Source organism: Microbacterium sp. SA39, from assembly GCF_000967865.1.
Taxonomy (GTDB): domain Bacteria; phylum Actinomycetota; class Actinomycetes; order Actinomycetales; family Microbacteriaceae; genus Microbacterium.
The window spans coordinates 1-57368 of sequence record NZ_JXRU01000022.1 but is presented as its reverse complement, the minus strand read 5'-3'; the positions used below and the strand labels follow the sequence as shown (position 1 = coordinate 57368).

Here is a 57368-nt window from a genome sequence, read left to right as displayed (position 1 = left end):
CTCGATGAGCCCATTTCGATGCTGTTGCCGGCGACACCTGGAACCGCTCGGCCGCTCGCCGTACCGACCAGCCTTGAGTGTTGATCAGGTCCGCCAGACGAGCCCGACCGACAGGCGTCAGGGGTGCATTAGCGTGAGTCACGAAGACCTCCGTGTGTGGAATGTGAGTGTGGTAACCCACATCCTGCCCGGAGGTCTTCGCTAACTCAGCCGTTCACAACGTCCCTGGGAAGAACATCTAGATCGTCGGAACAGTTCCGCCGTCGATGACATACTCGGCCCCGACGATTCCCGACGCTCTGTCAGAGACGAGGAAAGCCACAAGATCGGCGATCTCCTCGGTGTGAGCGAACCGGCCGAGCGGCACGCCGCCAAGAGAGTCGAGTATGTGCTGCTTCGCGGCATCTCGGCTGAGGTCGTTACCCTCCGCGATCCGGTCGACGAACCGTTCGTACGCGTCGGTCTCGATGCCGCCAGGGCTGATGGCGTTCACTCGAACCCCCTTCGGGGCGAGCTCGTTCGCGAGCCCCTTGCTGTAAGTGCGAAGCGCTGCCTTCGCGGCCGCGTAGGCGAGGGAAGCGTCGAACTGCGGCATCTGCCGCTGAATCGAAGTGAAGTGGATCACCACGCCAGAACCGGAATCGATCATCGCCGGAAGAAGTGCGCGATCCAGCCGGACAGCGCCCAGGAAGTTGAGATTGAGCTCGATCATCCACTGCTCGTCGGTGATCTTCACGAAACCGCCGGAAGGCGTCGAAGCACCCCCGACAACGTGGACGAGGACGTCGACACCTCCGGCCTCCTGAATGCGCGACGCTACCGTCGCCGTGCCCTCGGTCGTCGACGTGTCGGCGGCGATGAACCGGTCCGGGAACTCATACCCGCTCGGCATGGACCGTGCCGTCACATATACATCAGCGCCCAGTTCGCGGAGGCGCTCCGCGACAGCCGCTCCCGATCCCTTAGAACCGCCTGTCACCAGAGCGCGCCGCCCATCCAGCCGATCACGATTCACGCTTTCCATGTCTGCATCTCCAGATTCACTATTTCGATGAGGTGAGTATGCAGGGGGTTTCAGGCTGTTGACCGACACCTGTCGAGACCTCATTTCCTGCATGGCTCAAGGTTCTGGCTTCCCCCAGGGGGAAGGTCAAACCTCTGTTTTCGCTCTCTGTGAAACACCCGCTCTCGTGGTGGTCAGCGGGCGAGAACGACGCCTGATGCGCGACTCAGCCGATCGCCCACAGGAACGCGCTTGCTGCGACAGCTCAATCGCATGGAGAGGAACGGCAGACGTGCTCTTATGCGGCGAGTTCAACCAATCGTGACTTCACGGTGCGTGCTTCTTCTTCGAGTTCCCACCGCCGGCTGTCGGCAGCGACACCGCCGCCCACACTCAGCCCTGCGAGCCGAAGCTAGGATTGCTGCTTCTCGATCGCGGCCAGCCTTTCGCGCAAGTGAGCCACCTCGCTTGTCGCATCTTCGAACTTCATGTCGGGAGCGTACCTCGATGACATCGCCGCAGGTGAGGTGCGTCAGGTGTGATTCGACAATGCTTCTGCCCTCTGCTGATCTGCGCTCCCGCGAAGCGCCCCTACGGCATACTGCCCACATGGAGCGCCGAGATGACGTGCCTCGAATTCAGGACAACTTTCGTACGGAGCGTCTGAGCCTTCGCCCGTGGCAGGTTGCCGATGCTGCGTTCCATCGTCGGCTGTAGGAAGAGCGGGACGAGCGCGTTCCTGCACGGCGGCGCATCTCACCGGATGGTCGTCCCACTGTCGCAGAGATGCAGGACTGGCTTCGTGCCTACGAGCCGACGCCGGCACCGGGGCTGTTCGTCGTGGATTGTCGATCGCGCCGCAGCCGTCGGGTACGACCATCTGGCTCCCACAGTTCGCGAGTGGAATACGGGCTCATTGAGGGTGCTCGACAAGCTTGGGTTTGAACTCACTGGGGAGCGCGACAGTCCGGCTGCGAAAGCTGCAACCGTCGACACAAGCGCGATGATGACGGCCATCACGCCCGCGGCGCCTGAGCGGCAGCACGCCCACGTGAGCTGATCCGTATCCCGGGTCCTCACATGTCGTCGTGTTCGCAGGTCGATCAGCGCCGCGAGGCGTCAGCGAACACGGTGCGGTGCCAGTCGCGGCGGGCCGTGCCGGTGCGGTCGAACATGACGTGCTTGATCACCGTGTAGTCATCGAACGAGTACGTCGACATGTCCTTGCCGAATCCGGACTGTTTCATGCCGCCGTGGGGCATCTCGCTGATGATCGAGATGTGGTCGTTGACCCAGACGCATCCCGCACGGATCTGTTCGGTGGCGCGTAGCGCCCGATACACGTCCCGCGTCCACACCGAGGCGGCGAGGCCGTACGGGCTGTCGTTCGCCAGATCGATCGCCTCATCGTCCGAGTCGAACGGCATCACGACCAGAACCGGTCCGAAGACCTCGTCACGCACGATCTCGCTGCGGGGATCGGCGTCTGAGACGAGAGTCGGTGGGTAGTAGAACCCATTCGCGAGCGTGCCGCCGGGGATGCTTCCGCCGGTGACGACGCGGGCGTAGCCCCGTGCGCGGTCTACCATCGCGGCGACCTTGTCGCGGTGCGCGGCCGAGATGAGCGGACCCTGATCCGTGGATGGGTCTGCGGTCGGACCGAGCACCACCCGCTGATACAGCTCCGCCACCCCGGAGATGAAATCGTCATAGACCGAGCGGTGCACGATCGCCCGGGTCGCGGCGGTGCAGTCCTGCCCGGTGTTGATGAGGCTTCCCGCGACGGCGCCGTGAATGGCCGCCGTGAGATCGGCGTCGTCGTGGACAACGAAGGGGGCCTTGCCGCCCAGCTCGAGATGCACCCGCTTCGCGGTCGTCGCGGCCGCTTCGAGCACGGTCTGTCCGACGCGGGTCGACCCCGTGAACGACAGCATGTCGACATCGGGATGCCGCAACAGCGGGGCCCCGACATCGGCCCCGGTGCCGGTGATGACGTTGATGACGCCGTCGGGGATCCCCGCTTCCTGCGCGGCCTCGGCCAGGATCAGGGAGGTCAGCGGCGTCAGCTCGGACGGCTTGAGAACGATGGTGTTGCCCGCAGCGATCGCCGGGAAGATCTTCCAACCCGCCATCTGCAGCGGGTAGTTCCACGGCGCGATCGAGCCGACGACGCCGATCGACTCCCGGCGGACGCTCGACGTGTGCGAGCCGGAGTACTCGCCCGACGCCTTGCCCTCGAGGTTGCGTGCGGCACCGGCGAAGAAGGCTGCGTTGTCGACGGTCCCCGGCACATCGAACTCTCGCGTGAGACGAATGGGCTTGCCGGCCTGACGACTCTCGAGCGCGGCGATCTCCTCCGAGCGTGCGTCGAGACGCTTCGCGAGCTCGGCAAGAGCGGACGATCTCTCGGCCGGCGTCGCCCGCGACCAGCCGGGATAGGCGGCCCGCGCCGCGCGCACGGCGCTGTCGACGGTCTCGGCGTCCCCCATCGAGATGTCGGCGACCACGTCGCCGTTCGACGGGTCGCGTACCGTGCCGCGGAATCCTTCGTCGCGGATCGATCCGTTGATGAAATGAGTCATGGAGAACTGCCTTCGTGAAGAGGTCTGATCAGGATGCGTCCGGCGACCAGATGTCGCCGACGGTGTAGCCGTGCGGGAACGGATCTGTCTCGTCGAGCGTCCATTGAGCGCGCCCCGTGATCCAGGCGCGTCCGGTGACGGTGGGGAGCACGGCGCGAACGCCGGCGACATCGGTCTCGCCGGTCAGCCGACCGACGAACTCGGTGCCGATGATGCTGCGGTGGGAGAAGTCCTCTCCGATCGCGAGCTGACCTCGTGCGTGCAATGCGGCCATCCGTGCGCTCGTGCCGGTGCCGCACGGCGACCGGTCGAGAGCGCCTGTCCAGGTCGCGGGAGCATCGTCGCGGAGCTCGCCGTTGGTGAGCACCACGGTGTTGCGATCCTCGCGCCCGTTCAGGCGATCGCCGGTGTGGATCATCACGAGGTCGATGCGATTGATCTCCGGATTGAGAGGGTGGGCGACGACCGTCTGTCTCCTGGCGGCGAGCTTGATCAGCGCTCCCATCCGGGCGAGGTCGCGCCCGTTGCCGGGGACCAGATCGACACCGCAGTCGCTCGCCTTGACCTGGGCGAAGAACTGGCCGCCGAAGACGATGTCGGCGGGTACCGTGCCCACGCCGGGTATGTCGAGCGGCATGTCGAGGTCGACGACGAACGCCGGGACGTTCACCACGGTCACTGCCGTCACCTTCGAGCCCGATACGTGGGCGATGGCGCGGACCACGCCTACCGCGGTGTCGATCGTGACCTCGGTGGTGGGCTCCCGCATCGGAAGCATCCCTGTTTCCAGGATGGCGGTCACCGTGCACATCGTGTTGCTGCCCGACATGGGTGTGAAGCCTCCCTGTTCGAGCACGACGATTCCGAAGTCCGACCCCGGGTTCACGGCGGGGAGCACGAACACGGCGCAGAGTCCGGGATAACCGCGCGGCTCGTGAAGAAGCATCCGCCGCAGACCGTCGAGATTCTCCCGGCAGTAGGCGAGGCGCTCAGCCATCGTCTCGCCCCGCACGAGACCGGCGGCGTTCAGCACGACGCGCCCCGGCTCGCCTTCCGCATGGACCTCGACGGTATCGAGGGTCAGAATTTCGCTCATGCAGGAACCGTAGCGAGGACTCCGGCCTTCTCCAGGATCCGCGCGAAGCGCTCGCGTTCCTCCGCCGGCAGCGGTTGGATCGGAAGGCGCGCGGGGCCGACCGGGTGACCGAGCAGTTCGAGGCCCGCCTTGATGCCGGCGACGTAGTTCACCGACTCGAGGAAGTCGCTGATCGCCCACAGGTCGACCCACAGCTCGCGCGCCCGTGCGAGGTCCTTGCGCACGGCCAGGGTCTCCCAGAGTTCCGCCGCGAGCTCGGGTACGACACCGGCCGCGCCCCAGACGGAAGCCTCCGCCCCGCTGGCGATGCCGAAGAAGGTGAGAGTGTCCCAGCCGTTGAACGCCTTGATCCGGCTGCCGTAGTTGGCGAGAAGGGCCGCGAGCGAGACCGCGTCGCCGGAGGTGTCCTTGAGGTAGTCGACGCCGGGGATGTCGCCGAGTTCGGCGATCTGCTCGGCCGACAAGGTGATCCCGGTCGCACCGGGGACGTTGTAGTAGACGATCGGGATCGTGATGCTGCCGGCGACGGCGCTCAGGAAGGACTTGAGCATCTCGAAGCTCAGCGGGTCGTAGAACGGAGGAACGAGCATGACGGCATCCGCACCGACCGTCTCGGCGTGCTGTGCGAGTTCGACGGCTTTGGCGGTAGACAGTGCCCCGACGCCTGCGACGACGGAGAAGCGTCCGGCTGCACTCTCCACGTACAACTCGATCACGCGCTTGTACTCCTCGTCGGTGAGTGTGGTGAACTCGCCGGTGGTGCCGGTCGGGACGATGCCGTGGATGCCGCCGGCGACGAGCCGGTCGACCTGATCGCGGAGCGCCTGCTCATCGACGGCGGAGCCGTCGGGGGTGAAGGGGGTCGTCACCGCGGCGAGGATTCCGTGGAGGTCGGCTGTCTTGCGAGTGGTCATGATGGTCCTTTCGGGTTCTGATGTCAGCGGGCACCGCGGAAGCGGCGAGGTGTGAAGGGCGCCAGGCGCGACGACTCGGTGCCGTGCAGGATGAGGTCGGTCATCGCGGACGCGCTGCCGGGGGCCAGAGTCACGCCGAGCATTCCGTGGCCGGTGGACACGTAAGCGTTGGACAGTCGGCCGAGCCGGCCCATGATCGGGAGTCCGTCCGGGGTCATCGGGCGCATACCGGCCCGCGGCGCCACAGGAGTGGTCGGCGGCTCCCATCCGCGCAGGTAGGCCGCCGGGGCGCGCAGGATGGCGTCGACGCGCACCTGGTTGATGTTCTCGTCCAGTCCCCCGAACTCCATGGTTCCAGCCAGCCGGAGATTGCGGGAGAGCGGGGTGATCGCGACTTTCGCGTCGGACAGGTTGGTCGCACTGCGGAGGCCGAACGGCTCGACGTCGATGCTGTATCCCTTGCCCGGTCGCACCGGGAGGGGGACGCGGAACATCCGCGACAGAGGTCCGGTCCAGGCACCGGCCGCGAGGAGATAGGCGTCCGCCGCGTACGAGCGACCCTGGGCGATGACACGGGTCACACGATCGCCGGAACGCTCGACGGCCACGACCGCGGCGTTCTCGACGATCTCGACACCCATCGCGACGAGTCGACCGTGCAGGGCGCGTGCGAGGGCGCCCGGGTCGACGTGCCGCTCCTTCGGGAAGAAGAGACCTCCTTCGACGGCATCCGAAAGAAGCGGCTCGTGCACTCGCACGTCGTCCCCTTCGAGCACGGTGGGCTCGAGGCCATAGCGCTTCACAAGATCGAGGTGGGTGAGGTGGTGATCCAGGTTGTCCCGCTGCGTGAACGCCATCAGCAGCCCGCCGCTGTGCATTTCGAAGTCCATGCCGTCGGCACGATAGTCGTCGAATGACTCGATCGAGCCTTCTGCGAGAGCAAGGTGGCCGGCGAAACCGGCGCGCTGGTCCCTGGCGTTCGATGCTCGCCACATGCCGAACATGAAGGAGAGGAACTGCGGGTGCAGTGACGGGCGGATGTAGAGCGGGCTGTCGGGTCGCAGCATCCACTTCATCGATGTCAGCACGACGCCGGGACCCGGTACCGGCGCGGCCTCTGCGGGGACGATCCACCCCGCGTTGACGTAGCTGGCGCCGAGTCCGGTCGCCCTGGCGTCGAGCAGGGTGACCTGCGCGCCCTCACGGGCGAGGTGGTAGGCGGTGGCGAGGCCGATGATGCCGCCGCCGATGACCACTGTGTGCATGGGTTCTCTTTCAGGATGTGGCGCCGGGCGGTTCATCGCCCGGCGCCTGGACGATCAGAAGCGGACGGCGTCGACGAACTTCTTCAGCTCCGGGTTCGTGGAGCGGTTGAAGGCCTCGTCCGGGGTGGCGTTGACGGCGATCTCGCCCTCGTGGAAGAACACCACGCGGTCTGCTGCCTTGGACGCGAACGCCATGTCATGCGTCACGAGAGCGACCGCGATCCCCTCCTCCTCCTTGAGGCGGCGGAGGACTTCGAGAACCTCGGCGGCGACGGGCGGGTCGAGCGCGCTCGTGATCTCGTCGCAGAGCAGCAGCTTCGGACGCATCATCAACGCGCGAGCGATGGCGACGCGCTGCCTCTCTCCACCGGACAGCTGCGCGGGCCGGCTGCGAATGTGGTGGGCCATGCCGACCTCCGCCAGTGCCACCTCCGCACGGGCGTTGACCTCGGCAACGGAGAGCTTGAGTCGTTTGCGGGGCGCGAGCGTCAGGTTCGCGAGAACATCCATGTGCGGCCAGAGCGTGTAGCTCTGGAACACCATGCCGACGTGCGACTCGACGTCCTCCCAGTCCTCGGTGCGGTCCTCCCCCTCGAACACGATCTTCCCGTCGAAGAGGATGCGGCCCGCATCCGGGTCGGTCAGACCGGCGAGAGCGCGGAGAAGCGTGCTCTTTCCGGAGCCCGATTTGCCGATGATCACCGTGATATCGCCGACCAGCATGTCGAAGTCGACGTTCTTGAGGATGTGTCGATCGCCGAAGCTCTTCTGCAGGCCCCGTGCTGAGACCAGCACCTCGCCATGACTTGCGGTGATCGTCTTCTCGGAGGGCAGAGCTCGCGATCCGGTGTCCGTCGACACTCGGCGAGATCCCGTGGTGGTTTCCGGCTCGCTCATGCGGTCTTCACTCTCGTTCCGGGGACCATGCGTGCCAGCACGCTCGGTCCGGTCTTGGTGCGCTGGCCCTTGTTCATCATGTTCCGCTCGATGCGGCTCGTGATCAGCGAGACCGGGAAAGCCACGACGAAGTACAGCAGTGCTGCAGTGGAGAGCAGCTCGAGCGATCGGTAGGTCTCGGCCGAGATGTTGTTCGCGATGAACATCAGGTCGGCGACCGCGATCGTGGAGACGAGCGCCGTGTCCTTGAACAGCGAGATGTTCAAGGACAGAATGACCGGCAGCTGCTGGCGGAGAGCCTGCGGGACGATGATGTATCGAATCCGCTCGAAGGTCGTCAGCCGCAGCATCTGGCCGGCTTCGACCTGCTCGATGGGCACCGCCTGGAATCCGCTGCGGTACGCCTCGGCCATGAAGGCGGTGAGGTTCGCGGTCAGCGCGATGACTGCCGATGCGAATCCCGGCAGGGTGATCCCCGTCAGGGTCGGCATCGCATAGAAGATCCAGAACAGTTGGACCAGCAGAGGCGTGCAGCGGAAGATCTCGATGTAGACCTGTGCGATCCACCGGACGATGGAGATCTGCGACATGCGCATCAGAGCCACCGGAACAGCCAGCAGCATGCTGAGCACGATCACGATCAGCGAGATCTCCACCGTCGTCAGCAGGCCGACGAGCAGGTCCGGCAGACTGTCCCGGACGACGCTCCAGTCGAAGTTGTAGTCCATGGCTGACCTACCGTCAGCGCTTCTGCAGATCGCCGAGGTTGTCGATCTCGAGGAAGTCGACAGCCTCGAACGCCCGGGTGAGCGCACCGTTGTTGCGCGCATTCGTGATGGCCACGTTGACCACCTGCAGCGAGCGAGCGTCGATGTCCTCCGGCACGCCGTACGCGGCGTCAACCTGGTAGATGACCGGATCCGGCACGACGATCTTCACACCCGGGTCGGCCTGCGCCTGGCCGACGGCCGCGGGCAGATCCATGAACGCCGCGACGACGCGGTCGGAGTTCACCGCAGAGAGCGCGTTGGGGATGTTGCTCACCGAGAGCAGATCGGCGCCGAGCTCGGTGAGTGCACCCTCGTAGGACGTGCCCTGAGCAGTGGCGACAGCGCCCGCCGCGATCAGTTCCTCGCTGGTCGCGTAGGGAGAGTCCGCCGGAACGATGAAGACGCCCTGGTAGGTGTAGACGGGGTTCGTGAACTGGATCGACAGCGAGCGCTCGAGTGTGGCATCGAGGTTGGCGGCGAAGTCGTAGCGTCCGGCTTGAAGCCCGGCCACGATGTTGCTCCATTCGGCGGCGACCGGGGTGAACTTGACACCGAGAGAGTCGGCGAGGTTCTGCAGCGGGATGATGTTGGGGCCCCCGAGCGTGCCGTCCTCCTGCTCCGCGGTCATCGGCGGGGCGATGGCGATCCCGACCCGCAGTTCGCCGCGCTCCTTGATGTCGGCGAGGAAGGCGCCGGCGTCGGAATCGGCCGCGGCGGCCGATCCTCCGCCGCCCCCACGAATCACGGACCCGAGGAATCCGGCGGCGATCGCCAGGATGATGATGCCGATCACCATGAGGATGGTGCGGTTGGTGCGCTTGGCCTTGCGTGTCGCAGAGTTAGACATTCCGAGCCCTTCTGTCCGAGTTGAGTGTGTGCGCGAGAGGTCGCCCATGAACCAGCTTGATGACATTCCCTTCGACCGCTTTGTCTTAGTGTCATACAATCTGCTGTTCTTACAAGACAGTACGACTCGATCGCGACCAGCGCAAGAGGTCAGACGACATCCGGGGGAGATGCAGCCGTCCACGCCCCGCATCTGATCGCCCTCAGGACGCGAAACCGGCCGATTCGTGGCGAATCGGCCGGTGGGGTCCAGTCATCGTGGTCTGTGTAACAGATGCGTGAACACTCAATCGAGCACGGTCACCTCTCCTCCCCGTCGTCGGCGAGGAGGGCCACGAGCTCGTTCGCACTGTCGATCGTGTGTGCACGGAAAGCCCTTTCGATCCGCACGATGTCGCGCGTGCGCAGCGCCTCCATGAGCTGTTCATGGACTCGGTGCGCGCGGATCGGATCGGAGCGCATCCACTGATCCTCGGCGAGCGCGATCGTGATCTGCGCCTCGGTGACCGGCCACAGCCGTGCCAGGAGGTAGTTCCCCGAAGCTTCCCAGATCTCGTGGTGAAAATCCACGTGCGCATCGTGCTGCACCACGGGATCCGGATCGGATGCCCTGCTCTCGAAGCGCTGCCAGCCACGTTCGACGAGGGCCAGCTTCGCCCCCGAACCATCCGCGAGGATCGCTTCGACGGCGACCATGTCGAGGGCGTGCCTTGTCACCGCGATCTGCTGAATCTGCTCGAGGCTCACCTCGGCGACGCGCAGACCACGATACGGCTCCGCGACGACCAGACCCTCGCGGGAGAGCTGATTCAGAGCTTCACGCACAGTCGGCCTGCTCACCCCCAGCGACAACGCCAGCCCCGCCTCAGTCAGACGATCGCCCGGCCGGAGTCGTCCGAGAACGATCGCGCGGCGCACCTCTATTCCGACCGCAGCTTTCCTCGAGACCGATGAGACCTGAGACGGCCCCCACGCCTTCGGTTCGCCCGACTTCACATCACCATCACGACCCATGCAGACAGCCTACTTCCGTTGTCATACAATCGGACGCTGGTGTCGCCTTTTCGAGGGCTTCGCATGGCGCCTGAGTGGCAGAGATCTACTCCGAAACTACTTGGCGTCCCGCCCTCGAGCGGCGGACTCGATGAGGTTGTCTGCTGCGAGAGCCTCCTCGGTTTTCACAGCTTCGGTCCAGGCGCTCGTTGTGGCGACCGCGGCCCAGTTGGAGTTCAGGAGGGCCATGATCGTCTCGTGCACCTGCTTCGCCGGCGCGCTGCCGGCGGAGTTCACGATGTCGATGGCGCCCGTCGCGTCCGACAGGACCTCGACGGTGAATCCGAGGGGTTCGGCTGCGGCGGCCGATCCGATGACGCAGTTGTTGGTCATGTAGCCCACGATGGTGATCGTGTCGACCTCGCGTTCGCGCAGCCACTCCTCGAGGCCAGTGCTCGCGAAGATGCTCGCGAACGACTTCGTGAAGCGGTGTGCCGCATCGTCGGCACGCTCCGCGATCTCGGGGTGCAGTCCGAAGGTCGGCGATTCCGGTGCGAAGACCGGGAACCCTGCAGCGGCTTCGTGCTGCACGATGACGATCGGGATCTCGGCCTGTTCGGCGGTGTGCATCGCCTCGGCGATGCGAGCGACCGACTCGTCTCGGGCAGGATGCTGAATCGGCAGCAATCCTTCGAAGTACTCCTGCTGGGCGTCGATGACGATCAGGGCGCGGCGGGGTGCAGACATGTGATTCTCCTTTGGTCGGTGGGTTCCGGCGGAGGCCGGGAGGGTTCAGGATTGTGCGGGCGAGCCGTAGTGGTGGGCGAGGAGTTCGATGGTGCGTTCATCCGCGCCGCGGGTATGGGAGCCGAGTACGAGCATGACCTCATCGACCCCGGTCTGCAGCTGGAGATCTTCGAGGCGGCGGGCGACGGTCGCCGCGGTACCGGCGTAGGCGCGGTTCGTGTACAGATCAAGGATCGCGCGCTCGTTCGTGGTCGCCGGGTACGCGGCGACTTCTGCGGGCGAGAGGAGTGTGTAGGGTTCCCGTGTGAACATGCGCAGCATCGCCATCGCGGAAGTGGACGCTTCACGCTGGGCTTCCGCAGCGTCCTCGGCGACCATCGTGCTCACGCTCGCCAAGGAGTAGGGCCGGTCGAGAACCTCAGATGGGCGGAAGTTCTCGCGGTAGATACGCAGGGCTGCGGTGATGTCGGCGTCGCCGAACTGCAGCGCGAACGCGTAAGGGCGCCCGAGTTCGGCCGCGAGATGCGCGGAATAGGTCGATGACCCGAGAACCCACACCTGCGGGTGCGTCTCCGGGGTCGGCACCCGGTTCTGTGCGGCCTGCCACGGGCCGGGCACCGCATGAACCTCGGTGAAGGGGTGACCTGCCGGGAAGTCGTCGGCGAGGAAGCCCAGCAGTTCAGCTATCTGCTGCGGGAAGGCGTCGTTCGCCCCGGCGCCACGGCGCAGAGCAGCAGCGGTGGCGTTGTCAGTGCCCGGTGCGCGTCCGACCCCGAGATCGATGCGCCCGGGGGCGAGGGCGTCGAGCATTCCGAACTGCTCCGCGATCACCAGAGGGGCGTGATTGGGCAGCATCACCCCGCCCGCGCCGAGCCGGATGCGCTCGGTATCGGCCGTGATGCGGGCGATCATCAACGGTGGTGAGGCGACGGAGAGGCCCGGCATCGCGTGGTGCTCCGACATCCAGAAGCGGTGGTACCCGAAGCGATCAGCGGCCTTCGCGATGCGGATGGTGTCGGCAAGTCCTTCTTCGGCTGTGCGACCGACACCCGGGCCGCCCCCGGTGTGCACAGACAGGGCAAATGGAGCAGAACCGAACATCGGAGCGGATTGCAAATCCATACCTCGTTTTCTCATGGTAGTTGGACCAGTCTTGCGTGATAACAAGCGTAACAGGAGCTCACGGTAAATCAACGCTGATACCATGAGGTGCATGTCCGAGATGCCTCTTCCCCCGAGTCCTGGCGCACGCGAACACAGCAGCATCGACCTGGTGAACAGCGAAATCCGCATACCCGACGGGAGTGTCCACGAGGCGCTGAACACCCCGCAGGAGACGACCGCCTGGCTCATCTCGCGCGGCCTGGTACCTGAAGGCGCGTCGTTGCAGTCCTACTGCCAGAACCGCCTCGTCGGTCTCCGCGGAGACCTGCGGAAAGCCTTCACGGCTCTCATCTCCGGGATCGCCGTCGATCCCCGCGTGCTCGACGGCATCAATGCCGCGCTCACTGCCGCCCCCCACACACCCCTGCTGCATCACGTGCCCGGAGAGGGATTCTTCCGTTCACTTGAGCACCCGACCACTCAGCTCATCGAGCACGCCATGTCCGTGATCGCCGAGGATGCCGCAGCGCTGATCGCAGGCGATGACGCTCCTCTGCTGGCGCAGTGCGAAGCGGAACCGTGCTCGCGGCTCCTGCTGAAGACCCACGGCCGCCGGCAGTGGTGCTCAACCCGCTGCGGAGATCGAGTACGCGCAGCGCGCGCCTACGCGCGAAAGCGGACACAGGCGAACCTGACACCGAGATGATCGGCCGGCACGCGGGCTCGTGCAATTGGGCAGCTCCGCCGCAAACGATCGTTTCTGGCTCATCATCAGAGGGGACAGACCGCTGCCGATGAGCCTCTAATCGGGACGGTGACCTCTGCGGTCGCTCTTCCAACAGCTCTCGCCCAACGGCGCGGTACTGATCGTGCTGGCGGCGGCTGGCCCATTCCTTTCACCGGTCATGATCGTGGCCTACTTCGCCGCCCACCAGGCCGGCGGCGAACATCGCCAGAACTCGGCAACAACCTGAGTCAACACCAGCCACAACATCGGAGCGTCGCTCGGCAGCGCCCTGGCGGGCGTCATCATCCAAGCCGCAAGCGTCCCCGCCGCAACGATCGGAATCGTTGCTGGTGCAGCCGTTCTGCTCATCGCGAGCGCCGTGTTGGGCAGAGGGAGCATACGGACGACTCGTTCGGCCCGAGAACGAGCTCGGTAGGGGGCGATGTTCCAGGCGTGGGCGGTCGTCAGAGCCCGATCGAGCGGCACGATCGTCTGTTCGTGCGATGGTTGCGAGATGACAACGCACCCGCTGTGGCGACCGTTCAATCGCGGTGCGAATGCGGCTCGTCAGGGAGAACGAGCGCGCGCTTTTACGAATCGGAGACCCAACGACGCGCTGCCCTACCGGGCTGGATCCACTTCTACAATCATCACAGGCACCACTCCGCCGTCGGAGCCCCACCCATCAGCAGACTCAACAACCTGCCTGGACATCACACCTAGCCGGCAGGACGCGGCGGCTCGGCGTCGCATCGATGTTCATTGGTGTACTTCCGGCCGCAGCTCTGTTCAACCATGCTGCTCCGAGCATGCCCGACGCCCTCGTCTGGTATTCGCTGGTTGCGCTCCCCATCTGTGTGTGGCGTTGGATACGCCTCCCTTTCACGGGGGTGAAGGTCGACGGCGACTTCGCGGTCGTCACTTCTTGGTGGCGGCGTCGCGTGTTATTGCGGTCGTCGATCGCCAGATTCCGCGCGGAGTCGTACACGGGATTCTTCTTCGTCTTCGGGTGGAGGGTGGACGGGAGGTTCGAGAGCGGCAGTCTTGAGGTCGAGCTGAAGGATGGCACCCGGCGGAGGCTCGGCGGCACAGTGTGCAACCGGCGCGTAGCTCGCGAGGTCGCGGAGTCATTGAATCGCTGGCTGGGGGTCGAAGGTGGTTCAGGTACCGGGCCGCGCCGGATGGCGAAGCTCAGCCGAGCCGTGCCGGCGGAGCCGTGCTCTCCCGCGCCGTGAGCACCGGCGTCGGCCCTTCGACGCTCGGCAGGTTCGCGTCCGCCTCGATCTGCTGCAGCAGCAGGGTGGCGGCGCGCTCGCCGAGTTCGAACGTGTCGCGGGTCATCGCGGTGATCGAGGGATTGATCAGCCCGGCGATGACGGAGTCGTCGAATGACGCGAGCGACACGTCTCGCGGCACCGCGCGTCCCATCTCCTGCGCGACGCGGAGTCCGGCGACCGCCATCACGTCGTTGTCGTAGACGATCGCGGTGGGGCGCTGCCGACCAGAAAGCAGCCCGCGGGTTACCGCCGAGGCACGCGCGGGCGAGAAGTCCGTCGTGATGACCTCGCCCTCCACGCCATCCGCGGTCATGCGCTGCAGGACCTCGGCGCGCAGATGGGTGTGCTCGAGGTCGGCGGGCCCTGCGACATAGGCGATCCGCGTGTGCCCGAGGGCCGCGAGATAGGAGAAGAGCGTCTCGGCCACCGCGTCGTCGCCGATCCAGACGCTCGGCACCGAGCCTTCCGGCGACGGCTTCGAGCCGATCATGACCGCGCGGGCGTCGAGCGCCTCGATCCGCGCCGCCCGAGGGTCGTCGTCACGAGGGTCGATGAAGATGAATCCGTCGACCTGGTTCGAGGAGCGCCACTGACGGTGCACCTCCATCTCCTCGGTGACGTCGCTCACGAGGCGCAGCTGCAGGCTGACCTTGCTCTCGGAGAGCCGCGACTCGATGCCCGCGATGAGGTCGGTGAAGAACGCCTCGGCGCCGAGCGACCGCGCGGGCCGGGCGAGCGCGAAGCCGACGGTGTTCGCCCGCGCGCCGACCAGCGCGCGTGCCGCCGAGCTCGGCTGCCAGCCGTTCTCCTCGACGATCGAGAGGATCCGCTGCCTTGTCTCGTCGCTCACGCCGGGACGGCCGTTCAGGGCGAAGGACACGGCGCCGGGGGAGACCCCCGCCATCCGCGCGATATCGGCGATCGTGACGCGTTTCGCCGGGCTCATAGTCACTCACCATACTTGATCGATTTAGTCTCGAGAAGCGAGGAGGATGTGTTCTAGACTCCTTCACTAGATCGTTTTAGTTGTCCTCACCGTCGAGCCGGAGATCCCCCACATGCATGACGACACCTCGCTCACCGTCGGCCGCGTCACCCGCGTGCTCGCTGAGCGCATCCGACCGGCGATCCACTCGGCATCCGTGCCGCTGGACGTCGAGCTGCACGAACTGCCCGGCGAGCCGATCAGTCCCGCAGAGGGGCTCGCGCTCGACTTCGAGCCCGGTGCCGTCGGCCAGCCGTGGGGACCGGCGTGGGGGACGACGTGGTTCCGGCTCACGGGTCGCGTGCCGGCCGAGTGGGCGGGGCGCCGCGTCGAGGCCGTCATCGATCTCGGGTTCGACATCAACATGCCCGGCTTCCAGTGCGAGGCGCTCGTCTACCGCCCCGACGGCAGCCCGGTGAAGAGCATCAACCCGCGCAACCAGTGGCTGCCGATCACCGAGGCCGCCGACGGCGACGAGCCCGTCGAGCTGTACCTCGAGGCCGCCGCCAACCCGGTGCTGCTCGACTATCACCCCTTCCTGCCGACGCAGGAGGGCGACATCCAGACGTCGTCGCGGGAACTGCTGTACCGCTCGCGGCGCATGGACCTCGCGGTGTTCGAGCAGGACGTCTTCGAGCTCTCACTCGACCTCGAGGTGCTGTTCGAGCTGCAGGCGGAGCTTCTGCCGACCTCGCCGCGTCGCATGCGCATCCTCCAGGCGATGGACGACGCGCTCGATGTGCTCGACCTCCAGCACATCGCCGAGACCGCGCCGGATGCCCGCGCCCGTCTCGCCGACGTGCTCGCTTCCCCTGCGGATGCGAGCACGCACCGCATCTCGGCGATCGGCCACGCGCACATCGACTCCGCCTGGCTGTGGCCGGTGCGCGAGACGATCCGCAAGGTCGCTCGCACCACCTCGTCGATGACGACCCTGCTCGAGGAGCATCCCGAGTTCCAATACGGCATGTCCAGCGCGCAGCAGTACGCGTGGCTCAAAGAGCACCGTCCCGAGGTCTACGAGCGCGTGAAGGCGGCGGTCGCCGAGGGGCGCTTCCTGCCGCTCGGCGGCATGTGGGTCGAGTCCGACACCGTGATGCCGACGGGCGAGTCGCTCGTGCGCCAGTTCTCGCACGGCCAGCGGTTCTTCGAGCGCGAGTTCGGCATCCGCTCGAAGGGCGTCTGGCTGCCCGACAGCTTCGGCTACTCCCCGGCCCTGCCGCAGCTCATGCGCCGGGCCGGATTCGAGTGGTTCTTCACGCAGAAGATCTCCTGGAACCAGCAGAACGTCTTCCCGCACCACTCGTTCCTGTGGGAGGGCATCGACGGCTCGCAGGTGTTCACGCACTTCCCCCCGATGGACACCTACAACTCGCAGCTGAGCGGCATGGAGGTCGCGAAGGCCTCACGTCAGTTCAAGGAGAACCGGCTCAGCTCCCGGTCGATCGCGCCGGTCGGCTGGGGCGACGGCGGCGGCGGGACCACCCGCGAGATGACCGGCAAGGCGAACCGCCTGGCGAACCTCGAGGGCAGCGCGCAGGTCGTGTGGGAGCATCCGGACGTCTTCTTCGACGCCGCCAAGGCCGAGCTGCCTCATCCGGCCGTCTGGGTCGGCGAGCTCTACCTCGAACTGCACCGCGGGACCCTCACCAGCCAGCACGCCACCAAGGCGCTGCACCGTTGGGCCGAGCACGCGCTGATCGAGGCCGAGCTGTGGGCGACGACGGATGCCGTGCGCACGGGCGCCGCGTACCCTCAGGACGAGCTCGACCGGCTCTGGAAGATCGTGCTGCTGCACGAGTTCCACGACATCCTCCCCGGCACATCGATCGCGTGGGTGCATCGCGAGGCCGTCGAGGTGCTGACGAACGTGCTGTCGGATGCCGAGGCGATCTCGGCATCCGCGCGGCGCTCGCTCGCCGGCGAGGGGGAGCGCGAACTGCTCTTCGAGCCGACCTCCGTCGGGCGTGGGCAGGCGCTCGGGGCGTCGTTCGTCGCCGAGCCGACCGCGCCCCCCGTGTCGCTCACGGAAGAAGACGGCGGCTGGCGCCTGAAGAACGACCTCGTCTCGGTGCTCGTCTCAGCAGAGGGTTTGATCGTCTCGGCCGTCGACCGCGCCACCGGCCGCGAGGCCGTCGCGGCGGGCCAGGCGGCGAACCTCTTACAGCTGCACCAGGACTTCCCGAACATGTGGGACGCGTGGGACATTGATCGGTACTACCGCAACAGCGTCGACGATCTCACCGCGGTGTCGTCGATCGAGGCGACTGTCCATGGCGGCACGGCCGTCGTCACCGTGCGCCGTGCGTTCTCAGAGTCGACCATCGAGCAGAACATCTCGCTCGCTCCCGGCGAGCGCACGGTGCTGCTGCGCAACGACATCGACTGGAACGAGACCGAGAAGCTGCTCAAGCTCGCCTTCCCGCTCGACATCCAGGCCGCGCACACCGACGCCGAGACGCAATTCGGCTACCAGTCGCGCGTGACGCACACCAACACGAGCTGGGAGGCGGCGAAGTTCGAGACCTCGATGCACCGCTTCGTGCTGGTGCGCGAGCAGGACTTCGGCGTCGCGCTGGTCAACGACTCGATCTACGGCTACGACACCACACGCGAGGTCGATGGCGATGATGTCACGACGACCGTGCGCCTGTCGCTGCTGCGCGCTCCGCGCTTCCCCGATCCCGACACCGACCATGGGCACCACCGGATTGAGGTCGGCTTCGTGGTCGGAGCGGATGCCGCGATCGCGACCACCGAGGGCATCCGAATGAACGCGATGCCCACCGTCATCCGCGGGGCACGGGAGGTCGAGCCTCTGGTATCGGTCGAGGGCGAGGGGGTCGTCGTGTCGGCGGTCAAGCTCGCCGACGACGGCTCCGGCGACGTGATCGTTCGCGTGTACGAGGCTCTCGGGCGGCGTGCCGAAGGTGCGATCGCGGTCGACTTCCCGCACCGTGAGGTGCGCGAGGTGAGCCTCATCGAGGATGAGTTCGACGAGCCACGCCTCGGCGGTGAGCTGCGGCTGCGGCCGTTCGAGGTGCGCACGCTCCGCATCGTGCGCTGAGGGTCGATCTGGCGCGCACTCGCGAGAAGCGACACGGAAGCCCGGAAGAGAAGGAGGCCCTGCTCGCCTCCCAACCCGAGGTGCACGCGGGCTGGAGTGAACGCGCGCTTATTCGGGTCAGTCCGTCGCGAGCAGGAAGGGGCGGGCAGCGGCGAGGAAGGCGCGCGGGTCGTCGGCCCAGAGGCGGATGCGGATGACCTCGTGGTGGCCGCCCTTCGGCCGTAGGCCGGGGAGGCGGATGCTGACGGGGCGTTCGAGCTCGATCTCGATGTTGGTCTCGTCCTGCATCCGCTCGGCGTACTCGGCACCCTCTTCGGTCGAGGTGATCCGTGGCAGCTTCGGCTCGTCGACGCGCTTCGAGAGGGCGACCGAGGCGATGTCGTCCCACGAGACCGCGACGTCGAGCTCGAGACCGCTGCGGATGCGGATGCCGTCGGGCCCGACCGCATGCGGTCGCATCAGCATCGCGCAGAGCAGACCGATCATCCACGTCAGGCCCCAGATCCCCAGAACGAGGAGCGGGATGCGCACGGCGGGCCAGGGATGCACGATCAGGTCGAGGATCGGGATCTCGACGGCCGACAGCACGATGAAGATGATGAGGATGGTCATGACCGGCTGGTGGTACGCGATGCCGGTGCCGCCCTTCGGAACGGCGGGGCGGCGGGCGATCGCGCGGCCGATACTGGAGTACACGCGCAGTTCGGCGATCCACGCGCGATGGAGGAAGTTGAGTGCGCGCGCGATGCGAGTGGGTGAGTCCGACGGGTTCGTGCGGGTCGAGGTGGTCATGATGCGGCCTGTTCTTCGGTGGCGGCGGCTTCGGTGAGGGCGTCCACGACGAGCTTCTCGAGGTGGGAGGCGATCGCGGCGATGCCGCGTTCGACGGCGGCGCGATCCTCCGGTGCGACGGCGGCGAGCAGCGTGTCGTTGAGCTCGGTGTGCTCCTGCTGCATCCGCTCCATCGTCTGGGCGGCGGTGTCGGTCAGTTCGACGATCACGGAACGACGGTCGGTCGGGTGCGGGGTGCGGCGGACGTGGCCCGACTCTTCGAGGCCGTCCACGAGCCCGGTGATGTTGCGCGGGGTCACCTCGCACATGCGGGCGAGATCGCGCTGCGTCGAGGGGCCGGCGTGCTGCAGCACCCAGAGCAGGTGCACGCGGGCGGTGGTGAGTCCGGTCCCGTCGAACGCACGGGCCATGTCGCGCTGGAACAGTTCACCGATCTGCAGCAGTCGGTCGAGCAGTAGGGTCTCCATATCCGTGAGTTTACTACATAGTTACCCGACTTCACTAGCTGGGCATCTGATCCAGCACGGGCCCGGGTCAGGCCGGGTCGAGCCGCAGCACCTCGGGCGACTCGCCGCCGGAGAGGTCATCGGCGATGCGGATGCTGCGCGCCAGGTCGTCGAGCGCCCCGGTCAGGGTGCCGAAGCGCTCGCGGTCGCTGCAGACCGCGGTCAGGGTGACCAGGTGCGTGCCGGTGTCCCACGTGTAGGTCGCGAACGGCGGCGTCGCCTCGGACGGAGGGATCGCCACCACGAGCTTCTCGCCCGCGCCGAGACGGGTGGGGAACGACTGCGTGTCGTCGTAGTCCATCGGCATCGACGCTCGCGCGATGCGCACCTCCGGCGTCAGCGCCTGCGCGGTCGCCATCGCCACGACCAGCTCGGGCTCGGCCTTCCAGGTCCACACCAGCACGCGTCCGTCCGCCCGCTTCATGAGCATCGGCGCCGCCTGGCTCATGGCCCACGCGCCGAAGCGCGAGCCGGGACGCTCGGTAGCCTCGACCGCCGCGTTCACCTGGCCCAGCAGCATCCGGATCGCCGCCTTGCGGTGGCGCCGACCGCGCCAGCCGAGCGAGTCCGTCACAGGGATCCACAGCCGGGGATCGGGGTCGGCAGTCAGTCGCATGCCCTCACGCTAATCGCTCAGCCTGGAGGATGCCGGTACGCCTCGGCGGCGCAGGCAGACCCCTCGGGTAGAGTGGCCAGCGCCCGAACGGGCTCCCTTGGCCGCCGTACCGTAAGGCAGAATGTCTTCCTCTTCCTCCGATCCGACGAACGCTGCGGAGACCCCGCCCCGTCCGCTCAAGATCCTGATCGGGTGCGACACCTTCGCGCCTGACATCAACGGCGCCGCCCGCTTCGCCGAGCGGCTCGCCGCCGGACTCGTCCAGCGCGGGCACGACGTGCACGTCTCCGCCCCCAACCAGGCCTATCGCCGCGCGCAGCCGCGGACCGAGGTCATCGAAGGCGAGCCGATGACGCTGCATCGTCTGCCGTCGGTGCGCTGGCCCCCGCATGACTGGCTGCGCTTCGTCTGGCCCTGGCGCTCGAAGCACTACGCGCGCATCGTGCTCGACCGCGTGCAGCCCGACGTCGTGCACATCCAGTCGCACATCGTCATCGGCCGTGGCCTCGCCCACATCGCCCACGAACGCGGCATCCCCGTCATCGCGACCAACCACGTCATGGCCGAGAACATCCTCGACCACACCACGATGCCGAAGTTCATCGACGACCTGGTGCTGAAGTTCGCCTGGGCCGACGCCAAGCGCACGTTCGACCTGGTGCGCGCGATCACCACGCCCACGCGTCGCGCCGCCGACTTCCTCGAGAAGACCGTCTCCGTGCAGGGCGTCATCCCGGTCAGCTGCGGCATCGACCGCACCCAGTACACGCCGGTGATCGCGCCCCGCGACAAGAACCGCATCGTCTTCGTCGGGCGCCTCACCGCCGAGAAGCAGGTCGAGGTCATCCTGCACGCGATGGCGAAGCTCGACCCGGCACTCGACACGACGTTCGACATCGTCGGCGGCGGAGACCAGCGCAAGCAGCTCGAGAACCTCGCAGCGCAGCTCGGTCTCGCCGACCGCGTGACCTTCCACGGACGGACGACCGACGAGGAGCTGCGGGCACTGCTGTCGCGCGCGAGCCTGTTCGTGATCGCCTCTATCGCCGAGCTCCAGTCGATCGCGACGATGGAGGCCATGGCATCCGCTCTGCCGATCGTCGCCGCGGATGCCGTGGCTCTCCCGCATCTCGTCCACGACGGCGAGAACGGCCACCTGTTCGAGCCGGGGAACGTCGACGAGCTCGCCGCGCGCCTGACCGACGTGCTCACCGCATCCCCTGCCGAATACGAGCGGATGCAGCGGGCCTCGCTCGACGGCGTCGCGATCCACGACATCAACCGCACCCTCGACACCTTCGAGGCGCTGTACCGCGACGAGCCGCTGCCCGCGTAGGTCGGGCCCCGTCATGCACGTCGTCTTCTTCGGCGATCAGCACCTCGACTCCCTCGGGGGAGCGCAGGTGTCAATGCGGCTGCAGCGGGAGTTCCTCGAGCGCGCCGGTCACACGGTGACGGTGGTGGCTCCGAAGATGCACGGGGCGCGCGCAGCCCGCGCCACCCCCGCGTACGTGGATCTGCCGTCCGTGCCGATCACCCTCGACCGCGAGTACTCGATGAGCTGGCCGGGACGCGCGACGGACCGGTTCCTCGATCGCGCCATGACCCGGCGCCCCCCTGTCGACCTCGTGCACGTGCAGGCCGACTTCTGGGGAGCCTTCATCGGTCACCGGTACGCGCAGCGGCACGGCATCCCGGTCGTGCACACGATGCACAACCGGGTCGACGTCGGGCTGGCTGCCGTCACGCCGCTGCATCGCCCCGTGCTCGCGATCCTGAATGCCTGGCGGCGCACCGCGCTACGCGGGATCGGCGAGCCGGTCGCAGGCCGTGACGGGTGGGCGTTCCTTCGCGGCCTCGCCGCCGGGGCATCCGCCGTCACCGCGCCGTCGACGCACTTCGCACGCCGTCTCGAGCAGCACGGCGTCTTCGAGCCGCTCGACGTCGTCTGGAACGGCATCGACGACGACCTGCGTGACGCGACGGTCGCCGCGGCACCCGCCGAACGCGCGCCGGGCCGCCCACGGTTCGTCTGGCTCGGACGGATGAGCCCCGAGAAGAGGCTGCTGCCGTTCCTCGAGGCTTTCGTGGCATCCGGCATCGACGCCGACCTGGAGATCATCGGCGGCGGCGCACAGCGCGCGGCGGCCGAGAAGATCGTCGCCAGGCACGACGGCGTGCACTTCGCCGGACGACTCACCTACGCGCAGACCCTCGCCCGCATCGCTGCGGCCGACGCCCTCGTGCAGACGTCCATCGGCTTCGAGACCCAGGGCATGACACCCTTCGAGGCGGCGACCCTGGGCACCCCGTCCGTCATCTGCGACCCCGACATCGCCGCGGAGCTCGGCGGCGGGCTGTGGGCGGTACCGGATGCCGATGCCACGGCCACCGGACGGGAGCGCGAGGCGCAACGCGAGGCAGCCCTGGCGGAGACGCTGCGGCGCGCAGCATCCGACATCGAGGCAGGATCGGCGCCGAGTCCGCTGCCCGAGGTCGCCGAGGCGTTCCGGCAGTCCTCGCGGACCGCCGCGATGGTCCGGGTCTACGAACGGGTGCTTGCCGTTAGGTGAGAGCGACTCGTTCGGGTCAGAAGAATCGGTAGAAGAGCGACGACATCCAGCCGAGGACGACACCGATCAGCTGAATGCCGCCGACGCCGATCGCGATGCCCGCGAGAGCCTGGCCACCGGGGCGTCGGAGCGCGATCAGGCCGAGGACGAGTGCTGCAGCGCTGCCGAGGAAGATGATCACCGCGAAGAGGAAGCTGAAGACGCCGTAGCTGCTCGCGTCGTAGCTGAACGATGAGAACACGAAGGGCTGCACGAGGATCTGCAGCGCGCCGACCGCTGCCACGACCAGCGCGATGATGAACGCCGTGCGGGCGAGAGAGTTGGTGGAGCCCGAGGTGGGTCGTGCCTGCTGACCGTATGGTTGCTGGCCGTACGGGGGCTGTGGCGCCTGCCGCTGCGGTGCCGCGTACTGCGGCGCCTGTTGCTGCGGCGCGGCTGCCGGGTACTGCGGCCCGGCTGCCGGGTACTGCGGTGCCGCCGGGAGGTGCGGGGCGGGCGGTGCCGGCGGAGATGTCGGATTCGGCTGCGCGGAAGGCGGGACAGGTGGCTGCTGCGGCTCGCTCATGAGGTCGAGCGTAGACCTGGTGAGCGACGAGCGGGAGGACCGATCCCGCTGTTCAGCGGTACGAGTGTCCGGACTCGGCGTGCTGCTGCACGTCGCGGCCGTCGATCCGGCTCCAGTCGGTGGGGGTGCGGCGGAATCCGTCCCGACGCAGTTCCACGAGCGTGGCGACCGCAGCCCAGACGGCGAGGGCGATGAGTGCGATGAGGAGTATCATGGCAGAAACGCTACGTTTGTTCGATAAGCGTCACGAGTGGCGGAAGAGACGTGTATCGTAGGAAAACTGCCAACGCCATAACCGACCCGGGAGAGCTGATGAAGACGGTCGCCTGCGTGATCCAGGACGGGTTCGCTCCCTTCGAGTTCGGAGTAGCGTGCGAGGCATTCGGTCTCGATCGCTCCGACGACGGCGTGCCGAACTTCGACTTCCGCATCGTGGCACCGCGCGCCGGTGCGGTGACGTCGAAGATCGGCTTCTCGATCAATGTGGACCATGACCTGTCCTTCGCCTACGAGGCGGATCTCGTCGTGTTCTGTCCGGTTCCGCGTTCGCACTGGGGCGAGATCGATCCCCTCCTGCTCGATGTCGCCCGGCATGCGGTGGATCGCGGAGCCTGGGTGATGAGCGTCTGCAGCGGATCGTTCATCCTCGCCGCCGCCGGTGTGCTCGACGGCCGGCGTGCGACGACGCACTGGATGTACTCGAACGTCATGGCGGAGATGTACCCGCAGATCGAGGTCGACCCCGATGTGCTGTTCGTGCAGGACGGCAAGATCATCACGAGCGCCGGCACGGCGGCGGGCATCGACGCGTGCCTGCACCTGCTGCGCCAGGAGCTCGGGGCGGAGATGACGAACCGCATCGCCCGCCGGATGGTGGTGCCGCCGCAGCGCGATGGTGGACAGGCGCAGTTCATCGATCGCCCGATCCCCGTCGTTCCCAGCGACTCGCTCGCCGCGGTCGCCGACTGGGCTGTCGAGCACCTGCGCGACGAACTCGGCGTCGATCAGCTCGCCGCCAGGGCGCTCATGTCGCCGCGTACCTTCGCCCGGCGCTTCAAGGCCGAGTACGGCGCGACGCCGGCGGCGTGGCTCGCTCGTCAGCGCATCATCCACGCGCAGCGGATGCTGGAGCGCACAGACCTCCCCCTCGAGCAGATCGCCGACGAGTGCGGTTTCGGATCGGCGGCCGTGCTGCGGCAGAACTTCGCGCGGGTGCTCGGCATCACGCCGACCGCCTACCGCGCGCGCTTCTCCTGCGCCGACGACGCCGACGAGTCCGCCGCCTGAGAGTGTCGACCGCTCACGCGTTCCAGTGCGCAGGGGACGGCAGTGTGACGTCGTGCACATCGACGCCGCCACCGGCCACCGTCGCGACGGCGTAGAGCAGCGACTGCGTCGGATAGCCGTGCGGGCGGTTGTCGCGGATGATCGCCCGGTCGTCCTCCGGGGCGAGACGAGCGGATGCCGCGAGCAGGGCGACCCACTCGGACGCCCAGTCGGCGCTCGCCGCAGCCGGCCCGAGAGCTCGGAACTCCGGCAGCCAGGCGGCGATCCGCGGCGTCTCGTCGTCGTCGAGATCGTCGTGCGCGATCATGTGCGTGCCCGGCTCGACGGCGGTCTCGCGCAGCTCGACACCATCCCAGGACAGCACGCGAGCGCCCTCGGGCGCGACCTCCAGAAGGTTGAAGCCGTGCATGGGCAGCGGTGCGACCGGGGAATGCCCGACCACCGATTCCAGCGCCAGCGATCCGCGCGACACGGCGGTGCCTTCCGGCAGGTCGCTCACATCGGCGCGGTTGAGCAGCACGGCGAGGCGCCCGGTGGCCGGGTTCGCGGCGAGCCACGCACCGCCGGCGCGTCGATCGCGGATGCCGATCACCCCGGGATATGCCTCCGGCCACCAGGGGCCGAGGGCATCCCACTCACGCAGCGGATCCTCATCGCGCACGGCGAGAAGACGAGCGGAACCGGCATCCTCGACATCGATCACCACGGTGCACACGGAGGCAAGTCTAGATCGCGGCCCGGAGGCACCCGCACTGCGGCAGAATCGGAACCGTGAACATCGTCGTCGGAGTCACGGGCGGTATCGCCGCCTACAAGTCCGTGCACTTGGTGCGCCTGCTCACGAAGGGCGGCCACGACGTGACCGTGGTGCCGACGGATGACGCGCTGCGCTTCGTCGGCCTGCCGACGTGGGAAGCGATCAGCCGCCACCCCGTCACGACGAGCGTGCACGACGACGTCGCGAAGGTGCGCCACGTCGCCCTCGGGCAGGCAGCGGATCTCGTGATCGTCGCCCCGGCCACCGCGAACTCGATCGCCAAGATGACCGCCGGTCTCGCCGACGACCTGCTCGGCACGACGCTGCTCGCGACCGAGGCTCCCGTGCTGATCGCCCCCGCGATGCACGCCGAGATGTGGCGGCATCCGGCCACGCAGGCGAACATCGCCACCCTCCGTGAGCGCGGCGTGCACATCGTCGGTCCGGCCGACGGCGAGCTGGCGGGCGGCGACAGCGGGCCGGGACGGATGTCGGAGCCCGAGGAGATCGCGGATGCCGCGGGGGCGCTGCTCGCACCCGGCGACCTCGCGGGGCTCCGCGTCGTGGTCTCGGCAGGCGGGACCCGCGAGCCGATCGACCCGGTGCGCTTCCTCGGCAATCGCTCGAGCGGACGGCAGGGCGCAGCGCTCGCCGCAGAGGCAGCCGCGCGGGGCGCCGAGGTCACGCTGGTGGCCGCGAACGTCTCGGCCGACGTGCGCGGGGTGACGCGGCATCCGTCGGTCAGGGTCGTGAGGGTCGGGACGGCCGCCGAGCTGTCGGACGCGATGAAGGATGCCGCCGCGTCGGCCGACATCGTGGTGATGGCCGCCGCTGTCGCGGACTACCGGCCGGTCGCGGTCTCGGATCGGAAGCTCACGAAGGAGGCCGGCGGGGTGCCGACGATCGAACTCGTCGAGAACGAGGACATCGTGGCGGCGCTGGCCGTCGCGAAGCGGCCGGGACAGATCGTGGTCGGATTCGCGGCGGAGACGCCGGAGAACGAGGCTGAGATGCTCGAGCGCGCGCGGCGCAAGCAAGAGCGGAAGGGCGTCGACTTCCTCGTGGTGAACGCGGTGGGGTGGGAGCACGGGTTCGAGAGCGCCGAGAACGCGGTGCACATCCTCGGTGAGGGTGGGGTCGTGGCGGGCGTGGCATCCGGCTCCAAGCGCGCGGTCGCCGCGGCCGTCTGGAACGCTGTCCGGGGTTGATGCTAAACTTGAGTCATCTCCACTCAACTTTGAGTTCGCACCCCGCGAGCCGAGTGATCACGACCAGAAGGAGTCTCCTCAGGAGGGACGCATGACCAACCCGCAGACAGGCTCTCAGAACCAGGACCAGCAGTCCGCTCTCGAGCAGTTCGGCATCAACCTCACCGACCGTGCCCGCCAGGGCAAGCTCGACCCGGTGATCGGGCGCGACAGCGAGATCCGCCGCGTCAGCCAGGTGCTCACCCGCCGCACCAAGAACAACCCGGTGCTGATCGGCGAGCCCGGCGTCGGCAAGACCGCCGTCGTCGAGGGCCTCGCCCAGCGCATCGTCGCGGGCGACGTCGCCGAGTCGCTCAAGGGCAAAGAGCTGGTGACCCTCGACATCTCGGCTCTGGTCGCCGGTGCGATGTACCGCGGGCAGTTCGAAGAGCGTCTGAAGCAGGTCCTCAAGGAGATCACCGAGTCCGACGGACAGGTCATCACCTTCATCGACGAGCTGCACGTACTGATGGGCGCGGGCGGTGGCGAGGGCTCGGTCGCGGCATCCAACATGCTGAAGCCGATGCTGGCCCGCGGCGAGCTGCGCCTGATCGGCGCCACGACGCTCAACGAGTACCGCGAGTTCATCGAGAAGGATGCCGCGCTCGAGCGGCGCTTTCAACAGGTCTACGTCGGCGAGCCGACGGTCGAAGACACCATCGCGATCCTCCGCGGGCTCAAGGGGCGGTACGAGGCGCACCACGGGGTCACGATCGCCGACAGCGCGCTGGTCGCAGCCGCTGCGCTCTCGAACCGCTACCTCCCCGCCCGCCAGCTGCCCGACAAGGCGATCGACCTCATCGACGAGGCCATGTCGCGGCTCAAGATGGAGATCGACTCCTCGCCCGTCGAGATCGACCAGCTCAAGCGCCAGGTCGACCGCATGAAGCTCGAGGAGCTCGCGCTCAAGAAAGAGAAGGATGCGGCGTCGAAGGAGCGCCTCGGCACGCTCCGCGAGCAGCTCACCGGGCTCGAGAAGGAGCTTGCCGAGCTCGAGGAGCGCTGGGCACGCGAGCGCCAGGGACTCAACCGCGTCGGCGATCTGAAGAAGCAACTCGACGACGCCGTCACTCAGCGCGACCTCGCGATGCGCGAAGCCGACTACACGCGCGCGTCGAAGCTCGAGTACGAGACCATCAAGCGCCTCGAGCGCGACATCGCCGAGGCCGAGCAGGCTGAGGCGGCCGTGTCGTCGGAAGGCCGCATGGTCAATGAGCAGGTATCCGACGAAGACATCGCCGGTGTCATCGCCGCCTGGACCGGCATCCCCGTCGGGCGACTCCTGCAGGGCGAGAGCGAGAAGCTGCTGCACCTCGAGAACGAGCTCGGCAAGCGCCTGATCGGGCAGAAGGATGCCGTGAAGGCGGTGTCGGATGCCGTGCGGCGCTCGCGCGCCGGTATCAGCGACCCCGGCCGTCCTACCGGCTCATTCCTTTTCCTCGGCCCGACCGGTGTCGGGAAGACCGAGCTGGCTAAGGCTCTCGCGCAGTTCCTCTTCGACGACGAGCACGCGATGGTGCGCATCGACATGTCGGAGTACGGCGAGAAGCACTCGGTGTCCCGGCTCGTCGGCGCCCCTCCCGGATACATCGGCTACGAGCAGGGCGGTCAGCTGACCGAGGCCGTACGTCGGCGTCCGTACAGCGTGATCCTGCTCGACGAGGTCGAGAAGGCGCACCCCGAGGTGTTCGACGTCCTGCTGCAGGTGCTCGACGACGGTCGCCTCACCGACGGGCAGGGGCGCACGGTCGACTTCACGAACGTGATCCTGATCCTCACGTCGAACCTCGGCTCGCCGATCCTCATCGATCCGCTGCTCGCCCCCGAGGTGAAGCGCGACCAGGTCATGGCGCTCGTGCATCAGGCGTTCCGGCCCGAGTTCCTGAACCGGCTCGACGACATCGTGATGTTCTCGGCCCTCACAGAAGACGACCTCGCGCAGATCGTCGAGCTGTCGATCGACCAGCTGCACCAGCGGCTGCACGACCGCCGGCTCTCGCTCGCGGTCACCCCGGATGCGCGCGCGTGGCTCGCCGAGCGCGGCTACGATCCGATGTTCGGTGCGCGTCCGCTGCGCCGGCTCATCCAGTCCGAGGTGCAGAACAAGCTCGCGACGGCGCTGCTCTCGGGCGGCGTGCACGACGGCGACACCGTGCGGGTCGACGTGGCGGCCGACGGCGCCGGGCTGGTGCTGACGAGCGCCGAGACGGTCTGATCAGCGCAGGGCCGTCTGATCAGCAGGGCTGACTAGCGCAGCGGGGGCCGACGGATGCCGCCGAGGGCGTCGTTCGCCAGTTCCTTGCCGATGATCGAGTGCCGCCGCGAGTAGGCGAAGTAGATCACCATGCCGAGCGCCAGCCACACGGCGAAGCGCAGCCAGGTCTCCGAGCTCAGGTTGAGCATGAGCCAGAAGCAGGCGATCGCCGAGATCCACGGCAGCCACGGCGAGAACGGCACGGTGAACGGACGCTCCAGGTCGGGGCGGCTCTTGCGCAGGATCGGCACACCGATGCTGACGAGGACGAACGCGGAGAGCGTGCCGATGTTGATCATGTCGCCCAGCACCTGCACGTCGGTGAAGCCCGCGATGATCGCGATCACGACGCCCACGATGAGCTGGATGCGCACCGGAGTGCCGCGCTTCGCGCTCGTCACGCTGAGCGAGCGGGGGAGGAGCCCGTCCCGGCTCATGGCGAACACCACGCGGGCGAGGCCCATGAGCAGCACCATCACGACGGTGGTGAGCCCGACGAGGCTGCCGATCGCGATGATCTGCGCGGCCCAGGTCGCGCCGACGAGCTCGAAGGCACTCGCGAGAGACGGCTCCTCGAGCTTGGCGAGTTCGGTGTACGAGACCATGCCCGTGATCACGATCGCGACGAGCACGTAGAGCACGCTCACGATCACCAGGCCGAGCATGATGCCACGCGGCACCGTGCGCTTCGGGTCCTTCGTCTCCTCCGCGCTGGTGGCGACCACATCGAAGCCGATGAAAGCGAAGAAAACGAGCGCGGCGCCGCTGAGGATGCCGAACACGCCGTACATGGTGGGGTCGGCGCCGGTCATCAGCGAGAACAGCGACTGCGTCCACGCGCTCTCGGAAGCGGCGCCGACTTCGGCCGGGGGGACGAAGGGGGTGTAGTTGGCGGCATTGATGAAGAAGAATCCGACCACGATGACGAACAGCACGATGGCGACCTTGATCACGGTGAAGACGCTGTTCACGCGGCTCGACAGTTGCGTGCCGAGAGCCAGCAGGGTGGTGAAGATCGCCACGATGACGACCGGACCCCAGTCGAACGAGAGCGGTCCGATCGCGATGGTCATCGGGATGTCGAGGTCGAACAGCGAGACGGTATCACCGAGATAGACGCCCCAGTACTTCGCGATCACGGCGGACGCCATCAGCATCTCGAGGATCAGGTCCCAGCCGATGATCCAGGCGAGGAACTCGCCGAGCGTCGAGTAGGTGAACGTGTACGCGGAGCCGGCCACTGGGATCGACGAGGCGAACTCGGCGTAGCAGAGGATCGCGAGCGCACACACGGTCGCCGCGATGATGAACGAGATGATGACCGCAGGACCCGCGTGGCGAGCCGACGCCTCGGCACCGACCGAGAAGATTCCCGCGCCGACCGCCACTGCGACGCCCATCACGGCGAGGTCCCAGACGCCCAGTGACCGCTTGAGCGACCGCTTCTCGTCGTGGGTCTCCGCCATCGACTGCTCGACGGACTTGATCCTGCGCTGAATTGCCATGCGGACGAGTCTAAAAGAGAGCCCGCCCGGCCGCCGACAGTCTCTTCAATTTCCGCACTGCGGAATGAATAATTCGACAGGCGAAAGTTTTTATTGACGCGGGCCGGGCAGCGCTGTTAGACCTGAGGACATGTCACAGCGCAACGACCGCGTATGGGTCAAGAACCCGCTCGGGATCTTCACCGGGACGGATGCCGACGCCACCGGCGGTCTGGTGATCGCGGACGGGCGTATCGCCGAGGTCGTTCCCGGCGGCGGCACTCCGGCCGGCCCTGTCGACGAGGTCATCGACGCCTCGCGGCACGTCGTGATCCCGGGCCTGGTCAACACGCACCACCACTTCTACAAGACGCTCACCCGGGCCTGGAGGCCGGTCGTCAGCGCCGAACTCTTCCCGTGGCTCAAGGGCCTGTACGGCGTCTGGGCGGGTCTCACGCCGCGGGATCTCGAGCTGGCGACGACCGCGGCTCTCGCCGAGCTCCTGTTGTCGGGCTGCACGACCGCCGCCGACCACCACTACCTCTTCCCGGGCGGGTTGGAAGACGCCATCGACGTGCAGGTCGACGTGGTGCGCGGGCTCGGGATGCGGGCGACGCTGACCCGTGGATCGATGTCGCTCGGTGAGGACGACGGAGGACTGCCCCCGCAGCGCACGGTGCAGGATGCCGATGTGATCCTCGCAGACAGCGAACGGCTCATCGGGGCGTACCACGAGCGCGGGGAGGGAGCCTTCGTGCAGATCGGGCTCGCCCCCTGCTCGCCCTTCTCGGTGACCACCGGCGTGATGCGCGACACCGCCTCGCTGGCGGAGAGCCTCGACGTGCGCCTGCACACGCATCTCGCCGAGACGCTCGACGAGGAGGACTTCTGCCGCGAGACGTTCGGCCTGCGCACCGTGGACTACCTCGAGAGCGTCGGCTGGCTGACGGATCGCACGTGGCTGGCCCACGGCATCCATTTCGACGATGCGGAGATCGCACGGCTGGGAGCCGCCGGCACGGCGGTCTCGCACTGCGCCACCTCGAACATGCGGCTCGCCTCGGGCATCGCGCGCGCCCTCGAACTCGAGGCCGCCGGAGCGCCGGTCGGGCTCGGCGTCGACGGCTCCGCCTCGAACGACGGATCGAACATGATCCAGGAGGTGCGCCAGGCGCTCTACCTGCAGCGACTGCGTTACGGCGCCGCGGCCGTCACGCCGGAGCGTGCGCTCGGCTGGGCGACGGCCGGGTCGGCGCGTGCGCTCGGCCGTAGCGACATCGGGGTGCTCGCGCCGGGGATGCAGGCCGACCTCGCGATGTTCACGCTCGACGAGCTGCGCTTCTCGGGCAGCCACGATCCGGTCGCCGCCCTGCTCCTGTGCGGCGCGGAGCGCGCCGATCGCGTCATGGTCGGCGGCCGGTGGCGCGTCCTCGACGGGCAGATCGTCGGTCTCGACATCCCACAGCTCATCGCGCACCACAGCGAGGCCGCCAGGAACCTGCTCTCCCGAACCACCTGAACCATCCCCCCGAATCCGATGCACGTCCCGACGAAGAGGTCGACATGAACACGCAGAAGAAGACCATCCGCCCCGAAGACGAGAAGCTGCCTCTGGGGGTGACGATCGCCTACGGCATCCAGCACGTGCTCACGATGTACGGCGGCATCATCGCTCCACCGCTCATCGTCGGCTCGATCGCGGGGCTGAACGGTGCCGAGATCGGCGTGCTGATCACCGCCTGCCTCTTCATGGGCGGCCTCGCCACGATCCTGCAGACCGTCGGCATCCCGTTCTTCGGATCCCAGCTTCCGCTCGTGCAGGGCGTCTCCTTCTCGGGGGTCGCGACGATGGGCGCGATCGTGACGTCGGGCGGCGGCCTGCCAGCCGTCTTCGGCTCGGTGATCGTGGCATCCGTGATCGGGCTGTTGATCGCACCGGTCTTCGCGACGATCATCCGGTTCTTCCCGCCCGTCGTCACCGGCACCGTCATCACCACGATCGGCCTCACCCTGTTGCCGGTCGCAGCCGGCTGGGCGATGGGCGGGAACAGCGAAGCTCCGGACTACGGGTCTCCGGACAACCTGCTGCTCGCCGCCATCACCTTCGCGATCGTCCTGCTGCTCAGCAAGGTCGGCATCGGCGTGATCTCGCGCCTGTCGATCCTGCTCGCGATCGTGGTCGGCACGGTCATCGCCGCGCTCCTCGGGCGGGTGGACTTCGGCCCGGTCGGGGAGGGCCCGATCTTCGCGCTGCCGAGCCCCTTCGCATTCGGGATGCCGACGTTCGAGATCGCTGCGATCATCTCGATGCTCATCGTGATCCTGGTGACCCTGACCGAGACCACAGCCGACATCCTCGCGGTCGGAGACATCGTCGGGACCAAGGTCGACTCCAAGCGGATCGCCGCAGGCCTCCGCGCCGACATGCTTTCGAGCGCGGTCTCGCCCGTCTTCGGATCGTTCACGCAGTCGGCGTTCGCGCAGAATGTCGGTCTCGTCGCGATCACCGGCGTGAAGAGCCGATTCGTCGTCACCGCCGGGGGCGTGGTACTCGTCGTGCTCGGCCTGCTCCCGGTGCTCGGCCGCGTCGTGGCCGCCGTGCCCGCGCCGGTGCTCGGCGGCGCCGGCATCGTACTGTTCGGAAGCGTCGCCGCCAGCGGCATCCGCACTCTGGCGAAGGTCGACTATCGCGGCAACATGAACCTGATCATCGTCGCCTCATCGATCGGCATCGGCATGCTCCCGATCGCGGCGCCCACCATCTACGACCAGATGCCCGCGTGGTTCGTGACGATCTTCCACTCGGGGATCAGCTCGGCGGCGGTGGCGGCGATCCTGCTGAACCTGCTGTTCAACCACCTGGGCGCGCGTCCGCACAAGGATGCGTCGGTGTTCGCCGCCGCGCCGACCCGCAACATCCCGGTCGTCTACCTCGACGCGCTCGAAGACGGCGACTCGGTCGTCGACGGCAAGATCGTGGATCGGCACGGCAACGAGGTCAAGCTCGAGCGCCCGGGAACGTAGCGCGCTCCGGCCCACCGCGGGGCTGCCACACAAAGGAGGAGATCTGCATTGCGGAGGATGGATGCCGGGCTACCGGCCCTCCGAAACGCAGATCTCCTCCGCAGTGCCGCAGGGAATAGGGAGGATCAGGCGCTGAGCACCACGGTCTCGCTGATCGGGCGACGCACGCGCGGGGCGACCTCGCGCTGCTGCAGCACCTCGGGGAGGCTCTCGAGGTCACCGAACTCGCCCACGGCGATCACGGTCAACGGTGCGAAGCGGGGCTCGAGGTCGGCGAACTCGCGTACGGCCTCGGCATCGAACCCGCTCATCTGGTGCACGAGGAGGCCGTCGTGGTGGGCCTGCACCGACAGGTGGGCGACGGCCTGCCCGAGGTCGTAGGCCGCATGCGAGATCGGGGCGCCGTCGGCGGTGGCCGTCTCGGCGATGGCGACGACGAGGACAGCGGCGTTACCGGCCCACGCCTGGTTGAAGCCGACGAGGGCGTTCACGACCTGGGCGTGCAGAGCGGTGCCGCGACGCGCGACGATGAACCGCCAGGGCTGCGAGTTGTTCGCGGACGGGCTCCAGCGCGCAGCCTCGAGGGCGGTGGCGAGCTTGGCCTCGTCAATCGCGTTCTGCGCGTCGTAGGCGCGGGGGCTCCAACGTGCGGCGAGCACGTCGAGGACGGGGTGCTCGGTCGGCGCGGTGCGGTCGATGACGGGAGTGCTCACGATGATGCCTTTCGGAGGGAGGTGATCGGACTCCGTCGTCCGGGCGTACAGGGGTCAGAACAGATGCATGTGCATGTATATTCCTCAGCGCCCGAAGCGCCAGAGAACGGCGCGGCGGATGACGCCCGCCCGGCGCCGCAGCCGCACGGCCAGAGGTTGATCCCGCGCCGCGGCGAGCATCTTGGCGTCGAACGCGGCGCGCAGGTCGCGCGACCAGAGGCGGGTCACCGCTCGGTCGGAGAACTCGGCCGCGCGGATGACCGCCTGCCGACGCATCTCCGCCAGCCGTGCCGCCGGCATCGTCTGCAACTCGACGATCCGCTGCGCCATCGCGTCGACATCGCCCTCCGGGATCAGGAAGCCGTCCACCCCGTCGCGGATCATGTCGGCGGGGCCGTAGCGGACGTCGTAGGCGATCGGGATGCAACCCGCGGCCATGCTCTCGACCAGCACGAGCGGGAGGCCCTCCGAGGTGGAGGTGAGCAGGCTGAAACCCGCCGAGCGGAACGCCGTGCGCGCCGCCGGATCGTGGCCGCGCAGGCGGATATGAGCTTCGGCGCCGAGGCGACGTATGCGCCTGCGGATCACGGCCTCGCGTGGCCCCTCGCCGAAGATGTCGACGTCGACGCGCGAATCGGCCGAGTGCGCGGCGGCCACCGCCTCCACCGCGTGGGTCAGGCGCTTGCGTGCGTGGAGCCCCGCCACGACGACGCCGTGCCCGGGCTCGCGACCCTCGACCGTCATCGACGGCAGGTCCACCCCGTTGGGGATCGTCCTGATCCTGGCCTCGACGCCGGCGGCGGCGAGGTCCGCGCGCAGATCGGCCTTCTGGCGAGGGGTGAGCACGACGATCTCGTCGAAGTCCGCGGCGCGGCGCATCACGTACTCACGCGTCGCACGGAACTCGCCGGCCCGTCCGCCGCGGCGGTGCGAGGCGTGGACGATGTGGATCGTGGTCACGTGATCGCGGTGGTAGCCGGCGACCGAACGCGCCGCTGTCTTGGAGTCGACGATCAGGAAGCTGGGCTTCCCTGCTGTCAGCCGGTCGAACCACCAGCGGTACAGGCCCCAGCTGGTCTTCCAGGAGCGCAGCGGAGAGCCGTCGATCGAGTACAGCACGATCTTCCGCTCGGCTCCGGGTCGCTCGGTCGCGAGGAGCGAGCCGTCCCGGCGGAATCTGTCGACCATGAATCGCCCGTCCGAGCCCGCTCGCGACCGGCTCAGCACGACGCCGCCGTGCGTCGTCACGACGTCGTCCTCAGAAGGTGTCAGGAGCTCCGGCACCTGCGGCGTCGCCCCGCGCGGCGCCGGCAGCCGCTCACGCAGCTCATCCCAGAGGTTGCGGATCCGCAGGCCCTCGATCAGCTCTCCCGACGCGCGCAGGCGCGCGTCGAGCTCGGGGTAGTCGGGGCGATCGTCGAGGGTGAGGATGCCGACATCCACGCCTCCGAGGAGGCGGAAGGAGCGCGAGCGGCGCAGCATCGCCGTGGTCATGCCGCCGTGCTGGTCGGTGATCCCCCAGGTCAGCGAGAAGTATCGCGCGGGAGGCAGTCGAGGATCAGAACGCAGCATCCCGAGCAACGATAGATGCGAAGTCGCGGTGGTGACTGTGCGACCGCTGAGTCCGTGCCGCGCTGCCGTCCGGTCAGGCGGTCGTCGGGCACCCGAGCTTGTCGGCCACGGCGCGCATCGCGGCGGCGGCCTTCGGCACGCTCATCAACGCGTTTCCCGCGACGATGTGCAGGCCGTACGCGTCTTCCAGCGCGACCATCGTCATGGCGAGCTGCTCGTCGTCGAGGGCGGGGGTGAAGACGCCGCTCTCGCGACCGCCGGCGATCACTCCGCGGTAGGTCGCGAGCTGTCGCAGATACAGCTTCTGCACGAGCTCGTCGTGCAGCGCGGAGTTCCCGGCGAGCACGTCGAACTCGTACAGCAGGCTCATCAGCGCGTCGTCGGGGCCATCCGGCAGGCCGGCGTCGATCGCCGCGCCGAGCTGTTCCCGCGGGTCGTCGAGTGCGGCGAGGGCGGCGAGGGCGGCGTCGCGCTCGTCGCAGGACCGCTGGATGCCGGCGGCGTGAGCCTCCACCAGGAGGGCGTCTTCGCGGGTGATCACGGCCCTGTTCCACCCCGTGGGAGCGGACGGCGAGTTCCGGCGGCGGCTGAAGAGCGCGGTGCAGCAGGCAGAGGCGGATGCCGACGCCGAAGGGATGCTGCGCCTCGGGCCGTTGAAGCTGTACGCCGACGACGTGATCGAGCCGCACACCGCGCTGATGCTCGAGGACTACGCGAACCGGCCGGGTCAGCGTGGCCGCCCGAGCTATCCCGGTCGCGAGCTGGTCGAGGTGATCAGCGAACTCGATCGCCTGGGCTTCCAGACCCACACGCACGCGACCGGCGACGCCGGCATCCGTCTCGCCCTCGATGCGATCGAGCAGGCCGCACGGCGCAACGGCACGAAGGACCGTCGGCACGGCGTCGTGCACGTCGAATGCCTGCATCCCGATGACCTGCCCCGGTTCCGCGGGCTCGGGGTCACCGCCGCCATGCAGCCGCGGCACTGCTCGCCCGACCTCGTCGCCGGCACCTGGATGGAGAACGTCGGCGAAGATAGGTGGGACAGGGCATGGCGATTCCGCAGCCTGCTCGACAGCGGCGCGACCGTCGCCTTCTCCAGCGACTGGCAGGTGGGGGAGATGGATCCCCTTGTCGGGCTGTACTCCGCCGCGACGCGGGCCGGGCTCGACGGCGGCGACGCGTGGACGACGGATGAGCGGGTCGGCCTGGACCGGTCGCTGGAGGCCTACACCGTGCACGGTGCCCGTGCCTGGCATGCGGAAGGTGACCGGGGGAGGGTGCAGCGCGGCATGCTCGCCGACCTCGTGGTGTGGTCGGACGACCTGTATCGACACGAGCGCGAGCCCGCCGGCCTGCTCGACCAGCACGCCGAACTCACCGTCGTCGGTGGGCACTTCGCGCACTCCGCCGGTGCGTTGGCTGCGCCGACGGCGGTGCGCGCGGAGGATCCGGTCGCCGCCGGCACGGGTGAGACGCACGTGCACGCGCACTGACGGCCGTTCGCCGGGCGCTACTCCGTCAAGTTGCGGGACGCCGCGTCGGCCAGCGCGCGGCGGACCGCCTTGATCGCGGGAGCGTCGACGGATGCCCGCCGGGCCGAGGAGAAGATCTCGCGGCGGGGATCCTCCGGGAGCGACGTCAGATCGACGGTCGGGGTGTCCCCAGCCCAGACGAGCTCGGGCAGCAGGCCGACCGCGAGGCCGGCGTGGATCAGTCGCACGTGCGCGGTGAGGTCGGCGATCTCGAAGCGCACGTCCGGCTCGAACCCGGCGGTGCGGCAGAGCTGCTCGGCCCACGCGCGCGACGCCGTGCCCGCGGGCTCGAGCACCCACGGCTCGTCACGGGTGGACCACAGTGCGGCCACGGCATCCGTTTCTCCGGCGCTTCCCGGTCGGCGAGCCAGGGCGATCGCATCATGCGCGAGCACCACCCTGTCGAGGTCGGCGTGGATCGGGCGCGTGCGCCCCGGATACTGCTCCGCGAGGATCAGGTCGAAGTCGCGGCTGGAGACGCCGACGAGTCCCGTCTCCGGGTCGCTCTCCGTCACCTGCACGCGGAGGGCCGGATGCCGTTGCGCCAGGGCCTCGAGCGCACCGGGCAGCAGCGAGTGCGCGGTCGACTGGAACACCGCGATGTGCACCGTGCCGGTGACCTCGGTGAGCGACTCGGCGACGGCGACCTCGGCGTGCTCGAGCTGATCCAGGATGCCGATGGCCTGGGCGACGAGCACGTTCCCCTGCGGCGTGAACTGCACTCCGCGGCCCACCCGGCGCAGCAGCGGGACGCCGACCTCGCGCTCCAGCGCGTTCAGCTGCTGCGACACCGAGGCCTTGCTGTACGACAGCGCGTCGGCCACGGCGGAGAGAGTGCCGCGACGCGACAGTTCCACGAGCATCCGCAGGCGATTCACGTCGAGCACGGCGGATCCGTCCGTTCAGTGTGAGTGAACAGAATTCACTCGATTCGGTTGATAGACGGAGCCTAGCGAGTCGACGGACAATGATCCAGCCGCACACGACCCCGGGTGTGCGATCTTCCGGAAGGCACCGCCCATGTCTGTCGACGCCGACACCGCTGCTCGCACCGAGACCCCGCGCACCGAAACCCCGCGCACCGACACCCCGCGCACCGAGGAGGTCGCCGCGCTCGTGCAGCGCTGGCTCGCCGAGAGCGAGTCGTATCCCGTGGAGCCGGCCGCGCAGCGCCTGTCCGAGGTACTGAAGGACCCGAACGGCCTGGCTTTCACCGTCGGCTTCGTCGACGGCGTGATGCGTCCCGAGGATCTGCGCGTCGCCGGGCGCACGCTCGCCGAGATCTCGGAGATCACCCCCACGCTGCTGCCCGGCTACCTCCGCGCCGCCATCAAGACGGGCGGATTCTGGGCGCCGAAGCTCCCGGGTGTCGTCGTGCCGATCTCGCGCCGGGTGCTGCGGGCCATGGTCGGGCACCTCGTGCTCGATGCCACCCCGTCGAAGCTCGGTCCGGCGATCGCGAAGCTGCGCAAGACCGGCAACCGCCTGAACCTCAACCTGCTCGGCGAGGCGGTGCTGGGCGAGCGCGAGGCCGGACGTCGACTGCAGGGCACCCGCGATTTCCTCGCGCGGAACGACGTCGACTACGTGTCGATCAAGGTGTCGAGCGTCGTCAGCCAGCTTTCGATGTGGTCGTTCGACGAAGCCGTGGCGGATGTCGTGACCAAGCTCACCCCGCTGTACGAACTCGCGGCGCGCTCGAAGACCGCGAAGTTCATCAATCTCGACATGGAGGAGTACCGCGACCTCGACCTGACGATCGCGGCGTTCACCCGCATCCTCGATCAGCCGGGGCTCGAGAACCTCGAGGCAGGCATCGTGCTGCAGGCCTACCTGCCCGACGCGCTCGGCGCGATGCAGCACCTGCAGGAGTGGGCCGCGGCGCGGCGCGCGAAGGGCGGAGCACCGATCAAGGTGCGTGTCGTGAAGGGCGCGAACCTCGCGATGGAGGAGGTCGACGCGGCGATCCACGGCTGGCCGCTCGCCACCTACGGCACCAAGCAGGACTCCGACACCAACTACAAGCGCGTGCTCGACTGGGCGATGACGCCGGAGCGACTGGATGCCGTGCGCATCGGCGTCGCCGGACACAACCTGTTCGACATCGCCTACACCTGGCTGCTGGCGAAGGCGCGCGGGGTCACTGACGGGGCGGCTCACCTCGTCGAGTACGAGATGCTCCTCGGCATGGCGACCGGGCAGGCCGCGGCAGTCCGCAAGGACGTCGGACAGCTGCTCCTCTACACGCCGGTCGTGAACCCGGCCGAGTTCGACGTCGCGATCGCGTACCTCGTCCGTCGTCTGGAAGAGAACGCGAGCCCCGAGAACTTCATGTCGGCCGTGTTCGAGCTCGCCTCGAACCCGACTCTGCTCACGCGCGAGCGAGAGCGCTTCGAGCGCTCGCTCGCCGGCCTCGAAGCCGACCGTTCGGTGCCGGCATCCCACCGCGTGCAGAACCGGCTGACGGAGCAGGCGGCGGATGCCGGAACGACCGGCTTCGACAACCAGCCCGACACCGACCCAGCGATCGACGCCAACCGCACCTGGGGTCGGGAGATCCTCGGCCGCTCGGTCGGGACGACGCTCGGGCAGGACGCCATCGCGTCTGCACGCATCGAGACGGATGCCGAGCTCGACGCGGTCTTCGCCGCCGCCACCTCCGCGGCTGAGCGCTGGGCGGCGCTGCCGGCGGCCGAGCGCGCCGCCGTGCTGCACCGCGCGGGCGACGAACTCGCCGCCCGCCGCGGCCAGCTGATCGAGATCATGGCCAACGAGGCCGGGAAGACGATCGCGGAGGCCGACCCCGAGGTCAGTGAGGCGATCGACTTCGCGCACTACTACGCCGAGCGCGCCCTCGACCTCGAAGCCGTCTCGGGAGCCGAGTTCGTGCCGTCGAAGGTCACGGTCGTCACCCCGCCGTGGAACTTCCCGGTGGCGATCCCCGCCGGCGGCGTGCTCGCCGGGCTCGCCTCGGGCTCGGGCGTCATCATCAAGCCGGCCAAGCTCACGCAGCGCTGCGGTGCCGTCATGGTCGAGGCGCTGTGGGCGGCGGGCGTCCCGCGCGACCTGCTCGCCCTCGTCGACCTGGCCTCGCGCGACCTCGGCACCCGGCTCGTCGCGAGCCCCGCGGTCGACCGGGTCATCCTCACGGGTGCCTACGAGACCGCGCAGCTGTTCCGGTCGTTCCGCGTCGATCTGCCGCTGCTCGCCGAGACCAGCGGCAAGAACGCGATCATCGTCACGCCTTCCGCCGATCTCGACCTGGCGGCCTCCGATGTCGCCAAGAGCGCGTTCGGGCACGCGGGGCAGAAGTGCTCCGCGGCATCCCTCGTGATCCTCGTCGGGTCGGTCGCCGAATCGAAGCGGTTCGAGCGTCAGCTCGTGGATGCCGTGTCCTCGATGCGGGTCGGACTGCCCGACGACCCGGCGACGCAGATGGGACCGATCATCGAGCCGGCATCCGGAAAGCTGCTGAAGGCGCTCACCACGTTGGATCGGGGCGAGCGCTGGCTCGTCGAACCGCGCAAGCTGGATGCCGAGGGGAAGCAGTGGACCCCGGGCGTGAAGACGGGCGTGCGCGAGGGATCGACCACCCACCTGACCGAGTTCTTCGGACCGGTACTGGGTGTCATGCGCGCCAAGGATCTCGACGAGGCCATCCGCCTGCAGAACGCCGTGGACTACGGCCTCACCGCCGGCCTGCACTCGCTCGACTCCGCCGAGGTCGCGACCTGGCTCGACCGCGTCGAGGCGGGCAACCTCTACGTGAACCGCGGCATCACCGGAGCCATCGTGCAGCGTCAGCCGTTCGGCGGCTGGAAGCGCTCCGCGGTGGGCGCGGGCGCCAAGGCCGGTGGACCGAACTACCTGTTCGGTCTGGGCGAGTGGGTCGCAGCCGAGCTGCCCCCGACCGCTGCGGACGCCGCGGTGACCCCCGCGGTCGACGCTCTGCTCGCGGCCGTCGGCTCCGAGCTCGATCCGGTCGAGTCGGCCTGGCTGCACCGTGCCGCGGCATCCGACGAACGCGCCTGGGTCGACGAATTCGGGGCCATCTCCGACAAGTCGGGGCTCGGCGTCGAGCGCAACCTCTTCCGGTACCGTCCGGTCGCCGTCGATGTGCGCATCGCCGAGCACGCGCCCCTGGTCGACGGCATCCGCGTGCTCGCCGCCGCATTGCGCAGCGGCAGCCCGTTCACGGTGTCGGCGCCTTCCCTGCCATCGCGCGTCGAGAAGGCGCTGCGCGCGCACGGCGTGACGGTGAAGCATGAGACGGATGCCGCGTGGACCAAGCGCTACGCCAAGTCGCAGCGATCGTGGCAGCGCGTGCGTCTGGTCGGCGGCGACGCGTCGGCGCTGTTCGAGGCGCTCGGCGGGAGCCCGGATGTCGCGGTCTGGGCGCACGCGGTCACCGGTGCAGGGCGCGTGGAGATGCTGCCGTTCCTGCACGAGCAGGCGGTGTCGATCACGAACCACCGCTTCGGCAACCCGACCACGCTGACAGATGGACTGATCTGACGCCAGTTTCCTGACGCCGAGACCCCCGGTTCGCGCCGAAGCCCCCTGTCGCGGGCATCCGCAACAGGGGGTCTCGGCGCGAAGGCGGGGTCTCGGCGATGCCGCGTCAGCCGCGCAGCGCCTCGCTGAGCTTGACGCGCGAACCCATCTTCAGGAGCGAGTTCTCGTAGATCTTCGCGCCGACGACGATGGCCGCCACGCAGCTCGCGAGCAGGATGACCAGGCTCAGCAGCGGCTCCCACCACTGCGCCTCGCCGACGAACAGCCGCATCGGCATCCCGACGGGGGCCGAGAACGGCACGTACGACATGATCGTCAGCACCAGCGGGTTGTCGTTGAAGATGATCACGAGCACGTACGGCGCCATCACCAGCATCGTGATCGGGGTCGTCGTCGAGCCGATGTCCTCCTGGCGGGAGACCATGGATGCCGCAGCGGCGAACAGCGCGGCGAGCAGGATGAACCCGAACAGGAAGAACACCGCGAACCAGATGATCGGCGAGCCCAGCGTCGACAGCACCTCTCGTTGGCCCGTGACGATCAGTCCTATCGTCGCCACCGCAGCCAGCGCGAGGATCTGCCCCATCGCGAGGATCGTGTTGCCGACCACCTTGCCGGCCAGCAGCGTGCGCGCGGGGATCGCCGAGAGCAGCACCTCGACCACACGCGTCTGCTTCTCCTCGACGATGCTCTGCGCGATCGTGCCGCCGAAGGTCGCCGCCGCCATCATGAAGACGAGCCCGAAGGCGATCGCGATGAAGTAGCGCAGCAGCGGGTTGGTGGTCGCCGGTTCCAGGATCTGCACTTCCGGCGCCTGCGAGAGCACCGCGACGAGATCGCTCGGCGCATCCTTCAGGGCGATGATCGTGAAGTCCGATGCACCGCTGCCGGGAAGCACCGCGGCGTCGACCTTCTCCTCGCGGACAAGTTGCTCGGCCTCGTCCTGATCCGAGACCTCGGTCACCGTGACGTTCGGCAGCGCGGAGACGGCTGCGGCGGTCTCGGAGGTCGCAGCCACCGGCATCGTCTCCGAGGCGGCGTTCTTGCTCGCGAATCCGCCGATCACGATGCCCGCGAGAGCGAGCAGCAGCAGGATGCCGGTGGAGATGAGGAACGCCTTGCTGCGCAGCTTGGAACCGATCTCGCGCTCGGCGACGAGCCAGACGCCGTTGGCGACAGACGGCGTTCCGGGACCCTGGGTCCCTGAGCTTGTCGAAGGGCTCACTGGATGACCTCCTTGAAGATCTGTGCGAGGGACGGATGCTTGGGGGCGAAGCTCGCGACATCGCCGCGCTCGACCGCACTGCGCAGCACCCGCTGCGCCGTCTCGGGGCCGTCGGCGTCGAAGAGGGCGTAGCCGCCTTCGAAGTCGATGACCGAGACACCTGGCTCGGTGCGCAGCCACCCGGCGTCGCCGGTCGAGACGAGCTCGTACCGGTCGCGGGCGTGCTCGGCGCGCAGCCCGTCACGCGAGCCCGAGGCGCGGACCGTGCCGCCGGCGAGGATCACCAGGTCGTCGCAGAGGCGCTCGACGACGTCGAGCTGGTGCGAGGAGAACAGGATCGAGGCGCCCTTCGCGGCGCTCGCCTGCAGGACGCCCGCGACGACGTCGACCGCGAGCGGGTCGAGGCCGGAGAACGGCTCGTCGAGGATCAGCACCTCCGGGTCGTGCACGAGCGAGGCGGCGATCTGCGCGCGCTGCTGGTTGCCCAGCGACAGCGACTCGATCGTGTCGTTCAGCCGCTCGCCGAGGCCGAGCTCGGTGAGCAGCTCGGTGGCCCGCGTCGTCGACTCGGCCTTGCCGTAGCCGTGCAGGCGGGCGAGGTACACGATCTGCTCGAGCACCTTCATCTTCGGGTAGAGGCCGCGCTCTTCGGGCATGTAGCCGAAGCGGCGGCGGTCGGCGGCGGTCAGCGGGGAACCGTCCAGATCGACCCGGCCGCCGTCGGACGACAGCAGCCCGAGCACGATCCGCATCGTGGTGGTCTTGCCGGCGCCGTTGCCGCCGACGAAACCCGTCAACCGTCCCGGTGACACCGTGAAGGACGCATCATCGAGCACGCGCCGCGAGCCGTAGCTCTTGGTGATGCCCGTCAGTTCGAGTTTTCCGGTCACTTCGACTCACTCCGCTCGCTCAGTACATCGCATGCCCCCACGCTAGGGATCACCGGGTGCCACGGCATCCCCCGAGCGGCGGACCCCGCGAGTCGGACCCCCCTTCCAAGCCAGCGTGGATCAGAAATGCCGCCGAACCGTCGCCGGAACCTGCATTTCTGATCCAGCGCGAGCGGGAGTGAAGGGTCAGCGCCGACCGGTGTGCAGCACCGCGCGCACGACCAGCCCCGCCACCAGCGCCCAGAACGCGGCGCTGATGCCGAGCACGGAGATGCCGGATGCCGCGACGAGGAAGGTCACCACGGCGGGGATCCGCTCTCCGGCGTCGTCGATGGCCTGCTGCACGGCGGACCCGAACGCGGCGAACAGCGCGAGGCCCGCCACCGCCGGGATCACGGCCGCGGGCGCGAGGGTGACGAGAGCGGCGAACGCGGCCGAGCATCCGGCCAGCACGAGGTACGAACCGCCCGTCGAGACGCCGGCGACCCACCGGCGCTGCGGGTCGGGGTCGGCATCCGGAGACGCGGCGAGGGCAGCACTGATCGCGGCGAGGTTGATCGCGTGCCCGCCCGCCGGGGCGCCGAGCGCCGTGCCGAGCCCCGTGACGAGCATCGCCGGACGCCACGGCACCTCGTAGCCGAAGCTGCGCATGATCGCGATGCCCGGCACGTTCTGCGAGGCCATGGTCACGATGAACAATGGCAGCGCGAGGCCCACCAGCGCGCCGAGCGTGAAGGTCGGCGCGGTGAGTTCGACCCGCGGGAGCAGCAGCGCGGGGTCGAACGGCGCCCGATCGCGGATGAGCGACGCCGCGACCACGGCGGCGGCCGCGACGAAGGCGAGCGGCACGGCCCACCGCGGGGCGAGTCGCGCGAACACGAGCCAGGTCAGCACGACGGGGATGACGCCCCACGGGTTCGCGACGATCCCCGTGATCGGTGCCAGGCAGAGCGGCAGCAGGACACCGGCGAGCATCGCCTGCGCGATCGACGGAGGGATGCGGGCGATCAGGGCACCGAGCGCCGGCCACAGCGCGGTCAGCAGAATGAGCGCCGACGTCACGAGGAATGCACCGACCGCCGCGGGCCATCCGCCGTCGACCGCCCCGGTCGCCGCGAGCAGTGCCGCGCCCGGAGTCGACCAGGCGACGGTGATCGGCATCCGATACCGGCAGGCGAGCACGATGCAGGCGAGCCCCATCGTGAGGCTGACCGCGAGCAGACCGCTCGCCGCCTGGGCGGCCGTCGCGCCGACGGCATCGAGTCCGGTCAGCACCACGGCGAACGAACTCGTGAAACCGACCAGGGCGGTCACGACCCCCGCCAGAATCGGACGGGACAGCGGCGATCTCGGACGGGACAGGGGAGCAGCGCCGGGCATGGCTCCGAGGGTATCGCTAGGCGAGACCCATCCGGAGCGCCAGCACCACCGCCTGCACCCGGTCACGCGCGCCGAGCTTCTGCAGGATGCGCGAGACGTGCGTCTTCACGGTCGCCTCGCCGATGTACAGCGCGCCGGCGATCTCGGCATTGCTGCGCGCGTCGGCGAGGAGAGCGAGCACCTCGGCCTCGCGGTCGGTGAGCGGTTCGGCGAGCGCGGTCGCGTGCACCGGCCGCGGCGGTGCAGGTGGGGGAGCGGATGCCGCGGCGAACCGCGCCAGCACGCGACGGGTGACCTCGGGCGCCAGCATCCCGTCGCCTGCGGCCAGCGCGCGCACCGCCGCGATCAGGTCCTCGGCTCCGGCGTTCTTGAGCAGGAAGCCGCTCGCGCCGGCATCCAGCGCCTCGTAGAGGTAGTCGTCCTGGTCGAAGGTCGTGACGATCGCGATCGCAGCCGCGATCGACGGGTCGGCGACGATGCGCCGCGTCGCCTCGATGCCGTCCATGTCGGGCATCTGCACGTCCATCGTGATCACGTCGGGGCGGAGGACGGATGCCTGGGCGACGGCATCCGCTCCTGTCGCGGCCTCGCCGACGACGGTGATGTCGGGCTGGATGTCGAGGATCGTGCGGAACCCCGCGCGCAGCATCGCGTGGTCGTCGACGAGGAGGACGCGAATGGGCTGGTCGGTCATCGCATGCTCCTCGCGGCGGGGCGGGCACTCGCGGGAAGCGGCACGCGGGCCCGCACGCGCAGGCCGCCGACCGGGCGGGGCGTCACCTCGAGGGTGCCGCCGGATGCCGCGGCGCGCTCCCGCATGCCGAGCTGGCCGAGTCCGGGTCGCAGGTGCGCGACCGCGCGTCCGCTGTTCACGATCTCGACCTCCACGCCCTCGTCGTCATAGCGCACGCGCACATCTGCCGTCGCGCCGACGCCGGCATGACGGCGCGCGTTCGTCAGCGACTCCTGTGCGATGCGGTACAGGTTCACCGCGATGAGCGGCGGCACGGCGACGGGGTCTCCGATCACCGTGTACTCGGTGGGCAGGCCCGCTTCGGTCGAGGCCTCGGCCAGCTCGGCGATGTCGTCGAGCGACAGCGTCGACGCGGCATCCGCGGTCTCCCCGCCCGGCGTGCGCAGGGTCTCGAGCAGCTGACGCAGCTCCTGGATGGCGTCACGCGCCGATCCTTCGATCCCGGTGAGGATGCGGCGGGTCTCCTCAGGGTCCTGATCGAGGACCAGGCGCGCGGCGCCCGCCTGCACGCCCATCACCGAGACGTGGTGGGCGACGACGTCATGCAGCTCCCGAGCGATGCGGACGCGGTCGAGGGCGACGGCCTGCGCGGCGGTGACCTCGCGCTCGCGCTCCAGATCGGCGGTGCGCTGCTCGAGCACAGCCTTCTGCGAGGCTTCGATCCAGGAGCGCTCGCCGAAGTAGTACGCGCCGCCGAAGTAGAGCAGGTTCAGGAGGATCTGGATCAGCATGAAGGCGACGAAGGGCGACATCGCGCCGGCGACGACGTCGGCCTTGTCGGCCTCGCTGATCGCGTCGCGATACATCGTGATGAGCAGCCACGCGAACATGCCGACGATGATCCCGACGCGGACGATCATCGCGCGTCGACGATCGCTCATCCACGCGCCGACCGTGTAGAGACCGATGAACATCGCGATGTTGCCGACGTAGATCTCGGGAACACGGATGGTGACCGCGGCGAAGTAGGCCAGCGCGATGACGATGGCCACCGTGCCCGGCCAGCGCCGGCGGAAGGCCAGCGGCACGGTGGCGAAGGCCGCGTACACGAGCGCCGTCCACAGCTCCGCCTGCTCGTCGCCGTAGATCTCCGAGATCGATGAGAGTGCAGCACTGAGGATCGCGCCCACGAACATGACGGCCGCGAGCACCAGATCGCCCCGGCGCTCGCGAGCGGTCGGCGTGCGGTCGAAGTCGGCGGCAGGCATCTTCCCACCGTATGGGGGAGCGGATGCCGTGGCATCCCCCGTGCGACGGACTGAGAGAATCGGCTGTGACCTCCGACTCGCCGCCCCGTCTCGCTCCGCTCTATCTGGCCGGCTTCACCACCGCCTTCGGTGCCCATGGCATCGCCGCAGCTCTCGGCGCCGAGACCGAGGACATCGGCTGGACGCTCCTCGCCTTCGGACTGACCCTCGCGCTGTACGACCTGGCCGAGGTGCTGCTCAAGCCGCTCTTCGGGGCGCTCAGCGACCGCATCGGCGTGCGGCCGGTGATCATCGGCGGACTCCTCGCCTTCGCCGCCTTCTCGGTGGTCGGCGCCGTCGTGCCCGGCATGCTCGGGCTGGTGATCGGTCGATTCGGCCAGGGCGCCGCGGCATCCGCCTTCTCTCCTTCGTCGTCCGCCGCGGTGGCGCGCCTCACGGACGCGAACACGCGCGGCCGCTACTTCGGTCGCTACGGCTCGTGGAAGAGTCTCGGCTACGCGCTCGGCCCGCTGATCGGCGCCGTGCTCGTGGTGTGGGGCGGGATGCCGGCGCTGTTCTGGGCCCTCGCCGTGCTGGGGGTCGTCGCGGCCGCGTGGGTCGCGCTGGCGGTGCCCGCGGTGCCGGTGCTTCCGCGCAAGCGGGTGACGCTCGTGGACCTCGGTCGAGAGCTGATCGCTCCGGGATTCCTCGTGCCGACGCTCGTGCTCGCGGCGACGACCGGTGCGCTCGCGGTGGCGGTCGGATTCCTGCCGCTGCTCGGTCGCGAGGCCGGGCTCGGCACGGTCGGCAGCATGGCGATCGTCACCGTGCTCGCGATCGCGTCGAGCGTGGCGCAGCCGTTCGTGGGGGCGGCGCACGACCGCGGGCGGGTGTCGACGCGACTCGGCACGGTGGGAGGACTGTTCCTCATCGCTGCGGGAATCGCGGTCACGGCCGCGCTGGTGCATCCGGTCGCTCTGATCGCGACCGCACTGCTCGTCGGCATCGGGGTGGGGGTGGCGACACCGATCGCCTTCGCTCACCTCGCGAGCACGACCCCACCCGAGCGGATGGGCCGCACGATGGGCAGCGCAGAACTCGGACGCGAGCTGGGGGATGCCGGGGGTCCGCTGGTCGCGGGAGCCGTGGCGACGGCGACGGTGCCGGGAGTCGGACTGGCCGTGATCGCGGCGCTGACGGCGGGGGCAGGCGTACTCGCGGGAGCCGGGCTCCGGCCGGCGCGAGACTCTGCGGATCCGTCAGAACTTGCTATTGACAAGTTAACTTGTTTTTAACAAGCTTGCATCACCCCCGACAAAGGAGTCATCATGACCAAAGTCTTCGTCAACCTGCCGACCAGCGATCTCGAGCGCGCGAAGGCGTTCTACACGGCCCTGGGCTGCGAGATCAGCCCGCAGTTCACCGATGAGAACGCCGCCTGCATCGTGTGGAGTGACGACATCTACTTCATGGTCCTGAAGCGGGAGTTCTTCGCGACCTTCACCGACAAGCCGATCGCCGACCCGAACGAGGTCGCCCAGGTGTCGGTCGCCTTCAGCCGTGACTCGCGCGACGAGGTCGACGAGATCCTCGCGCGGGGCCTCGCTGCCGGCGGGGCCGAGCCCAAGCCGGCGCAGGACTACGGCTTCATGTACTCGCGCGACCTCGACGACCCCGACGGCAACTCACTGGGCTTCCTCTACATGACACCCGAGGCCATCGAGAACGGTCCCGAGCACGTCGCGGACCAGACCGCGTCGGTCTGACGTGGCGGCGCGCAGCTACGGCCAGTACTGCGGCGTGACGAGCGCCGTCGAGCTCATCGGGGAGCGGTGGGCGATGCTCATCGTGCGCGATCTGCTCGTCGGCCCGCGTCGATACACCGACCTCAAGCTGGGCCTGCCGCGCATTCCGACCAACATCCTGTCCACTCGTCTGAAAGAGCTGCAGGAGGGCGGGGTCATCCGCCGCGTCCCGCTGCTCAACTGCGGCCTGGTCTACGAGCTCACGCCCTACGGTCAGGCGCTCGAGCCGATCATGCTCGCGCTCGGCCGTTGGGGCTTCCAGACGATGGGAGAGCCGGAAGAGGGTGACGTGGTCACCCGGGATTCGCTCACGATGGCGCTGCGCACGGCTTTCCGCGCGGATGACTCCGCTGACGCGGAATACGAGCTGCATGTCGGCGACGTCGCGCTCCGCGCCTCAGTGCAGGACGGCGAACTCCGCGTCGCCCAGCTGGCGCCGAACGCGCCCCCCGCCGGCGGACAGCTGCCCCCCGGCGAAGCGGATGCCGTTATCGTCGCCGGTCCCGGTATCCGTCGTCTCATCGCCGGTGAGATCTCGCCGTCCGAGGCGCTCGCACAGGACGTCCTCGCGGTGGTCCGCGGCGAGGAGACCTGGTTGGACTCGTTCGCGGACACCTTCCACATCGCACCCCTCTCGGCAGAACTGAACGCAAGGAGCATGACGTGAGCACTGAAGCAACGGGTCGCATCCTGATCGACCTCTTCATGACGCTGGATGGTGTCGCCCAAGGCCCGGGGGGCACCGACGAAGACACGTCGGGCGGCTTCCGCTTCAGCGGGTGGCAGGCGGGGCACCCGTCCTCGGGCGTCAGTCCCGAGATCGAGAAGGGCATGCGCGGCCTGGATGCGCTGCTGCTCGGTCGCCGCACCTACGACATCTTCGCCTCGTACTGGCCGCATCACACCGAGGGGGAGTCCGGCGAGATCGGCACGCTCTTCAATCGCGTGCCGAAGTACGTCGCGACGCGGGATGCCGACATCGCGCTCGACTGGGAGGGGTCTTCGCGAGTCGGCGATGACCTCGCGTCGGAGATCGCTGCCCTGCGCGCGAACCACCGCGAGGTGCACGTGATCGGCAGCGTCGACTTCGTGCACACGCTGCTCGCGGAGGGGCTGTTCGACGAGCTGAACCTCTGGGTGTATCCGATTCTGCTCGGCGCGGGCAAGAAGGTGTTCGACGACGGCGCACTGCCCTCGGTGCTCACGCTGCTCGAGCCGGCGAAGAGCGATGATGGCGGCGTGACCCTTCTCCGATACGGACGGACGGATCGGACGCCGGAGGTCGGGACTTTCGACTAACGGTCGGCCTTCACCGATATAGCGGAGCGCACTTCCCTTGATGCCTGTCGTTCCCCTAGATTCGATTCGTTGCCGCATTATCGGCAGGAGTTCGAGGCCGAGCGGGACAACGCGATCGTTGCGCGCACGACCTCCATCGAGGGGTGGAACGGTGACGCGACGACGCGGAATGATGCGGGCTGTGCTCGGTGGTGCGGTGGCGTTCGCGCTCGCCCTGGGCGGCGCGACGGCCGCCTCGGCGGATGACACGCTTGCGGCCGATCCTGGCTCGATCTCCGGCGCGGTGACTCGTGACGATGACGGCTCTGCCGTGGCCGGGGTCACGGTGACAGCGAGCGGTGCGGGCGGAGCGTGGGCCACGGCCGTCACCGACGACAACGGTGCATACACTCTCGGCAGCCTCGCTGCAGACTCTTACATCGTGACCTTCATCCCCGAGGGGTCCGACCTGAAGCGCGAGTACTGGGAGAACACCTTCGACTACGCAGCGGCGACCGCGGTGGTCGTCGGCGCGACGGCTGTCTCCGGAGTTGACGCAGCGCTCGCTGCGGGCGCGTCCATCACGGGCACCGTGACGCGCGAGGACGACGGAGCGCCTCTCGAGAACGTCGGGGTGCAGGCGCTCGATGAGCGCAACGAGATCGTCGGCGCGACTCAGACCGACGCCGCCGGCGACTACTCGCTCGGTGGCCTTCCTGCGGGCACCTACCGGATCCGTTTCGGCACCGATGCCCCGGACCTCCTCTCGGAATTCTGGAACGACGCATACTCTTTCGGTGCGGCGACACCCGTCACGCTCACCGAACAGCAGGCTCTCGAAGGGATCGATGCGTCGCTCTCCGAGCCGGCTTACGTCAGCGGAACCATCACCCGAAGCGATGACGGCACTCCAGTGGACGGCTTCGTGAACCTTGACGGTGTCGATGTCCAGTTCGACTCGGACTTCATCCACACGCAAAGCGACGGGAGCTACCGCACGGCAGTGCCCCCGGGGACGTACCGGGTTCTCTTCCGCACCTTCACGCCTGGCCTGATCCTCGAATACTGGAAGGATGCAGGACTTTGGGACAACGCGACGCTCCTGACGGTCGCTGCCGGTGAAGAAGCGTCAGGCATCAGCGCGGCGCTCGACAGATCTTCGCAGATCTCCGGCACCGTGACCGTCGACTCGGACAAGGAGCGCACGGTCGTCGTGGAAGCCTGGAGCGACGGCGTTCAGGTCGACAACATCACGGCCAACACCGGCGCATACTCCTTCGTGCTGCCCAAGGGGTCGTACATCCTGCAGGCCACCGCCACGTTCGCGGACGGTACGCCCCCGGTGACCCAGTTCTACAAGGGTGGCGCGACAGCGGAGGAGGCGACGTCGATCCCGCTGTCACCCGGTGACGACGTTCCGGGGATCGACTTCGCGCTCACCGTCGACGCCGAACCGGACCCCGACCCCGAACCAGAAGCCGCGATCACGCTTGCCTCCGGCTCGGTGGAGGCCGGCAACGACATCGCCGTCTCGGGTACCGGTTTCAGCCCGGGCGAGCGGTACGCCTTCGAGCTCCGCTCCGACCCCATCGCGCTCGGCACGCTGACGGCTGATGCGAGCGGCGTGCTGAAGGGCTCGTTCCGTATTCCGGCACGCGTGCCGGCCGGCGCGCACACCCTCGTCGCCCTCTCCGGGACGACGGTCGTCGCGACAGTCGCGCTGCAGGTGACGGCGGCGGGCGATGTAGGCGGCGCCGGGTCGGGTTCGCTCGGAGCGGGCGGCACGGGAGGTGCGCTCGCGAACACCGGGTCGGATGCGCCGGTCGCTGCCGCGATGGCCGCTCTTGTTCTGCTGCTCGCCGGGCTGACTCTCGTGCGTCGGCGTCGCGTCATGAGCTGAGCACGGCAAACAAGGCGCGACGGGGTCGCGCGGGGGTCAGCGGAGCATCCGCTCGATCACCCGCGCGACCCCGTCGTCGTCGTTCGACGCGGTCGTCTCGTCGGCGGCATCCTGCACGACGTCCGCCGCGCCGTCCATCGCGACGCCGTGACCTGCCCAGCGGAGCATCTCGACGTCGTTGAGTGCGTCGCCGAACGCGACGACGTCGGCGCGCTCGATCTCGAGGTGCGCGCACAGCCGCGCGAGGCCGGTCGCCTTCGTGACGCCCTCGGCCATGACCTCGACGAACGGTGCGCCCGACAAGGTCGCCTCGAAACCGGTGAGCCCGAGTGAGCCCAGGGTGTCGAAGAGCGCGGCAGGGGCGAGCTCCGGGTGCCGGATCACGAACTTCACACTGGGAGCGGAGAGCACCTGCTCCAGCGGCACGCCGCCCATCGTCTTCGGGTCGCGCTTATGGTCGGAGAGGTCAGCGATCTCCGCGTAGCCGCGCTGCGCCACGAACGTCTCGCCGGCATCCCGCACGCTCGCGAACAGCAACCCAGGGATGCTGGCGGCAAGAGCCTCGGCGAGCGTGCGGATCGTCTCGGGCGGCAGCTCTTCGGCGAACAGCATCCGCCCGTCGGTCAGGTGTACGGCGTAGGCACCGTTGCTGCACAGTGCCCAGCCGTCGAACGCCGCATCTGCTGCGATCACGCGCAGGCCGATCGGCTGACGGGCGGTCACCGGTACGACATGGATGCCGCGCTGACGAGCCGCGTCGAGCGCGGCACGTATGCGCGCAGAGACCTGGGACGACGAGTCGAGCAGCGTGCCGTCGAGATCGGTGGCGATCAGGCGCATTTTGTCATGGCGTTTCGTCTCGCTTCGCTCGCTCAACGACCGGGGTGAGCGTCAGGAGAAGATCATCGGCAGGTCGTCGTCTTCGTCGGCGGCGCCGAGGTTGACGTCGACGACCACGGGCACGTGGTCGCTGGGCTGCTCGCCCTTGCGCTCATTGCGATGGATCGAGGCGCCGGTGACGGCATCCGCGAAGGTGCGCGAACCGAGCACGAAGTCGATGCGGATGCCCTCATTGCGCGGGAACTTCAGCCGCTGGTAGTCCCAGTAGGTGTAGCCCTCGGGCAGGAGCGGGCGCACGACGTCGGTCACTCCGGCGTCTTCGAGCGCGAAGAAGGCGGCGCGCTCGGTGGGGGACACGTGCGTGGACCGGCCGACCACGATGTCGGGGTCACCGTTGTCGTGATCGAACGGGATGATGTTGAAGTCGCCGACCAGGGCGAGCGGAAGCTCGGGGTTCGCCGCCAGCTCGGCCGCCGTCGACTTCTTCAGCTCTTCGAGCCAGTGCAGCTTGTACGCGAGGTGCGGATCGTCGAGCGAGCGGCCGTTCGGCACATACAGGCTCCACACCCGGACGCCCTCGACCATCGCGCCGAGCGCACGGGCCTCGAGCGGAGCATCCGGTCCTTCATGCCCCTTCGCGAAGCCCGGCATCCCGTCGAACGCCGTGCGCACGTCGGTGATCGGCAGGCGGCTCGCGATCGCGACGCCGTTCCACTGATTCAGGCCGTGCACCTCGACGTGGTACCCGGCCTCTTCGAACGGACCGTAGGGGAACTGCTCGGGCTTGCACTTGACCTCTTGCATCGCCAGCACGTCGAGGTCTTCGCGCACGGCGAATTCGACCGTGCGGGTGACGCGGGTGCGGATGGAGTTGACGTTCCAGGTGGCCAAGCGCATGCGACCAGCCTAGTTGGGACGCCGGACATCAGCGTTCGCGTTTTGAGCTTTATCTCGCTTTACAAGGAACGAATAAAGCGGAATAATCGTTCTAAAGAAGGGAAGCCATGGACAGTGTTCACAACCCCTATACGCCGAACGCCGGCGCCTCGCCCGACATCATCGTCGGACGAGAGGAGCAGACGAAGGCGTTCACCGCGCTTCTGCGGCGGCTGGCCCGCGGACGGACGCATCAGTCCATGATCATCACTGGGCTGCGTGGTGTCGGCAAGACGGTTCTGCTGAACGAGTTCGGAGACATCGCTCGTTCGGAGCGATGGGAGGTGCTCGAGCTCGAAGCAAGCAAACACGATGACACGCGATTCCGGCAGACAATGGCCTCCTTGCTGAAAGCAGCGCTGCTGCGCCTCTCTCCCCGCGTGAAATGGACCGAGCGCGCACGGCGAGCCGCGGCGGTGGTGACCTCGTTCGCGCTTTCGGTGGATCGACAAGGGACGTGGTCTCTCGCATGGGATGTCGAACCGGAAGAGGGATACGCCGATCACGGCGACCTGGGGCTCGACCTCACGGACGTCCTCCTTGCTATAGGCGAGATCGCCAAAGAACGGGAGCGCGGGGTGGCGATTCTCATCGACGAAGTGCAGTTCCTCAGCACTCGACAGTTGGAAGCGCTGATCCAGGCCGTGCACAAGACAGTGCAGCGCAAACTGCCCGTCACGTTCGTCGGTGCCGGGCTCCCGCAGATCGCCGAACTGGCCGGCGACGCCAAGTCGTACGCGGAGCGACTCTTCCAGTTTCCGAAGATCGTCTCTCTCGACGACGCGGATGCGCGAGATGCTTTGGCGGAGCCGGCAGCAGGCGAAGGAGTCTCGTACGAGGCTGACGCCCTGGATCGCGCTGTCGAGATCACGAGGGGCTACCCCTATTTTCTTCAGGAGCTCGGCTACGAGGTCTGGGAGATCGCGGAGAGCTCGCCGATCACACGGGTCGATGTGGAAATGGCGAAAGAGGGATACGAAGCCAAGCTGGACAGCTCGTTCTTCCGTGTGCGGCTCGACCGGTCCACCCCACTGCAGACCGCGTATATGCGGGCGATGGCGGAACTGGGCCCCGAAGCGCAGAAAGCGTCGGATGTAGCCAGAATCATGGGGCGGGAGTCGACGCAGCTCGGTCCGACGCGTGCTGAGCTCATAGACATGGGGCTGCTGTACACGCCGGAGCATGGGTACGCCGCGTTCACAGTTCCCGATTTCGACCGGTTCATACTGCGTGCGGTGCCGACCCTCTCAGTGCCGGAGGTGCAGAAGCGCCGTAAGAAGAAGATGGCCTAGCCCTCTTCGGCCTGCCACGCCGCGGAAGATCGAGAAGTCACCTCCTACACTGGATGCCGTGACCGCACTCGACGCCGACCGCCAGACCCTCCTCGACCTGATCAAGGAAGAGGCGGTGTTCCACGGCGACTTCACCCTCTCGAGCGGCAAGAAGGCGACGTACTACGTCGACATGCGCAAGCTCACCCTCGACCATCGTGCGGCCCCCGCCATCGGGCGCATCATGCTCGACCTCATCGGCGACCTCGATGTCGTGGCGGTCGGCGGGCTGACCCTCGGCGCCGACCCGATCGCGAACTCGGTGCTGCACGCGTCCGTTGCCGCCGAGCGCCCGCTCGATGCGTTCGTCGTGCGCAAGGAGCCGAAGGACCACGGCCGCGGCCGCCAGATCGAGGGCGCCGACGTCAAGGGCAAGCGCGTCGTCGTGCTCGAGGACACCTCCACCACCGGTCAGTCCGCGCTCAAGGCCGTCGCAGCTCTCCGCAAGGAGGGCGCCGAGATCGTCGCCGTGGCCGTGATCGTCGACCGCAAGACCGGCGCGCAGGCCGCGATCGAAGCCGAGGGTCTCGAGTGGCGCGCCGCCTTCAACCTCGACGACCTCGGACTCGACCCGCAGTGACTCGCTACGCGCTGGCCGTCGATGTGGGCGGCACGAAGATGGAAGCCGCGCTCGTCGGTGAAGACGGCGCGCTGGTGGCGGGGAGCCGCAGCCGTCGGGCGACGGGCCGGGATGCCACTCCCGCGTCGCTCGACGAAGCGATCGCGACAGTGATCGCCCACGCGCTCTCCCGTCTCCCCGACGATGCCGAGCTCGTCGGCGTCGGCATCGGCAGCGCCGGGCCGATCGACCGGAACGCCGGCCAGATCCTCCCCGTGAACATGCCTGCGGCCCGCGGGTACGGTCTCGCGGATGCGGTGCGTACGACCGCCTCCGGGATCCTCGGCCGCGGCCTGCCCACGGTCTTCGGCCACGACGGCGGCGCACTGGCACTGGCCGAGTCCTGGCTCGGTGCCACGAAGGATGCTCGTTCGTCGCTTTCGATCGTCGTGTCGACGGGTGTCGGCGGCGGCTTCGTCGTGAACGGCGCCTACATCCCCGGGGCAACCGGCAATGCCGGCCACCTCGGACAGGTGCGCCGCGAGGGCGGCCTGACCCTCGAGGAGATCGCCTCCGGACCCGCGAGCGCCGCCTGGGCGCAGCAGCAGGGCTGGTCCGGAGCGACCGGCGAGGATCTGGCGCGGGATGCCGCTGCGGGAGTGGCCGTCGCACGCGCCGCGATCGAGCGCTCAGCGAAGGCCGTCGGCGAGGCGCTGGCGGATGCCGCGACTCTCGTCGACCTCGACACCGTCGCGATCGGCGGCGGCTTCTCGCGCGTCTCGCCCGACTACATCGACCTCGTGCAACAGGCGCTCACCGCCAGCGCCGCCCACGAGTACTCGCGGCAGACGCGCGTGGTCCGCTCGGGGCTGGGCGACGAGGGGCCGTTGATCGGCGCCGCCGCCCTCGTGCTGCGGTAGCTGCTCGCCAGAGTCAGCGACTCGCGGTGACCAGGTGTCGTGGCGGCCCCTCGAGTCTCGCGACCGCGATCTTCACTCCGGTGACCTCGCCGGTGAGCGCATCGATGCGGGCGCCGAGCTTCTCTTCGACCCCATCGATGCGAGCGCTGAGCCTTATGTCGAGCGCGTCGATCCGGGCGCTGAGTTTGTCCTCGACGGCGTCGATCCGGGCTCCGAGCTTTTCTTCGACGGCGTCGATCCGGACTCCCAGCTTGCCTTCGACGGCATCGCCCCGATCGTCGATCCGACGCAGGATCCAGGCAAACCCGGCGAACATGCTCGCGCCGAGCGTCACCACCACGCCGGCGGCGCTGACGACGATCGCGATGATCTCTGCGGACACGTACATGCTCCTATTCTGCGGCGCAATGAGCGGAACTGCCAGCAGGCTATGCCTCGCAACCAATATTCTCGCTGAACTGGGCAATTCCGGCTCAGTGAAGGTGGAGAACGCGAACTTCACCTCATCCTGTGGAGGGCTAGTTGTGATGTCCAGGGACGTTGTTGCGTGAATCGCGTGTGATTTGCGGATAGGTGAAGGCCTCCTGTTGCGAGAGTGGAGCTGTCTAGGAACCACTTTCCGCACTCAGGAGGCCTTCATGTCCCACGCT

The 57368-nt window shown here is 68.3% G+C and carries 51 protein-coding genes and 1 pseudogene; 20 read left to right on the top strand and 32 right to left on the bottom strand.

The window, feature by feature from the left end; genetic code table 11:
• The 12 genes from RS85_RS19415 to RS85_RS01895 form a co-directional block, all read right to left on the bottom strand.
• The coding region (locus RS85_RS19415) for a helix-turn-helix domain-containing protein (RefSeq protein ID WP_200894772.1) at positions 1-142 on the bottom strand (142 nt) is incomplete at its 3' end.
• Positions 143-238: 96 nt separating this feature from the next.
• Positions 239-1024 carry an SDR family oxidoreductase gene (locus RS85_RS01945; protein WP_082087446.1) on the bottom strand — a complete coding sequence of 262 codons (786 nt, stop codon included), beginning with the start codon at positions 1022-1024 and terminating at the stop codon, positions 239-241.
• A gap of 1082 nt (positions 1025-2106) precedes the next feature.
• Positions 2107-3585 carry a gamma-aminobutyraldehyde dehydrogenase gene (locus tag RS85_RS01940; protein ID WP_046011733.1) on the bottom strand — a complete coding sequence of 493 codons (1479 nt, stop codon included), beginning with the start codon at positions 3583-3585 and terminating at the stop codon, positions 2107-2109.
• Positions 3586-3613: 28 nt separating this feature from the next.
• Positions 3614-4681 (bottom strand): proline racemase family protein, encoded by a 1068-nt coding sequence (locus RS85_RS01935; protein WP_046011732.1) that lies wholly within the window; start codon positions 4679-4681, stop codon positions 3614-3616.
• A complete protein-coding gene (locus tag RS85_RS01930; protein WP_046011731.1) occupies positions 4678-5595 on the bottom strand; it encodes a dihydrodipicolinate synthase family protein in 918 nt (305 codons plus the stop codon). The genes RS85_RS01935 and RS85_RS01930 overlap by 4 nt, the downstream gene beginning before the upstream one ends.
• Positions 5596-5618: 23 nt before the next feature.
• On the bottom strand, positions 5619-6860 hold the full coding sequence (locus tag RS85_RS01925) for an NAD(P)/FAD-dependent oxidoreductase (RefSeq protein ID WP_046011730.1): 1242 nt from the start codon (positions 6858-6860) through the stop codon (positions 5619-5621).
• A 54-nt stretch (positions 6861-6914) separates the two neighbouring features.
• Entirely contained in the window at positions 6915-7757 is an 843-nt protein-coding gene (locus tag RS85_RS01920) for an amino acid ABC transporter ATP-binding protein (RefSeq protein WP_082087445.1), read from the bottom strand.
• Positions 7754-8485 carry an amino acid ABC transporter permease gene (locus RS85_RS01915; RefSeq protein ID WP_052703284.1) on the bottom strand — a complete coding sequence of 244 codons (732 nt, stop codon included), beginning with the start codon at positions 8483-8485 and terminating at the stop codon, positions 7754-7756. Before RS85_RS01915 ends, RS85_RS01920 begins: the two co-directional genes overlap by 4 nt.
• A gap of 13 nt (positions 8486-8498) precedes the next feature.
• Entirely contained in the window at positions 8499-9374 is an 876-nt protein-coding gene (locus RS85_RS18860; RefSeq protein ID WP_052703281.1) for a substrate-binding periplasmic protein, read from the bottom strand.
• A 299-nt stretch (positions 9375-9673) separates the two neighbouring features.
• The gene (locus RS85_RS01905) at positions 9674-10387 is read right to left on the bottom strand and encodes a GntR family transcriptional regulator (RefSeq protein ID WP_046011729.1); all 714 of its coding nucleotides are present in this window, start codon (positions 10385-10387) and stop codon (positions 9674-9676) included.
• A gap of 96 nt (positions 10388-10483) precedes the next feature.
• The gene (locus tag RS85_RS01900) at positions 10484-11113 is read right to left on the bottom strand and encodes an isochorismatase family protein (protein ID WP_046011728.1); all 630 of its coding nucleotides are present in this window, start codon (positions 11111-11113) and stop codon (positions 10484-10486) included.
• A 45-nt stretch (positions 11114-11158) separates the two neighbouring features.
• Entirely contained in the window at positions 11159-12235 is a 1077-nt protein-coding gene (locus tag RS85_RS01895) for an LLM class flavin-dependent oxidoreductase (RefSeq protein WP_200894770.1), read from the bottom strand.
• A 91-nt stretch (positions 12236-12326) separates the two neighbouring features.
• Between RS85_RS01895 and RS85_RS01890 the strand changes: the two genes are divergently transcribed.
• Together RS85_RS01890 and RS85_RS19410 are read left to right on the top strand one after the other, a co-directional pair.
• Positions 12327-12923, top strand: a complete 597-nt coding sequence (locus RS85_RS01890; RefSeq protein WP_046011726.1) for a CGNR zinc finger domain-containing protein — start codon at positions 12327-12329, stop codon at positions 12921-12923.
• A 639-nt stretch (positions 12924-13562) separates the two neighbouring features.
• A pseudogene (locus RS85_RS19410) lies at positions 13563-13667 on the top strand (IS481 family transposase); the annotation flags it as partial.
• Positions 13668-14135: 468 nt separating this feature from the next.
• Here the strand turns inward: RS85_RS19410 and RS85_RS01875 are convergent.
• On the bottom strand, positions 14136-15167 hold the full coding sequence (locus RS85_RS01875) for a LacI family DNA-binding transcriptional regulator (protein ID WP_046011723.1): 1032 nt from the start codon (positions 15165-15167) through the stop codon (positions 14136-14138).
• Positions 15168-15279: 112 nt separating this feature from the next.
• Between RS85_RS01875 and RS85_RS01870 the strand changes: the two genes are divergently transcribed.
• Positions 15280-18273: an alpha-mannosidase gene (locus RS85_RS01870; RefSeq protein WP_046011722.1), complete on the top strand. Its 2994-nt coding sequence runs from the start codon at positions 15280-15282 to the stop codon at positions 18271-18273.
• Positions 18274-18390: 117 nt separating this feature from the next.
• Here the strand turns inward: RS85_RS01870 and RS85_RS01865 are convergent, their stop codons facing one another.
• The 3 genes from RS85_RS01865 to RS85_RS01855 form a co-directional block, all read right to left on the bottom strand.
• Positions 18391-19065 (bottom strand): hypothetical protein, encoded by a 675-nt coding sequence (locus RS85_RS01865; RefSeq protein WP_046011721.1) that lies wholly within the window; start codon positions 19063-19065, stop codon positions 18391-18393.
• Positions 19062-19532 (bottom strand): MarR family winged helix-turn-helix transcriptional regulator, encoded by a 471-nt coding sequence (locus RS85_RS01860; RefSeq protein ID WP_052703278.1) that lies wholly within the window; start codon positions 19530-19532, stop codon positions 19062-19064. The genes RS85_RS01865 and RS85_RS01860 overlap by 4 nt, the downstream gene beginning before the upstream one ends.
• A 67-nt stretch (positions 19533-19599) precedes the next feature.
• Positions 19600-20187 (bottom strand): hypothetical protein, encoded by a 588-nt coding sequence (locus tag RS85_RS01855; protein WP_046011720.1) that lies wholly within the window; start codon positions 20185-20187, stop codon positions 19600-19602.
• A 121-nt stretch (positions 20188-20308) separates the two neighbouring features.
• Here RS85_RS01855 and RS85_RS01850 point away from each other — a divergent pair, with 121 nt between their 5' ends.
• Together RS85_RS01850 and RS85_RS01845 are read left to right on the top strand one after the other, a co-directional pair.
• Positions 20309-21523, top strand: a complete 1215-nt coding sequence (locus RS85_RS01850) for a glycosyltransferase (protein ID WP_046011719.1) — start codon at positions 20309-20311, stop codon at positions 21521-21523.
• A gap of 13 nt (positions 21524-21536) precedes the next feature.
• Entirely contained in the window at positions 21537-22760 is a 1224-nt protein-coding gene (locus RS85_RS01845) for a glycosyltransferase (protein ID WP_046011718.1), read from the top strand.
• Positions 22761-22776: 16 nt separating this feature from the next.
• Here RS85_RS01845 and RS85_RS18855 read toward each other — a convergent pair whose 3' ends face one another.
• Positions 22777-23325 carry a hypothetical protein gene (locus RS85_RS18855; RefSeq protein WP_052703277.1) on the bottom strand — a complete coding sequence of 183 codons (549 nt, stop codon included), beginning with the start codon at positions 23323-23325 and terminating at the stop codon, positions 22777-22779.
• Positions 23326-23377: 52 nt separating this feature from the next.
• Positions 23378-23539 (bottom strand): hypothetical protein, encoded by a 162-nt coding sequence (locus tag RS85_RS19805; protein ID WP_162836759.1) that lies wholly within the window; start codon positions 23537-23539, stop codon positions 23378-23380.
• 98 nt (positions 23540-23637) lie between these two features.
• Between RS85_RS19805 and RS85_RS01835 the strand changes: the two genes are divergently transcribed.
• Entirely contained in the window at positions 23638-24612 is a 975-nt protein-coding gene (locus tag RS85_RS01835; protein ID WP_046011717.1) for a GlxA family transcriptional regulator, read from the top strand.
• A gap of 13 nt (positions 24613-24625) precedes the next feature.
• On the opposite strand, the gene RS85_RS01830 is transcribed toward RS85_RS01835, so the two are convergent.
• Positions 24626-25327 carry an NRDE family protein gene (locus tag RS85_RS01830; protein ID WP_200894768.1) on the bottom strand — a complete coding sequence of 234 codons (702 nt, stop codon included), beginning with the start codon at positions 25325-25327 and terminating at the stop codon, positions 24626-24628.
• 56 nt (positions 25328-25383) lie between these two features.
• Here RS85_RS01830 and coaBC point away from each other — a divergent pair, with 56 nt between their 5' ends.
• Both coaBC and RS85_RS01820 read left to right on the top strand, forming a co-directional pair.
• Positions 25384-26577: a bifunctional phosphopantothenoylcysteine decarboxylase/phosphopantothenate--cysteine ligase CoaBC gene (gene coaBC / locus RS85_RS01825; RefSeq protein WP_046011715.1), complete on the top strand. Its 1194-nt coding sequence runs from the start codon at positions 25384-25386 to the stop codon at positions 26575-26577.
• Between the two features lie 91 nt (positions 26578-26668).
• On the top strand, positions 26669-28831 hold the full coding sequence (locus RS85_RS01820) for an ATP-dependent Clp protease ATP-binding subunit (RefSeq protein ID WP_082087441.1): 2163 nt from the start codon (positions 26669-26671) through the stop codon (positions 28829-28831).
• Positions 28832-28863: 32 nt separating this feature from the next.
• On the opposite strand, the gene RS85_RS01815 is transcribed toward RS85_RS01820, so the two are convergent.
• Positions 28864-30375: an APC family permease gene (locus tag RS85_RS01815; RefSeq protein WP_046011714.1), complete on the bottom strand. Its 1512-nt coding sequence runs from the start codon at positions 30373-30375 to the stop codon at positions 28864-28866.
• 130 nt (positions 30376-30505) lie between these two features.
• Here RS85_RS01815 and RS85_RS01810 point away from each other — a divergent pair, with 130 nt between their 5' ends.
• Positions 30506-31873: an 8-oxoguanine deaminase gene (locus RS85_RS01810; RefSeq protein WP_046011713.1), complete on the top strand. Its 1368-nt coding sequence runs from the start codon at positions 30506-30508 to the stop codon at positions 31871-31873.
• 44 nt (positions 31874-31917) lie between these two features.
• The gene (locus tag RS85_RS01805) at positions 31918-33378 is read left to right on the top strand and encodes a nucleobase:cation symporter-2 family protein (RefSeq protein ID WP_046011712.1); all 1461 of its coding nucleotides are present in this window, start codon (positions 31918-31920) and stop codon (positions 33376-33378) included.
• A 125-nt stretch (positions 33379-33503) separates the two neighbouring features.
• On the opposite strand, the gene RS85_RS01800 is transcribed toward RS85_RS01805, so the two are convergent.
• The 3 genes from RS85_RS01800 to RS85_RS01790 all read right to left on the bottom strand — a co-directional run bounded on the left by RS85_RS01800 (position 33504) and on the right by RS85_RS01790 (position 36204).
• Entirely contained in the window at positions 33504-34091 is a 588-nt protein-coding gene (locus RS85_RS01800) for a nitroreductase family protein (RefSeq protein WP_046011711.1), read from the bottom strand.
• An 84-nt stretch (positions 34092-34175) separates the two neighbouring features.
• The gene (locus RS85_RS01795) at positions 34176-35663 is read right to left on the bottom strand and encodes a glycosyltransferase (RefSeq protein ID WP_046011710.1); all 1488 of its coding nucleotides are present in this window, start codon (positions 35661-35663) and stop codon (positions 34176-34178) included.
• A gap of 73 nt (positions 35664-35736) precedes the next feature.
• On the bottom strand, positions 35737-36204 hold the full coding sequence (locus RS85_RS01790; RefSeq protein WP_235282301.1) for a TetR family transcriptional regulator C-terminal domain-containing protein: 468 nt from the start codon (positions 36202-36204) through the stop codon (positions 35737-35739).
• On the opposite strand from RS85_RS01790, the gene RS85_RS01785 reads away from it, so the two are divergent.
• On the top strand, positions 36197-37159 hold the full coding sequence (locus RS85_RS01785) for an amidohydrolase (RefSeq protein WP_235282300.1): 963 nt from the start codon (positions 36197-36199) through the stop codon (positions 37157-37159). The genes RS85_RS01790 and RS85_RS01785 overlap by 8 nt on opposite strands.
• 17 nt (positions 37160-37176) lie before the next feature.
• On the opposite strand, the gene RS85_RS01780 is transcribed toward RS85_RS01785, so the two are convergent.
• Positions 37177-38085, bottom strand: coding sequence for a LysR family transcriptional regulator (locus tag RS85_RS01780; RefSeq protein ID WP_046011709.1), 909 nt, complete (start codon positions 38083-38085; stop codon positions 37177-37179).
• 133 nt (positions 38086-38218) lie between these two features.
• On the opposite strand from RS85_RS01780, the gene RS85_RS01775 reads away from it, so the two are divergent.
• Positions 38219-41713 carry a proline dehydrogenase family protein gene (locus tag RS85_RS01775; RefSeq protein ID WP_046011708.1) on the top strand — a complete coding sequence of 1165 codons (3495 nt, stop codon included), beginning with the start codon at positions 38219-38221 and terminating at the stop codon, positions 41711-41713.
• Between the two features lie 106 nt (positions 41714-41819).
• Here the strand turns inward: RS85_RS01775 and RS85_RS01770 are convergent, their stop codons facing one another.
• The 5 genes from RS85_RS01770 to RS85_RS01750 form a co-directional block, all read right to left on the bottom strand.
• Complete coding sequence (locus tag RS85_RS01770) at positions 41820-42938, bottom strand: ABC transporter permease (protein ID WP_046011707.1); 1119 nt, start codon at positions 42936-42938, stop codon at positions 41820-41822.
• Entirely contained in the window at positions 42935-43828 is an 894-nt protein-coding gene (locus tag RS85_RS01765; protein WP_046011706.1) for an ABC transporter ATP-binding protein, read from the bottom strand. The genes RS85_RS01770 and RS85_RS01765 overlap by 4 nt, the downstream gene beginning before the upstream one ends.
• 186 nt (positions 43829-44014) lie before the next feature.
• Positions 44015-45208 (bottom strand): benzoate/H(+) symporter BenE family transporter, encoded by a 1194-nt coding sequence (locus RS85_RS01760; protein WP_046011705.1) that lies wholly within the window; start codon positions 45206-45208, stop codon positions 44015-44017.
• Positions 45209-45224: 16 nt separating this feature from the next.
• Positions 45225-45902: a response regulator gene (locus RS85_RS01755; protein WP_046011704.1), complete on the bottom strand. Its 678-nt coding sequence runs from the start codon at positions 45900-45902 to the stop codon at positions 45225-45227.
• A complete protein-coding gene (locus RS85_RS01750; protein ID WP_046011703.1) occupies positions 45899-47170 on the bottom strand; it encodes a sensor histidine kinase in 1272 nt (423 codons plus the stop codon). The genes RS85_RS01755 and RS85_RS01750 overlap by 4 nt, the downstream gene beginning before the upstream one ends.
• Positions 47171-47235: 65 nt before the next feature.
• Between RS85_RS01750 and RS85_RS01745 the strand changes: the two genes are divergently transcribed.
• From RS85_RS01745 to RS85_RS01725, 5 genes are all read left to right on the top strand, one after another.
• Positions 47236-48444, top strand: coding sequence for an MFS transporter (locus RS85_RS01745; RefSeq protein WP_046011702.1), 1209 nt, complete (start codon positions 47236-47238; stop codon positions 48442-48444).
• Positions 48445-48477: 33 nt separating this feature from the next.
• The gene (locus RS85_RS01740; RefSeq protein WP_200894767.1) at positions 48478-48915 is read left to right on the top strand and encodes a VOC family protein; all 438 of its coding nucleotides are present in this window, start codon (positions 48478-48480) and stop codon (positions 48913-48915) included.
• A gap of 1 nt (position 48916) precedes the next feature.
• The gene (locus tag RS85_RS01735; protein ID WP_046011700.1) at positions 48917-49621 is read left to right on the top strand and encodes a winged helix-turn-helix transcriptional regulator; all 705 of its coding nucleotides are present in this window, start codon (positions 48917-48919) and stop codon (positions 49619-49621) included.
• Entirely contained in the window at positions 49618-50253 is a 636-nt protein-coding gene (locus RS85_RS01730; RefSeq protein ID WP_268747998.1) for a dihydrofolate reductase family protein, read from the top strand. Before RS85_RS01735 ends, RS85_RS01730 begins: the two co-directional genes overlap by 4 nt.
• Before the next feature lie 151 nt (positions 50254-50404).
• Positions 50405-52132, top strand: a complete 1728-nt coding sequence (locus RS85_RS01725; RefSeq protein WP_160298603.1) for an MSCRAMM family protein — start codon at positions 50405-50407, stop codon at positions 52130-52132.
• A gap of 36 nt (positions 52133-52168) precedes the next feature.
• On the opposite strand, the gene RS85_RS01720 is transcribed toward RS85_RS01725, so the two are convergent.
• Both RS85_RS01720 and RS85_RS01715 read right to left on the bottom strand, forming a co-directional pair.
• Entirely contained in the window at positions 52169-52972 is an 804-nt protein-coding gene (locus tag RS85_RS01720; RefSeq protein ID WP_046011698.1) for a Cof-type HAD-IIB family hydrolase, read from the bottom strand.
• Between the two features lie 51 nt (positions 52973-53023).
• Positions 53024-53869: an exodeoxyribonuclease III gene (locus RS85_RS01715; protein WP_046011697.1), complete on the bottom strand. Its 846-nt coding sequence runs from the start codon at positions 53867-53869 to the stop codon at positions 53024-53026.
• A 107-nt stretch (positions 53870-53976) separates the two neighbouring features.
• Here RS85_RS01715 and RS85_RS01710 point away from each other — a divergent pair, with 107 nt between their 5' ends.
• Genes RS85_RS01710 through RS85_RS01700 form a run of 3 tightly spaced genes read left to right on the top strand, consistent with a single transcriptional unit; the run spans position 53977 to position 56718 of the window.
• Entirely contained in the window at positions 53977-55200 is a 1224-nt protein-coding gene (locus RS85_RS01710) for an ATP-binding protein (protein WP_046011696.1), read from the top strand.
• Between the two features lie 58 nt (positions 55201-55258).
• Positions 55259-55819, top strand: coding sequence for an orotate phosphoribosyltransferase (gene pyrE, locus RS85_RS01705; RefSeq protein ID WP_046011695.1), 561 nt, complete (start codon positions 55259-55261; stop codon positions 55817-55819).
• Positions 55816-56718: an ROK family protein gene (locus tag RS85_RS01700; RefSeq protein ID WP_046011694.1), complete on the top strand. Its 903-nt coding sequence runs from the start codon at positions 55816-55818 to the stop codon at positions 56716-56718. Before pyrE ends, RS85_RS01700 begins: the two co-directional genes overlap by 4 nt.
• A gap of 13 nt (positions 56719-56731) precedes the next feature.
• Here the strand turns inward: RS85_RS01700 and RS85_RS01695 are convergent, their stop codons facing one another.
• Positions 56732-57220, bottom strand: coding sequence for an apolipoprotein A1/A4/E family protein (locus RS85_RS01695; protein WP_235282299.1), 489 nt, complete (start codon positions 57218-57220; stop codon positions 56732-56734).
• Between the last annotated feature and the right edge of the window lie 148 nt (positions 57221-57368).

Coding starts and splice junctions, on each gene's coding strand:
- RS85_RS01850 (WP_046011719.1), top strand. CDS start 20,309: ATGTCTTCCTCTTCCTCCGATCCGACGAACGCTGCGGAGACCCCGCCC.
- RS85_RS18860 (WP_052703281.1), bottom strand. CDS start 9,374: ATGTCTAACTCTGCGACACGCAAGGCCAAGCGCACCAACCGCACCATC.
- RS85_RS19805 (WP_162836759.1), bottom strand. CDS start 23,539: ATGATACTCCTCATCGCACTCATCGCCCTCGCCGTCTGGGCTGCGGTC.
- RS85_RS01925 (WP_046011730.1), bottom strand. CDS start 6,860: ATGCACACAGTGGTCATCGGCGGCGGCATCATCGGCCTCGCCACCGCC.
- RS85_RS01945 (WP_082087446.1), bottom strand. CDS start 1,024: ATGGAAAGCGTGAATCGTGATCGGCTGGATGGGCGGCGCGCTCTGGTG.
- RS85_RS01870 (WP_046011722.1), top strand. CDS start 15,280: ATGCATGACGACACCTCGCTCACCGTCGGCCGCGTCACCCGCGTGCTC.
- RS85_RS01860 (WP_052703278.1), bottom strand. CDS start 19,532: ATGGAGACCCTACTGCTCGACCGACTGCTGCAGATCGGTGAACTGTTC.
- RS85_RS01715 (WP_046011697.1), bottom strand. CDS start 53,869: ATGCGCTTGGCCACCTGGAACGTCAACTCCATCCGCACCCGCGTCACC.
- RS85_RS01940 (WP_046011733.1), bottom strand. CDS start 3,585: ATGACTCATTTCATCAACGGATCGATCCGCGACGAAGGATTCCGCGGC.
- RS85_RS01815 (WP_046011714.1), bottom strand. CDS start 30,375: ATGGCAATTCAGCGCAGGATCAAGTCCGTCGAGCAGTCGATGGCGGAG.
- RS85_RS01935 (WP_046011732.1), bottom strand. CDS start 4,681: ATGAGCGAAATTCTGACCCTCGATACCGTCGAGGTCCATGCGGAAGGC.
- RS85_RS01805 (WP_046011712.1), top strand. CDS start 31,918: ATGAACACGCAGAAGAAGACCATCCGCCCCGAAGACGAGAAGCTGCCT.
- RS85_RS01845 (WP_046011718.1), top strand. CDS start 21,537: ATGCACGTCGTCTTCTTCGGCGATCAGCACCTCGACTCCCTCGGGGGA.
- RS85_RS18855 (WP_052703277.1), bottom strand. CDS start 23,325: ATGAGCGAGCCGCAGCAGCCACCTGTCCCGCCTTCCGCGCAGCCGAAT.
- RS85_RS01710 (WP_046011696.1), top strand. CDS start 53,977: ATGGACAGTGTTCACAACCCCTATACGCCGAACGCCGGCGCCTCGCCC.
- RS85_RS01750 (WP_046011703.1), bottom strand. CDS start 47,170: ATGCCTGCCGCCGACTTCGACCGCACGCCGACCGCTCGCGAGCGCCGG.
- RS85_RS01875 (WP_046011723.1), bottom strand. CDS start 15,167: ATGAGCCCGGCGAAACGCGTCACGATCGCCGATATCGCGCGGATGGCG.
- RS85_RS01795 (WP_046011710.1), bottom strand. CDS start 35,663: ATGCTGCGTTCTGATCCTCGACTGCCTCCCGCGCGATACTTCTCGCTG.
- RS85_RS01810 (WP_046011713.1), top strand. CDS start 30,506: ATGTCACAGCGCAACGACCGCGTATGGGTCAAGAACCCGCTCGGGATC.
- RS85_RS01820 (WP_082087441.1), top strand. CDS start 26,669: ATGACCAACCCGCAGACAGGCTCTCAGAACCAGGACCAGCAGTCCGCT.
- RS85_RS01895 (WP_200894770.1), bottom strand. CDS start 12,235: ATGGATTTGCAATCCGCTCCGATGTTCGGTTCTGCTCCATTTGCCCTG.
- RS85_RS01920 (WP_082087445.1), bottom strand. CDS start 7,757: ATGAGCGAGCCGGAAACCACCACGGGATCTCGCCGAGTGTCGACGGAC.
- RS85_RS01900 (WP_046011728.1), bottom strand. CDS start 11,113: ATGTCTGCACCCCGCCGCGCCCTGATCGTCATCGACGCCCAGCAGGAG.
- RS85_RS01855 (WP_046011720.1), bottom strand. CDS start 20,187: ATGCGACTGACTGCCGACCCCGATCCCCGGCTGTGGATCCCTGTGACG.
- RS85_RS01865 (WP_046011721.1), bottom strand. CDS start 19,065: ATGACCACCTCGACCCGCACGAACCCGTCGGACTCACCCACTCGCATC.
- RS85_RS01760 (WP_046011705.1), bottom strand. CDS start 45,208: ATGCCCGGCGCTGCTCCCCTGTCCCGTCCGAGATCGCCGCTGTCCCGT.
- RS85_RS01905 (WP_046011729.1), bottom strand. CDS start 10,387: ATGGGTCGTGATGGTGATGTGAAGTCGGGCGAACCGAAGGCGTGGGGG.
- RS85_RS01775 (WP_046011708.1), top strand. CDS start 38,219: ATGTCTGTCGACGCCGACACCGCTGCTCGCACCGAGACCCCGCGCACC.
- RS85_RS01755 (WP_046011704.1), bottom strand. CDS start 45,902: ATGACCGACCAGCCCATTCGCGTCCTCCTCGTCGACGACCACGCGATG.
- RS85_RS01915 (WP_052703284.1), bottom strand. CDS start 8,485: ATGGACTACAACTTCGACTGGAGCGTCGTCCGGGACAGTCTGCCGGAC.
- RS85_RS01930 (WP_046011731.1), bottom strand. CDS start 5,595: ATGACCACTCGCAAGACAGCCGACCTCCACGGAATCCTCGCCGCGGTG.
- RS85_RS01720 (WP_046011698.1), bottom strand. CDS start 52,972: ATGCGCCTGATCGCCACCGATCTCGACGGCACGCTGCTCGACTCGTCG.
- RS85_RS01890 (WP_046011726.1), top strand. CDS start 12,327: ATGTCCGAGATGCCTCTTCCCCCGAGTCCTGGCGCACGCGAACACAGC.
- RS85_RS01835 (WP_046011717.1), top strand. CDS start 23,638: ATGAAGACGGTCGCCTGCGTGATCCAGGACGGGTTCGCTCCCTTCGAG.
- RS85_RS01740 (WP_200894767.1), top strand. CDS start 48,478: ATGACCAAAGTCTTCGTCAACCTGCCGACCAGCGATCTCGAGCGCGCG.